Raw genomic sequence first — 57671 nt, forward strand, 5'->3', positions numbered from 1 at the left:
GGTGTGTGGAACGTTCTTTCCCTTTCCATAAGCTTTCCATAGCCAGTATTGGTGATTAAAATTTAGCCAGGAGTCGGGAGGGTGGCAAATTTTACTGTGCTGTCGCACGGCAAAGGGAAAGCGTTTATTCCGCCAGTGCCTGCGCGCATGCCCAGGCACTTGACCACGCCCACTGGAAGTTATAGCCGCCCAGCCAGCCGGTGACATCCATCACCTCACCAATAAAATAGAGGCCCGGTACATCACGCGCTTCCATAGTTCGTGACGACAACGCGTGCGTATCGACTCCGCCCAGCGTGACCTCCGCCGTGCGATAGCCTTCGGTACCGTTTGGCTGAACACGCCAGCGGGTCAGCGCAGCCACCAGATTCTCTTGTTCGCGGCTGTTTAGCTGTTTTAGCGTGACATCAGGGATTTGCCCAAGCTGTTGCAGACACTCCACCAGGCGCTTTGGCAGGTGCATAGCGAGCGTATTTTTCAGGCTCTGATTAGGGTGCGCCTCGCGCTGCTGATTGAGGAAGCTGACCGGATCGCACTCCGGCAGCAAGTTAATGCTGACAAATTCCCCCGACTGCCAGTAGCTGGAAATTTGCAGAATCGCCGGCCCCGATAACCCGCGATGGGTAAAAAGCAAGTTTTCGCGAAAAACTGTGCCATTTTCGGCGGTAATGACAGCGGGCACCGACACGCCGGAAAGTGCCTGCATCTGCTCCAGTAACGGTTTGTGCAACGTAAAAGGCACCAGGCCTGCGCGCGTAGGCAGGACGTTCAGCCCAAACTGCTCGGCAATTTTATAGCCAAACGGCGAAGCGCCCAGTCCTGGCATCGACAAACCGCCGCTGGCAATCACCAGCTTTGCGGCCTGCACATGCTCGCCATTCAGTTGCAGCGCATAGCCTTGCGCATTGCGTTCCACGCTCAGCACTTCACTGCGCAGGCGTAAGGTGACCCCGCCTTTGTTGCACTCCGCCACCAGCATATCAACGATTTGCTGCGCCGAATCATCGCAGAAGAGCTGGCCGAGTGTTTTTTCATGCCAGGCGATGCCGTATTTATTCACCAGATCGATAAAGTCCCACTGGGTGTAACGCGCCAGCGCAGATTTGCAAAAATGCGGGTTCTGACTTAAATACGCGGCGGGTTCGACATAAAGGTTAGTAAAGTTACAGCGCCCCCCGCCCGACATCAGGATTTTCCGGCCTGGTTTTTTGCCGTTATCCAAAAGCAGAACACGACAACCCGCCTGGCCTGCCTGCGCCGCACAGAACATGCCCGCCGCACCAGCGCCGATAACGATGACATCAAACCTTTCCACGCCCGCCCCTCATTTTAAAAACGTGCGGATTGTAAAGATTTCGCGCGGGTCACACCAGAACAAATGAATAATGAAAAATTATCAGACTGAAAAATACAAATTTATCCTATAGTTACAGTAAAAAGTAAGAAAGTATCTCAAAAAAAACACATATTTCACTTTGCCCGTACCTACAATGTCCCTGATAATGCGCCGCGTTCATGTCCTCAAGATGGCGTAACGACCTATGTTACATTTGTTTGCCGGCCTGGATTTGCATACCGGGCTATTACTCTTGCTTGCTCTGGTTTTTGTTCTGTTTTACGAAGCGATTAACGGCTTCCACGACACGGCAAATGCAGTGGCAACTGTAATCTATACACGCGCTATGCGCTCTCAGCTGGCGGTGGTGATGGCAGCAGTGTTTAACTTCTTCGGCGTTTTGCTGGGTGGGTTAAGCGTTGCGTATGCGATTGTGCATATGCTGCCAACCGATCTGTTGCTGAATGTCAGCTCTGCGCACGGCCTGGCTATGGTCTTTTCCATGCTGCTGGCTGCTATTATCTGGAACCTCGGAACCTGGTATTTCGGGCTGCCGGCTTCCAGTTCTCATACCCTGATTGGCGCGATTATCGGTATTGGTTTAACCAATGCTCTGATGACCGGCGATTCGGTGGTTGATGCATTAAACATCCCTAAAGTGCTGAATATTTTCGGCTCGCTGATCGTCTCGCCGATTGTTGGCCTGGTGTTCGCGGGCGGGCTGGTGTTTTTACTGCGTCGCTACTGGAGCGGCACAAAAAAACGCGCCCGTATCCATATGACCCCTGCTGAACGCGAGAAGATCGATGGCAAGAAAAAGCCGCCGTTCTGGACGCGTATCGCACTGATCCTCTCAGCTATCGGCGTGAGCTTCTCGCATGGCGCGAACGATGGCCAGAAAGGTATCGGCCTGATTATGCTGGTGTTGATTGGCGTGGCGCCCGCAGGTTTTGTGGTAAATATGAACGCTTCCGGTTACGACATCACCCGCACACGCGATGCGGTTAATAATGTGGAAACGTACTTCCAGCAACATCCGGCGCTGCTTAAAAAAGCAACAGGTATCGATCCGCTGATCCCGACGCCGGAAGAAGCCAGCACGCAGCCAGGCGAGTTCCATTGCCATCCGGGGCGCGCCATCGTTGCGCTGGAGCGCGCGAAGCAGATGCTGACCGGCGTTGAAAACTACGACAGCTTGCCGGTGGAGCAGCGTAGCCAGCTGCGCCGTATTATGCTTTGCATCTCTGATATTACCGATCAGGTGACGAAGCTTCCGGATGTCAGCCCTGACGATCAGCGTCTGTTGAAGAAGCTGAAAGGCGATATGCTCAGCACCATTGAATATGCGCCGGTCTGGATAATCATGGCGGTAGCGCTGGCGCTGGGCCTGGGTACGATGGTTGGCTGGCGTCGTGTTGCCACCACTATCGGCGAGAAAATCGGTAAAAAAGGCATGACTTACGCGCAGGGAATGTCTGCGCAGATGACCGCCGCAGTCTCCATCGGTCTGGCAAGTTATACCGGGATGCCGGTTTCCACCACGCACGTGCTCTCGTCCTCCGTGGCGGGCACGATGATTGTTGACGGTGGCGGCCTGCAACGCAAAACCGTGACCAGCATCCTGATGGCCTGGGTCTTTACCCTGCCAGCGGCGATTCTGCTCTCCGGCGGTTTGTACTGGATTGCGCTGCACCTGATTTAACAGGCGCTATGCACAAAAAAAACGGGTCAGGAAACTGGCCCGTTTTTTTATGCCGCAACTCAGTGCCAAATCATCAGAGCAATTAAACTTACCACCACCAAACCGCACAACGCGCTGGTCAAAATAAACTGGCGGCGCACGCGCTCGCAGCGGCGAATAAATTCATCGTCATGATGATCCCGGTAACGCTGTGCATAGATATACCAGACCAGCCGCATCTGTTTACCCGGCTGCCCATGCGCGGTAAAGAAGCCGCCGCCATCGACATATTGGTAAAGCAAGGGATCGCAACCACGAAGTACCACTAATAGCGCGCGCAGCGATGAGTAGTAACGCGCCATATTCACCACACAAACCACACACAAAGCCCAGAAGAGCGCAACGGTACTGACCATCATATCCCCCTCCTGCGCGACCCGCCCACGAGCTCCACCCCGGGACTACCGCACCTGGATATTCCACCGAATCAGTCAATTAAGGAATGTAACCAATAAGCCGGACGGCGTGGGGTATAACCCGTTTTCCGTACGGTTTCTTAATAGTGTAGGAGATTTGTCTATTTTTTTGCCATACCTCTGTGCATCAACCTGCATCTGATTGTAAATATGCATTAAGTGAATCGTGATCCAGGCGGATTGACGCTGCACAAAGAGCGTTATATGGTAGAAATATCTTCTACAATGAGATCCTTAAGGCCGGGCGCTACCCGCTTATGTGAAACGCAGGATGCGGGCTAAGTGCAAATGCATCGGGAGGGGAACCTCAGATGCTCATCGACAACTTATGGAAGGAGTAACACTATGGCTTACAAACATATCCTCATCGCAGTCGATCTCTCACCAGAAAGTAAAGTGCTGCTCGATAAAGCAGTTTCTATGGCTCGTCCCTATAACGCCAAAGTTTCTATCATTCATGTCGATGTAAATTACTCCGACCTTTACACTGGCCTGATTGACGTCAACCTCGGCGATATGCAAAAACGCATCTCCGACGAAACCCACCATGCACTGACCGAACTCTCCACTAACGCCGGTTATCCGATTACGGAAACCCTGAGCGGCAGCGGCGATCTGGGCCAGGTGCTGGTTGATGCTATCAAGAAATATGATATGGATTTGGTGGTTTGCGGTCACCATCAGGACTTCTGGAGCAAGCTGATGTCTTCTGCGCGCCAGCTTATCAACACCGTACATGTCGATATGCTGATTGTCCCGCTGCGGGACGAAGACGACGACTAACGCTGAACGGGCGGCGTACCGCCTCGTTAAGACATCGCCCGGCGAGCGCAACGCAGCCGGGCTTTTTATTGCCCGCTGCCGGGGTAGATATCGAAGCGATGGCTCTTTGTCACCACGGCGGATTGGGTGGCGACACCGGCAAGCGGCGGCGCATAATCAGGGCGCTTGACCACCACGCGTTTGACAGCGAGTCGGCGCGCAGGCTCCAGCAGGCCGTCGGCGTCCAGATCCGGCCCCACCAGCGACTGAAACACCCGCATCTCCTTTTTCACCAGCGCGCTTTTTTGCTTATGCGGAAACATCGGGTCGAGATAGACCACCTGCGGGCGCGGCGTGATATCCGCAAGGCCGGTCAGGCTGGAGGCATAAATCAGCTGCAAGCGTTCGCGCAGCCACGGGCCGATTTCCGCATCCGCATAGCCACGGTTGAGGCCGTCTTCCAGCAACGCGGCAACGACCGGGTTACGCTCCAGCATCCGTACCCGGCAGCCAACCGCCGCCAGCACAAACGCATCGCGCCCAAGCCCGGCGGTAGCATCCACCACATCCGGCAGATAACTTCCCTTGATACCGACAGCTTTGGCAACCGCTTCGCCGCGACCGCCGCCGAACTTGCGCCGGTGCGCCATGCCCCCGGCAACAAAATCCACGAAGATACCGCCAAGTTTCGGCTCATCACGCTTGCGCAGCTCAAGGTGCTCAGGCGTGCGCACCAGCGCCATCAGGTTGTCGTCGTCCTGCTCCAGCCCGAAGCGGGCCGCAAGAACAGATAAGGCGCCATCTGCGGCGCCTGATTCATCCAGTAAACAAATTTTCAACGCGTCAGCCTTCGATTCCGTAATGCTCAAGCATCGCATCAATTTGCGGCTCGCGACCGCGGAAACGTTTGAACAGCGTCATCGGCTCTTCTGAACCGCCACGGGTCAGAATGTTGTCGAGGAAGGATTTGCCGGTTTCACGGTTAAAAATGCCCTCTTCTTCAAAGCGCGAGAACGCATCCGCGGCCAGCACATCTGCCCACAGGTAGCTGTAGTAACCTGCGGCATAGCCACCGGCAAAAATATGGCTAAAGGCATGCGGGAAGCGCCCCCATGCAGGCCCAGGCAGCACGGCAACCTGGCGTTTGATTTCCGCCAGCGTTTCGAGGATTTTCGCGCCTTGCGCCGGGTCAAACTCCGCGTGCAGGCGGAAGTCAAACAGGCCAAACTCCAGCTGGCGCAACACAAACATCGCCGCCTGGTAATTTTTCGCCGCCAGCATTTTATCCAGCAGATCCTGCGGCAGCGGTTCGCCCGTCTCATAATGCCCGGAAATAAAGGCCAGCGCCTCCGGCTCCCAGCACCAATTTTCCATAAACTGGCTCGGCAGCTCGACCGCATCCCACGGCACCCCGCTGATACCCGCCACCCCGGCGGTTTCGATGCGCGTCAGCATATGGTGCAGACCGTGGCCGAACTCATGGAACAGGGTGATGACTTCGTCGTGAGTAAAGAGCGCCGGTTTACCGTTGACCGGGCGGTTAAAGTTACAGATAAGATACGCCACCGGTTTTTGCAGCGTGCCATCGGCACGGCGCATCCGCCCGACGCAATCATCCATCCACGCCCCGCCGTTTTTATGCTCGCGTGCATACAGGTCAAGGTAGAAGCTACCGCGCAGCTCCTGGTTCTCGTCGTAGAGTTCAAAGAAGCGCACATCCGGGTGCCAGACATCCACATCAGTGCACTCTTTTGCAGTGATGCCGTAGATCCGTTTAACCACTTCAAACAAGCCGTTGATGGCGCGATTTTCCGGGAAGTAAGGGCGCAGTAGTTCATCATTGATGCTGTAAAGGTGCTGTTTCTGCTTCTCGCTGTAATACGCGATATCCCAGGGTTGCAGATCCTCAACGCCAAACTCAGCTTTCGCGTAAGCGCGCAGTTGCGCCAGCTCTTTTTCACCCTGCGGGCGAGCACGCTTAGCGAGATCGGTTAAGAAATCCAGCACCTGGTTGGTGCTTTCGGCCATTTTGGTCGCCAGCGATTTGCTTGCATAGTTGTCAAAGCCCAGCAGTTGCGCCAGTTCATGACGCAGGGCAAGGATTTCAGCCATGATCGGCGTGTTGTCCCACTTGCCTGCGTTCGGCCCCTGATCGGAGGCGCGCGTGCTGTAGGCGCGGTACATCTCTTCACGCAGAGCCTGGTTGTCGCAATAGGTCATCACCGGCAGGTAGCTTGGAATATCCAGCGTCAGCAGCCAGCCTTCTTGCTGCTTCGCTTCGGCCTGCGCTTTCGCCGCGGCTAACGCGCTCTCCGGCATCCCCGCAAGCTCCGCTTCGTCGGTGATGAGCTTCGTCCAGCCCATGGTGGCATCCAGCACGTTATTACGGTAAGTGTTCGCCAGCTCAGAAAGGCGCGCGGTGATTTCGCCATAGCGCTTCTGTTTCTCTTTCGGCAGACCGATACCAGACAGGGTGAAATCACGCAGCGCGTTATCCACCACTTTTTTCTGCGCGGTCGTTAGCCCGTCATAATGCTCGCCGTTACGCAGATCGAGAAACGCGTTATACAGACCTTCGTGCTGCCCAACCCAGGTCGCATATTCCGACAGCAGCGGCAGCGTTTGCTCGTAAGCTTCACGCAGCTCCGGGCTGTTTTTCACCATATTCAGGTTGCCGATTGGCGAGAAAATGCGCTGTTGACGGTCATCCACTTCATCCAGCGGCTGGCAGAGATTTTCCCAGGTGTAAGGCCCGCCCTGCGCCACAACGCGCTCTACCGTGTTCCGGCAATCCTCCAGCGACTTCGTTACAGCGGGAACAATATGTTCAGGGAGGATTTTAGAAAACGGCGGCAAAACGAAGGGCGTCAATAATGGATTGGTCATATGCGCAGTCCTTAAATGAGGTGAGTGTAGTGCGCGCGAGCGCCAGCAATGTGTTCTAGCATGGGGTCAAGTGAAGGATATTTCAATCCCGAACGCCGCGCAGCGGTAATCGTCGCCATTCTGCGGTAGACTGTGCGCAATACGTTTTTTTCGGAATCTCAGTCCCCATGCTTAGTTATCGCCACAGCTTCCACGCCGGCAACCACGCCGATGTCCTCAAACACACCGTTCAGAGCCTGATCATTGAAGCGCTGAAAGAAAAAGAGAAACCTTTTCTCTACCTGGATACCCACGCGGGCGCCGGGCGCTATCAGCTTTCCGGCGAGCATGCGGAGCGCACCGGCGAGTACCTTGAAGGCATCGCCCGCATCTGGCAGCAGGATGATTTACCCGCAGAGCTGGAACCCTACATGCGCGCGGTGCGCCACTTTAACCGTGGCGAGCAGTTGCGCTACTACCCAGGCTCGCCGCTGATTGCCCGCGAATTGCTGCGCGAGCAGGACAGCCTGCAACTCACCGAGTTGCACCCGAGCGACTTCCCGTTGCTGCGCCAGGAGTTTCAAAAAGATAGCCGGGCGCGCGTTGAACGTACCGACGGATACCAGCAGCTGAAAGCCAAACTGCCGCCGGTTTCCCGCCGTGGCCTGATTCTTATTGACCCGCCTTATGAAATCAAAACGGATTATCAGGCGGTGGTGAGTGGTATCAGCGAAGGGCATAAACGTTTTGCGACCGGTGTTTACGCGCTGTGGTATCCGGTGGTGTTGCGTCAGCAGATAAAGCGTATGCTGCGCGATCTGGAAGCCACCGGTATTCGAAATATCCTGCAAATTGAGCTTGGCGTGCGCCCGGACAGCGATCAGCGCGGCATGACCGCCTCCGGCATGATTGTTATCAACCCGCCCTGGAAACTGGCCGCACAAATGAATAACGTGCTGCCGTGGCTCCACAGTAAGCTGGTTCCGGCAGGCACCGGCCATACGCTGGTGCACCAGCTGGTAGCGGAGTAATCGCAGCCATTGATGGAACCTTTCTGGCGGCGCGCTACAATCGCAACTCTTTCCGACTTCGTTCAGGATTAAGGAATCAACCATGAGCAAACATTACGACTACATTGCCATCGGCGGCGGCAGCGGTGGTATCGCATCGATTAACCGGGCTGCCATGTACGGTAAAAATTGCGCGCTGATCGAAGCAAAAGAACTGGGCGGCACCTGTGTGAACGTAGGGTGCGTGCCGAAAAAAGTGATGTGGCACGCCGCGCAAATCGCGGAGGCTATCCATTTATATGGCCCGGATTACGGCTTTGATACGACCGTTAACCACTTCGACTGGAATAAATTAGTTGCCAGCCGTACGGCCTATATCGACCGCATCCACACCTCTTATGAAAACGTGCTGGGTAAAAATAACGTCGCAGTGTATCGCGGTTTCGCGCGCTTTGTTGATGCCAAAACGATTGAAGTCAATGGCGAGACGCTGACCGCCGACCATATCCTTATCGCCACCGGCGGGCGTCCGAGCCACCCGGCTATCCCAGGCGTGGAATACGGTATCGACTCAGACGGCTTCTTCGCGCTACCTGCCTTACCGAAACGCGTGGCCGTGGTTGGTGCCGGGTACATTGCCGTGGAACTGGCAGGCGTCGTTAACGCGCTGGGTGCCGAAACGCACCTGTTCGTGCGTAAACACGCGCCGCTGCGCACCTTCGACCCCATCATTAGCGAAACCCTTGTCGAAGTGATGGCGGCAGAAGGCCCGACGCTGCATACCCACGCGGTGCCGAAAGCGGTGGAGAAAAACGCCGACGGCAGCCTGACGCTGACGCTGGAAGATGGCCGCTCGCAGACGGTGGATTGCCTGATTTGGGCCATTGGGCGCGAACCGGCAACGGATACCTTTAACCTTGACGTCACCGGCGTGAAAACCAATGACAAAGGCTATATCGTGGTGGATAAGTTCCAGAACACTAGCGTGCCGGGCATTTACGCAGTGGGCGATAACACCGGCGCAGTGGAACTCACACCGGTCGCGGTTGCCGCAGGCCGTCGCCTCTCGGAACGGTTGTTTAATAACAAACCTGACGAGCATCTGGACTATGCGAACATCGCCACCGTGGTGTTCAGCCATCCGCCGATTGGCACCGTCGGGCTAAGCGAGCCGCAGGCGCGCGAGCAGTATGGCGACGCTCAGGTCAAAATCTATAAATCCTCCTTCACCGCCATGTATACCGCCGTGACCTCGCACCGCCAGCCGTGCCGTATGAAGCTGGTCTGCGTAGGACCGGAAGAGAAGATTGTCGGTATCCACGGCATCGGTTTTGGCATGGATGAGATGCTGCAGGGCTTTGCGGTGGCGTTGAAGATGGGCGCGACCAAGCAGGATTTTGACAACACGGTCGCCATCCACCCGACCGCGGCGGAAGAGTTCGTGACCATGCGTTAATCTTCACAAGCACGGTAAAAATTGGCTGTCACGGCCAGTTTTTTTTCGCCGACGTTGCGTATTCACTGAAAAAGGCTCGCACGATGGCTCCTGTCTTTGATGGTCATAACGACTTGCTGCTGCGCTTGTGGCTTGAGCAGCAGCAGACACCGGTCGAGAGCGTATTTAGCGGGCTGGATGGCGGCCACCTTGATTACCCACGTATGCGGCAGGCCGGTTTTGCGGGCGGGCTGTTCGCTGTATTTGTCCCACCGGCCCGCTATGTTGCGCAGCAGCGCGGCATCTCGCTGGCGGCGGCGCAAGAGGCGCACTGTCCTCTGCGTATTTGCCAGCAGCAAATCGACCTCTTTTACCGCATGGCCGCGGCCTCGCAAGGCAAGATGGCGGTGTGTCACAGCGCGCGCGACATCGCGCAGTGCCTGCAAAGCGGCACGATTGCGCTGGTGCTGCATCTGGAAGGCGCAGACGCGCTGGATGGCACGCTTACCGGGCTTGAGACGTTTATCAGGCGTGGCGTGCGCAGTATCGGCCCTTTCTGGAATCTTCCAAATGCTTTTGGCGAAGGGGTTAACGGCGCGTTTCCCGGCTCGCCGGACACCGGCCCTGGCCTGACGGAGGCCGGAAAAGCGCTGGTTCGCGCCTGCAATCAGCAGCGCATCATGATTGACCTGTCTCATATGAACGAGCGCGCCTTCTGGGATACCGCCGCGCTCAGCAACGCACCGCTTGTCGCCACCCATTCCAACGCCCACGCGCTGTGCCCGCAGCCGCGAAACCTGACCGATGCACAACTTTGTGCCATCGCCGCAAGCGACGGTCTGGTCGGAGTCAACTTCGGCACCGCCTTTTTACGCGCGGACGGGCAACGCAACGGCAAAACAGCTTTAACTAAAATTGTTCGGCACGTTGAGTATCTGGTAGCTAAACTTGGTGAGGATCGTGTGGCGTTTGGCTCAGATTTTGACGGCATTAGCCTGCCGGATGAGATGGGCGACGTGACGGGATTACCGCGTCTGATGGCGGCGCTGGCAGCGGCGGGCATTGATAAGTCGCTGTCAGAAAAGCTTGCCTGGCGAAACTGGCTGCGGGTGTTAAAAATGACCTGGGGTGACTGATTTCAACCGTCGCCCTTTTTCATTGCGCGATGCACCGTAGCCTCTTTCTGCGGGTTTTTGGCTGACTTAACAAGCGCCTGAAGCCTGTTACTCACTCCAAGGAGACACGCTATGTGGACGAAACCGGCATTTGTTGATCTGCGCCTGGGCCTGGAAGTCACGCTTTACATTTCCAACCGCTAACCGCCCATGCCCGCCTCGCTGCGGGCATCTTTTCACTCCTTAACCGGTCTTACACATGCAGATTTTCGTTTTGGGTTCGGCGGCAGGAGGCGGTTTTCCTCAATGGAACTGTCACTGCCCTAACTGCGCGGGAGTGCGTGACGGCACCATGAAAACGACCGCGCGCACGCAATCATCCATTGCCATCAGCGATGACGGCAACAGCTGGGTGCTGTGCAATGTTTCGCCCGATATCTGCCACCAGCTGCGCGCCGCGCCTGCATTAAATACCCCCACGCAACTTCGCGGCACGGGCATCGGTTCGATTATTCTTACCGACAGCCAGATAGATCACAGCGCGGGGCTGCTCAACCTGCGGGAAGGGTGCCCGCATCACGTCTGGTGTACCCAGGAAGTCCACGACGATCTCAGCGACGGCTTTCCGGTCTTCCCGATACTGACGCACTGGAACGGCGGGCTGATTCACCATCGCATCGAGCCGCTGGAAAGTTTTCAGGTAGCCGTTTGCCCTGCGCTGTACTTCACCGCAATCCCGCTTACGAGCAACGCCCCGCCGTACTCGCAGTACCGCCATAAACCGCTGCCCGGCCACAACGTGGCGCTGTTTATTGAAGACACCAGCAGCGGCAAGTCCCTGCTTTATGCGCCTGGGCTTGGCGAGCCTGACGAGACGATTTTGCCGTGGTTGCAGCGTGCCGACTGCCTGTTAGTTGACGGTACGCTATGGCGCGATAACGAGCTCAGCACAACCGGTGTCGGCACGCATACCGGCAAAGAGATGGGGCATCTGGCGCTGGCAGAGGAGCAGGGTTTGACGAGCTTGCTGGCTTCGCTGCCCGCAGAGCGCAAAATTTTAATTCATATCAATAATACCAACCCCATCCTGAATGAGGAGTCCCCGGAGCGACGCAGCCTTGAGCAGCAGGGCATTGAAGTCAGCCGGGACGGGATGGTCATCGCGCTATAAGAGGTTTCATGACTGAGGCAACACGGCTAACGCCCGAGGAATTTGAAGCCGCATTACGGGCGAAAGGAAAGTACTACCATATTCATCACCCTTATCATATCGCTATGCATAATGGCGAAGCGACGCGGGAGCAAATCCAGGGCTGGGTCGCAAACCGTTTCTATTACCAGACCAGCATTCCGCTTAAGGATGCGGCCATTATGGCGAATTGCCCGCACCCCGAGGTGCGCCGCCAGTGGGTGCAACGCATTCTCGATCATGATGGCGATGCGCAGCACGAAGGGGGAATCGAGGCCTGGCTGCGCCTCGGACAGGCGGTCGGGTTAACGCGTGAGAGCCTGCTCAGCGAAGAGCGGGTGCTCCCCGGCGTGCGCTTTGCGGTCGATGCGTACGTTAACTTCGCCCGCCGCGCTTGTTGGCAGGAAGCGGCGTGCAGCTCGCTGACAGAACTGTTTGCCCCGGAAATTCATCAGTCGCGCCTGGAGAGCTGGCCGCAACACTACACCTGGATTGAACCTGCCGGTTATGACTATTTTCGCAGCCGCCTCGGCCAGGCGCGCCGCGATGTGGAGCACGGCCTGTCGCTGGCGCTCGACTGGTGCGACACCGCGCAAAAGCAGCAGCGAATGCTGGAAATCCTGCAATTCAAGCTCGATATTTTATGGAGCATGCTGGACGCAATGACCCTCGCCTACAGCCTGAACCGCGCGCCCTATCACACCGTGACCGACGAGCCGGTGTGGCATACAAGGAGGCTCTGATGCACGTTCAACCGGGCCAGGTACCGCTGTTTCGCCGGGGCTACCGTCTGCAGTGGGAAGCGACACAAAATGGCTATGTCATTCTTTACCCGGAGGGCATGGCGAAACTCAACGAGAGCGCCAGCGCCATCCTCACGCTGGTTGATGGCAACAAAAGCGTTGCTGAGATGGTTACCGAACTGCAGGCGCGCTTCCCGCAAGCCGAAGGGCTAGAGGAAGATGTGCTGGAGTTTCTGGCGCTCGCGTATGCACAAAAGTGGGTGGTTTTCCGTGACTGAGACCAAAACGCAGGTCAATCCACCGCTGTGGCTGCTGGCGGAACTGACCTATCGCTGCCCGTTACAGTGCCCGTATTGCTCGAATCCGCTCGATTTTGCCACCCAGCAAAACGAGCTGACCACGGAACAGTGGCTGGATGTGTTTCGCCAGGCGCGCGAGATGGGCAGCGTGCAGCTGGGCTTTTCCGGCGGCGAACCGTTGCTGCGTAAAGATCTGCCGGAGCTGATCGCCGGAGCGCGCGAGCTGGGTTTTTACACCAACCTGATAACCTCCGGCATCGGTTTAAGTGAGAAAAAGCTGCATACCTTCGCCGACGCCGGGCTGGATCATATTCAGATTAGCTTCCAGGCCAGCGATGAAACCCTCAACGCCGCGCTGGCGGGCAATGAGAAAGCGTTTCATCAGAAGCTGGCCATGGCGAAAGCGGTGAAAGCGCTGGGCTACCCGATGGTGCTGAACTTTGTGCTGCATCGCCACAATATCGACCAGATAGAACGGATAATCGCGCTCGCTTTAGAACTTGAGGCAGATGATGTCGAGCTGGCAACCTGTCAGTTTTATGGCTGGGCGTATCTCAATCGTGAAGGGTTGCTGCCGACTCGCGAGCAAATTGCGCACGCAGAAGCGGTGGTGAAAACAGCGCGTGAAAAGATGGCCAGCAACGGTACGCTGACCAATTTATTGTTTGTGACGCCGGATTACTACGAAGAGCGCCCGAAAGGCTGTATGGGCGGCTGGGGGGCGATTTTTTTAAGCGTCACGCCAGAAGGCACCGCATTGCCCTGCCATAGCGCGCGCCAGCTGCCGGTGAAATTTCCTTCGATACTTGAGCATTCGCTGTCGCATATCTGGTATGAATCTTTTGGCTTTAACCGCTATCGTGGCAATGACTGGATGCCGGAACCGTGCCGCTCCTGCCCGGAAAAAGAGCAGGACTTCGGCGGCTGCCGCTGCCAGGCCTTTATGCTGACAGGCAATGCCGACAACGCAGACCCGGTGTGCAGCAAATCGCCTCATCACGGCACTATTCTTGCCGCGCGGGAAGCTGCTAACCATAGCCAAATCGGCATCGATCGGCTGCGTTTTCGCAACCGGGTCAACGCCCAACTCATCGTGAAAGGTTAGCCATGCAAACCGTGCACCGCCGCCTGGACAACGGAGTAGAAATCTCTCTTGTGCATCAGCCTGGCGCACAGCAGGCTGCCGCGCTGTGGCGTGTCGATGCGGGCAGTTTCCATGAACCTGACGCCTGGCCGGGGCTTGCCCATTTACTGGAGCATATGCTTTTTCGCGGCAGTGCGAGCTTCCCGGATACGCAGCGGCTGATGAGCTGGGTTCCAACGCAGGGCGGGCGGCTCAACGCATCCACCCGCCTGTCGCAGACAGCGTACTTTTTCGAGGTACCTGCGCAGCAGTTAGAGCCAGGGCTATTACGCCTGACGGATATGCTGGTCACACCGCTGCTTAACCCTGACGAACTGATGTCGGAAACAGGCGTTATTGATGCGGAATATCGTTTATTGCAGCAAGATGCAGAAAAACGCCGCGAAGCCGCATTGCTAAAGACGATGTGTAGCGATGGCCGCCTGGCACGGTTTCGCATCGGCAACCGCGCAAGCTTTGGTGACGATACCGCCCTGCTACATCAGGCACTGCAAACATTCCACCAGCAGCATTATCATGCCGGAACCCTGCGACTCTGGCTGCTAGGCCCGCAGCCACTGGAAACGCTGGAAGCGCTGGCTCGTTGTAGCGCAGCGCTGCTACCGCCAGCAACAGCGCACGTCCCGTTGCTGGCGCAGCCGGTGTCCGGCCAGCATCAGGCTTTACACCAGGCGGGTGAAGCGGCGCTGATTTTAAGCTTCCTGCTACCTTCCACCCACCGTGGCGCGCTGCGTCAGCTGGAAACGCTGCTGCTTGATGAAACCGCTGGCGGACTGATGGCAAACCTGCGCCAGCACCATCTGGTGACCGCCCTCACTCTCCAGGCTGAAAACCTCGATGTGAACATGCTGTGGCTGCGTATCACCTTTACGCTTCGCGATGAAACGGTCAGCGCCGCGCAGGTTGAAACGCTCTTTTTCCGTTGGCTGCAAGCAACAGAGACGCTCAGCGCAGCGCAGCACGCGGCCTTACAGACCTTTGCGATGCAGCGTTTTGCGCAACTTGCGCCGCTGGATGCGCTGCGGGCGCGGGCGTTTGGTTTGCCGCCGTCTGATGACGCTAACCTGCCCGCGCTGCTGGCGGCGCTTACCCCCCAGGTGATGACCCGTTTATGGGTCGCACCAAATGTTGACGGTGACGCGTGCGAAAGCCAGGGTTTTAGCCTGATGCTGGCACCACTGGCGCAAACGGATTGTCCGCCATCAGACATTGTGTTTAGCCCCTTCGCTGCTCCCGCCCGGCCTACGCTGCCTGCACTACCGCCGCGCACGGTTCCTCTGGCACATCGCGCAGGCAACGGAGAAATCGCGCTGCTCCTGCGCCCTGCGCCTGCGACAACGTTTAGTGATGAAGATGCCTGGATATTGGTTTCCCGCCTGCGGGGGCTTAGCGCTCAGGCAGCACGCCAGGGCGGGCAGCTTAATTTGCAGCGTGAGCGCGGTATCTGGCAGTTGACTCTGCGCGGCGATGCGCTACTGATGCAAGCAATGCTGGCGGGTATCAATCACCATTTATCCTCCGTGGATGACAACGCTATCGTGCAGGGCCAGCTTGCTCTGGCGCGCGCGCAGGCGACAGAGAGGCAGAGCAGCGCGGTTCGCCGCCTGCTTACCCAGCTTCCACGCGAGCTACAAGCGGCGGTCGCCAGCCCTGCGCAGCGCGCCTGGCAGGCGCAGCTCACGGGCGGAGACGAGCCGCTGTATCAGGCGTTGTCGCGATTATTAAGCGAATTTACCTTTCCCGTTATCGCTGAAGCGCCATCTCCTGCCCTTCCCGTTCCGGGTGGGCATTTCTTCCTGCCCGCCCAGGAAGAAGAGAAAGCATTGCTGCTTTTTTTGCCGGTGGATGGCAGCGAACCTGCGCAGTCGCAGGTGCTGGTTCAGCGCTATCAACCGCGCTTTTTCCACCATATGCGGGTCGAGCGAAACCTGGGTTATGTCGCCGAGTGCCAGTGGTATCGCTGTGCCGACGCCGAGGGCGTGCTGGTGGCGATGCAGTCACCGGAGCTTTCACCCGAAGCGCTATTTTCAGAAGTGCAGGCGTTCTTTACACACGAAGCCGATGTGGCTACGCACCCGGCAGCACGCTGGCTGGCGCAGCAGCTCCCGCAGGCATGGCGTGGCGCCAGCCGGGAAAGCGTGGCGTGACGCCCTATGACCGGCGTGCATAGTGCGCCATATGCTCCAGATAATTCCAGTAACTGCTGGCGCGCAACACGATACTGGCCAGAAAAGTGGGCAGTTGCAGGCTACGCCGCTCTGTTGCCGCGCCTGCGCTTAACCAGAAGCGGCTGATTACCGCCACAATCGCCAGCCCGATAAAAAAGTTTTGTGACAGCTCGCTCTCCTGAGAACCCATAAATTGTTGCAGGTGCGCCTCACCGAGGTATTCTGCGACGATCCCGCGGGTTTTATACGCCAGTTCAGCAATGCCGTTGCCATCCACCAGCGGGCGAGAAGCGGTATAGTCCAGGGTATTCAATAGCGCAATATCAATATTTTTTTTATGGACCACAGCCATGTAATAACTGTACGCCGCGTTAACAAACTCGACGGGAAGGTGACTATGGCTCTCGCTCAGGATATGGATAATAAATTCATTAAGCTTCAGCGTACCGTACAGTGAAATAAGCTGCGCCGCCGCGCGTTTGCAATCTTCCGTAAAAGGGATCTGTTCGACCTGATTAAACTTTTTTTCATCCAGTTCACTTACGCTGTGGCCGAAAAAATTAAAACGACCGTCAGGCTCTTTTATTTTCAGGGGGAGAAATAATGAAATGAAAGCGGGAAACGAGGAAAAACCAACTCTGGATATCGTCATAATTGAATTTTTACTCTCTGGTTTGTATAGATTTTAATCTAAGTAAAACCCGCCAGCGCTTCTTTCAAAAAACGTTTTCACCCAATACCGCCGCCGAGTGTTAATAAATGGGTTGCCACACCCCAGCGCATCACGCGGCACTGTGCCTCCGTGACGTCCAGCACGGCAAAGCTGGCGTTTGGGTGATAATAACGCGCAACGTTTTCCAGACTGTTTTCGCAGTAATACGCAATGGCAGCCTGCATCACCTGACCATGAGAAACCAGCGCGACGGTGTCATGCGCGCAGTGCTGTGGCAGTTCCTGCAAAAAATGCATCAAGCGCTGCGCCGCGCACATCAGCGATTCGCCCTCAGGAGGAACCGCGTTCGCTTCACCGATGAATGGATAGTCCTGGCGCAAACGCCCCTCATAGCGGCCAAAAGATTGCTCATGCAATGCTTCGCGCAAAGCAAGCGTGCAGGCGAAATGGTCTGCAATGCGCGCCGCCATATGCTGCGCTCTGCCTGCTGGCGACGAAAAGACGCAACCAGGGCGGATGCCTTGCGCAGCAAGGGCGGCGATGAGCGCCATGCTTTGCTGGCTCCCAAGCGCCGTAACCGGGCTGTCCCGTCTTCCCTGGATAAGATTTTTGCTGTTCCACTGGGTTTGCCCATGGCGAATCAGGACGGCTTTCATTTCACTCCTGCATTGGATGAGGCGGCATTTTTAGCACCGCTTTTCTGGCGATGTCGCCAGCCTGAATGAGATCGTCATACGGTGCGACGCAGGCGGCAATGTCCGCCCGGCTAACACCCGCAGGCGGCAGAGCAAGCCACGCATGTTTAAGCACCGAGGCAAAACCTGCTATCACCAGTTTTTCATGACCTGGCGTATCGTTATACGTTTTTTGAAAGGTCGCAAACACCTTTTTAATTGTCGCAACATCCATGGTGCTCTCCCGAAATAACAGTGTGTTAGACCAGGATTTACTCGGGTACAAATGAGGAATAAATGAGCTGCTGCTGGCGCAAAATACCAGCGGAGGCAACTCTTTTTGGCTGCGCTCGATGGCGTGCGGGATCCTGTAGGTCTCTTTTGTGCCGAAGGCATTGGGCAGATACTGAGTTGACACGATAAGGTCGCCATTCTCCCCGGCGGCATAACGCACCCCGATGTGCTGTAAGGCTAAACGTATATCGAGATTCTGCTCGTTTTCGAGAATATATTTGACGCTATGCTCGCTCTTGAGTTGGGCGAGCTCTCGCTTATAACGTCCACCACAGGCATCCTGATGCAACAGTTTCGATATATTTTCGATACACTCGAATTCCTGACTGAAACGCTGACAAGCCATGCGCAGGCTCGCGTAATCGTCATAACTTAGATACGAGACGATTTTACGTTTCATTTCCAGAGGAAGATTACAAATATTATTTACGCTATGAGATAAACTGTGCTGACGTAATTGCGGCACCTCGGTTATTGAGTCCGTTTTAAGGTGTTTATAATCTGCTTTATTGGCTGCCGATACCATTATTTTGCCTCAATGAATTGTTGCGTTGGAAATTTTTGCAACAATATAGGAAGCCTCCCTATAACCACGCTTTAAAAAAACGTTAATTAAGGATAAAGGTATTCTGTTTCTATGAAATATAAGTATTTTTATTTATAAAGCGCCGCCAGTACTGACGGCGCTGAATAATAAATCATTCATTGAACGCTTTCGTGGCCAGTTTTTTCAGTGTTTCAAGTATTGTGTTAAACAGTTGTTCAACGCTCTCCTTACTCACGCCAACGCCCTGCGCAAGATTTCCGCCATAGGGAATCGTTGCAACGGTCAGGCTTGCTGGCGAAACAAGGTGATCCTGGCGGAAGGTGTAACTATCTCCTCGTGCTATCGGGTAAAGGAAAGGTCGCCGTTCATATACCGGGTTAAGGTTCGTTACCAGAAGAACGTTTCCGGCAGGATGAAAGGCAATAATATGCCCGCAGGTATTCCATAAGCGATCGTGCCAGCGTGGCTCAAAATCAGCATGATTCGGGTTTTGTAACCATTGCACTATGACATCCATTGGCGGCGTGATGCTGCCGCCATTTTCGCCATAACCTTCAATATCTAAAAAACCATATCCCACTCTATTGTTCGGATCGTCATAACGACAACCCAGCCGGTTTGTAAAAATATAGTTTGCTTGTGCTGGTGTTAAAGGCATGATGTTGTCCTCTTTGTTTATTCTGCCAGTTTTTCTTTGATATAGCGGCCAGCGATTTCCGCTTCCCATGCGGTAAAGAGATCCTCAACGCGCAGCAAATCCTCGCTGCTGGATTGCTGTCCCCAGTCCGAGAGATCTAAACGATCAAACAGCCTGTCTACGGTGTCGGTAACGGTTTTATATTTGGTGTATTGTTCAAAAACCTTCGCTTGATCGGCTTTGGTATCATCAAGTGCCAGATCGTAAGCCGCTTTGGTTGTGGCATAGTCCTTAATATTTTCTTTAATGATTTTCTTCAGACTTTCTGCCTGCTGCTGGCGCAGGGTAATAATCAAATCACCCAGAATGACCAGTTCCTGCTCGGTAGTGGCGAGAATTTGCTGAAGACCAATTGCGCGCGCTTCATCCACGCTCATATAGGTTTCAAAAACAATCTGAAACGATCCGATAAGCTGATTACTGAAGAAACGCTCTTCCTTATAGACCTTGCCCGACGAGGCAAAAAAGAGGTGTAGCCCGCCGGAAAGCGGCAGGTCGCGCAACTCCGACTTACGCGTTACGTCCGACTGAACAGAAAACTGGCTGAGCGTGCCGGTGAGCAGCGCCTGAACACGAGCAATGATCAGTGAGTAGTCCCCGGCAAACGCGCCCATAAACTGCTTCGCCTTATCAACAGTTGAAGGGGCAGCCTCCTCCGAACCGGGCACATCTCTGGAAGGATAATCTCCTGAACTCAGTGCCTTGCCGATGTTGTTGATAATTTGATTTACGCGTTGTAAACCCCAGTCGCTGTAATTCTGATAATCACTACGCCTGTCGCCAAACAAACGGGCGTTGTCCCATTTATTCCCCTCATAATGTTTTTTTACTGATGCTTCTACCTCGGCTAATAATTTGTCCTCTTCAGCTTTAGACTCAACGTCCAGTCTCGCCATAAATTCACGAAACGCCTTATCACTGGCCTCTTTTTCCTTGATAGTGTCTGTTTTACCCATGGAATTAATCCTCTGTGCTGTTAGTAGTCTGAAACCTTAATAACGTCGATTACTAAGACGCCATATTTATGGGTCTACTTTTTCAGGCGTAGAATACCCGCCGATTTTTATCAGAGTTTAAATTTAGATAAATATGCTGTGGAATATTGCCGTAGCAAAATAGCCACATCGTTATTGTAGGCGAAGCTTGCCGAGGATAGTTCTTAAAGCGAGATGTAGAGCTGGACGTTATATATTTTATAACCTTTTGATAAAGATCATTAAGTTACTTGCAGACATGATAAAACTACAACACTCAAAGAAATTAAAGAGAGGGATGCTGTAATAAGGATACCTAAAATACAAACGGCCATGAAAAATAAATAGATTGCCTGCGATAGCAACGCCAGGAAATATCAGGTATCGCGTGTATCCTTTTTATTCAGACAGTTAAAACGCGTAAAACCAGTATAAAATGTTTAATGGTTTGCTATTTCAGGTGGAATCAATCAGATATGCGCCGTTTTTAGTTCGTTTATCAACCACTGTACGGCAGGCTGATAATCAAACAAGCGATGGGTAAGCAACAGCAGATCATAAGAGGGAGCGCCTTCCGGCAATTGCATAATGCGCAGCGGCAGCATTTGCGCCAGTTCTCTTGCGATGCGAAACGGCACACACATTAAATAACCCGATGCTACCGCCACTCTTCCTCCTACCGCATAACTCTGAACCACCGTGGCAAGCGGGCGATACAGATGCTGCGACAGCAGCCAGCTATCAATATGGTCAGCCCCGGAACTCACCGCTGGCAGATGAATTTGCGGTTCGCTGACCAGGTGTTTTAGCGTGAGCTGTTCCGGCAGATCGCGCCGCCCGGCAGATGCAATAGCGACAAAATGGTCAGAAATCAGGCGGTATTTATTAAAGTAGTGGGGAATGTGCTGCACATTATCGACACCGATAAACGCATCCAGCTGGCCGGTTTCAACGCGTTCAACTTTGATGGTTTCCGATAAAATATCCACCGACAAGCGTACATTTGGCGCAACCGTTTTAAATTTCGCCGTCAGTACCGGCATAAACATAAACTCAAAATAATCGACCGCGCCGATATAAAACGTATGCGCATCGCGCAGGGGATCAAAGTGGCTCGGGCCGCGCGTTGCGGTATCGAGCTTACTCAGCGCGCTCTCGATGACCGGAATCATTGATGCAGCATAGGGTGTCGGTTCCATACCATGACGGGTACGAATAAACATTTCATCCTTTAACTGCTCGCGCAGCCGGTTTAACGCATGACTAAACGCTGACTGTGAGAGGTTCGCTTTCGCCGCAGCGCGGGTCACGCTTTTCTCTTTTGCCAGAATCGGTACCAGCCGCAGCAGATTCAGATCAATCACTACTATGCATCCTGTTCATGCTTTTATGATAAAAATACATTTTATTCATAAGCGTAAGGATTGCTATATTCTGCACGAAAGAAAGCGCAACATTTTTCCTGCCTGAACCACTCTCAACGGGAGAACTTTTATGAGAAATGTAACCGTCGCCGCAACGCAAATGGCCTGTAGCTGGGATCTGGATAAAAACATCCAGAATGCCGAGCGTTTAGTGCGTGAAGCGCACAGCCAGGGCGCGCAGGTGATCCTTATTCAGGAGCTTTTTGCCGCTCCTTATTTCTGCATTGATCAAAGCCCGGAACACTACGCGCTGGCGCAAGAAGTGGCGACCAGCCCGCTTATCAAACATTTCTCTGCGCTTGCAAAAGAGCTGGAAGTGGTGCTGCCGCTGAGCCTGTTCGAAAAATGCAACAATGCCTATTACAACTCGCTGGTGATGATTGATGCCGACGGCAGCGTGCTGGACACCTACCGTAAAACCCATATTCCGAATGGCCCGGCATACCAGGAAAAACAGTTCTTTATCCCTGGCGACACCGGTTTCAAAGTGTGGAACACCCGCTACGCAAAAATTGGCGTCGGCATTTGCTGGGATCAGTGGTTCCCGGAAACGGCACGCTGCCTGGCGTTGCAGGGCGCTGAGCTGATTTTCTACCCGACGGCGATTGGCTCTGAACCTGCCTACCCGGACATCGATAGCCAGCCGCACTGGACCCGCGTACAGCAGGGCCACGCCGCGGCGAACGTTATTCCGGTGATCGCGTCTAACCGCATCGGTACCGAAGCCAGTAAATATATCGAGGGGCTGGAAATGACGTTCTACGGCTCTTCCTTTATTGCTGACCAGACCGGTGAGCTGGTCGCGCAGGCGAACAAAACCGATGAAGCCGTGCTGGTACATACTTTTGATCTGGACGCCGTCGCCGCACAGCGTGCTTCCTGGGGTCTGTTCCGCGATCGTCGCCCGAATATGTACGGTGCTATCGCCACCTCCGATGGCAGCGTAAGGAGCTAAGCCATGTCACAGCTGACCACGCCGGTGCAAGACGGCTTTGCGATGCCCGCCGAGTGGGCGCCGCATCAGGCCGTATGGATGATTTGGCCCTCGCGCACCGATAACTGGCGCGCCGGTGCAGCTCCCGCGCAGCAAGCTTTTGCCGCTGTCGCCAAAGCCATCTCCCGCAACACGCCGGTGTTAATGGCTGTTCCTGCCGCAGAAATGGATAAAGCGCGCCAGACAATGCCGCCGGAGGTGACGCTGGTCACGATGGAAAGCGATGATGCCTGGATGCGCGATACCGGCCCGACGGTCGTGCTCAACAAGGCCGGGGAACAGCGTGCTATCAGCTGGACATTCAACGCCTGGGGCGGGCTGAATGGCGGGCTATACGCCAGTTGGGATCGCGATCAGCTCGTTGCGCAAAACGTGGCCAGCTATCATCACATGCCCTGCTATCACACAGATTTAGTGCTGGAAGGCGGCTCTATCCACGTGGATGGTGAAGGGACTTTGCTGACGACCGCTGAGTGTTTACTCAACCCGAACCGTAACCCGACGCTGAGCCAGGCGCAAATCGAGCAGCAACTCCGGGAGTATCTCGGCGTTTCGCATATCATCTGGCTGCCAGAGGGCGTCTATAACGACGAAACCGATGGTCACGTCGATAATATGTGCTGTTTTGTGCGCCCCGGCGAAGTGGCGCTGCACTGGACTGACGATGAGAACGACCCGCAGTACGCGCGTTCTGTTGCGGCGCTTAACGTGCTGGAAAACACCCAGGATGCGCAGGGCCGCACGTTGAAAATCTGGAAAGTTCCGGCTCCGCCTGCGATGTATGCAAGCGCAGAAGAAACCAACGACGTAGCAAAAGGCACGGCGATTGAGCGCCATGAAGGCAACCGTCTTGCAGGCTCGTATGTGAATTACCTGATCAGCAATCAGCAGATTATTTTCCCGCTGCTGGATTCCGCAACCGATGGTTTCGCTCAGGCACTGTTTGAAGAGATGTTCCCGGGATTTGTTATCACCGGTGTACCGGCGCGCGAGATCCTGCTCGGCGGCGGCAATATCCACTGCATCACTCAGCAAATCCCTCGCTGATAACGCGCCGGCGGCCTGTGTCGCCGGGTGTTTTTATTTCACGGCCGCGCCTGGCATATATGCAGGCTTTGTTTTACCGTTGTAGTGGCGACGTTGGTGATATTTCCTTATTAATATCAGGGCAATTAATGCAATACCTTGCAGCGATGCTGTCATTCACAAATCGTTGCAAAACGATTACTCCGAATATCGTCGCTACGCTAACTTACTGAACATGCAATATATGTTGAAAAAATCAGCAAGTTAGCATTTTTTTGTCTAAAAGATGCCCGTTTTGAAACGTGACCGACCGCACACTTTGTGTTTCATGCATCGAAGCGAATGTCTACCATTAATAAATAGCCGGGCAACACCCGTAATTTTTTACGACGACATCCGGAGGCCAAAATCTCTATGTTCAACCAGAAACTACAAGTCGCTGATTCCGTCGAGTTCGTGATCGAAGAGGAAGTTATCTACGAAACCGATCCGTGCGAGTTAAAACTGGATGAAATGATCGAGGCGGAGCCGGAACCTGAAATGATCGAGGGCATGCCAGCCTCCGATGCGCTGACTCCTGCCGATCGTTATCTTGAACTGTTTGAGAACGTGCAGTCATCACGTATTTTTGCCGACAGCAAAACTTTTCCCGACTGCGCGCCAAAAATGGATCCGCTCGATATTTTGATTCGCTATCGTAAAATCAAACGTAAACCCGAGTTCGATCTGCGCCAGTTCGTACAGGCGCACTTTTGGATGCCAGAAGATTATTCAAAAGATTATGTTTCCAACCCGGAAAACTCGCTGAAAGAGCATATCGACCAGCTTTGGCCGGTATTGACGCGCGAACCGCAGGATCATATTCCGTGGTCGTCGCTGCTGCCACTGCCGCAGGCGTATATCGTGCCGGGCGGGCGATTTGGCGAAACGTACTACTGGGACTCCTATTTCACCATGCTGGGCCTGGCGGAGAGCGGGCGTGATGACCTGCTGCGCTGTATGGCCGATAACTTCGCGTGGATGATTGAGCGCTATGGTCACATCCCGAATGGTAACCGCACCTATTACCTGAGCCGCTCGCAGCCGCCGGTATTTGCGCTGATGGTCGAGCTGTTTGAGGAAGATGGCGTGCGCGGTGCGCGGCGTTACCTGGATCACCTGCTGATGGAGTACGCCTTCTGGATGGATGGCGCAGAATCGCTGGCGCTTAACCAGGCGTATCGGCACGTGGTACGTATGCCGGATGGTTCGCTGCTGAACCGTTACTGGGACGACCGCGACACGCCGCGCGATGAGTCCTGGCTTGAAGATGTGGAAACCGCGCGCCACTCAGGCCGCCCGGCGAACGAAGTCTATCGCGATCTGCGCGCTGGCGCGGCGTCCGGCTGGGACTATTCGTCCCGCTGGCTGCGCGATGCGCAACGGCTGGCGAGCATTCGGACCACACAATTTACCCCTATCGATTTGAACGCTTTTCTGTTCAAACTGGAAAGCGCTATTGCCAATATTTCCGGGCTGAAAGGTGACCGTGAGCGGGAAGCGTTATTCCGCCAGAAAGCGAGCGATCGCCGGGCGGCGGTCAACCGTTATATGTGGGACGAAGAGAACGGCGTCTTTCGCGACTATGACTGGCGTCGTGAAGAGATGGCGCTGTTTTCTGCCGCAAGCCTGGTGCCGCTGTATGTTGGTATGGCAACGCACGAGCAGGCAGACCGACTGGCAGAAGCGGTGCGCGCACGTTTGCTGACACCAGGCGGTATTCTGGCGACGGAATATGAAACGCATGAACAGTGGGATAAACCTAACGGCTGGGCGCCGCTGCAGTGGATGGCGATTCAGGGCTTTAAACTGTATGGCAACGACGCGCTGGGCGATGAGATTGCCCGCAACTGGCTGCAAACGGTAAACCACTTTTATCAGCGCCACCATAAGCTTATCGAGAAATACGATATCGCGGGCGGTACGCCGCGCGAAGGTGGCGGTGGTGAGTATCCCCTGCAGGATGGCTTTGGCTGGACGAACGGCGTGGTACGCCGCTTAATTGGCCTCTACGGAGAACCCTGAGCCATTCCCTCGCCCGCAGTGCGCCCACCGGGTGCACTGCTTCAGTCACGTCACTTTCAATCAAGAGCCTTATAAATCGCGGTCTGAATATCGGCCCATTTACGGTTTTCATCACCAGGCGATGCGTCATAACGCAGCTGCGCCTGCTCCATTTCATAACGCTGGCGCTGCACCACCGGCGGTGAGGTACAAAAAGCATGAAGATAGCTTTTAGCGATGGATGTTAGCGTTTTACCCGTAGACATTTCATGAGCGAGGTTAGTGATAAAGCGGCGACAGGGTCGGTTTTCATCCATTTGCAGACGGTAACGCAGCAACAAATCCAGCACATCATTGTGCTCGGCCGCTATTGCCTGCTCCGTCCAGGACAGCTTCCAGTTCATGCCGGTGCGCAGAAGCATGGAGACGATTCGCGTGTCGTTGCGGTTAATCGCCAAGCGAAAATTGTTCTCATCGCGTGGGATGCCCAAATTACTTAGCTCTTCTTTTGGCGACGGTTTCTGCCGCTCTTCGCTGATGGGAACTGAATAACGCGCCTCACGGGACGCTGCCGTATCACCGAAAAACAGCCAGAACCCCCCAATAGCAATCACCAGTGACAGAACGCCGACGCCACCCCATAACGCATTGATAAGCATCTGGTCACGCATTTCGCGGCTACTTTCCACGTGCTTTGCCGGGCGGACAACATTATCGCGCACGGGATTCTCATCACCGCCCGCCGCACGGTCTTTTTTACGCGCCTGTTCCCAATAAGCGTCCATCTCTTCCCCCGCCTCTTGCAGTAACGCGCCAGGGTTAGTTTTGGTGCGCCCCTCGTCGAAGGCACGTTGTACAGGGCCGGTTATCTGCGGATAGTAGCTATCCAGCAAGATGAGCTGGCTTGGCGTCAGCGGCTTCCCGGCGATCGCCGCCGCGCGGATTTGCCGCACATCATCCAGAAACGTCTGTAGCGTTTTACGTGGTTCCACAAACAGGGTTAATACTGACGAATCGTTAAATATTCGCGCGTAATGCTGACTAAACTCTTTTTTATCGACCAGCATGACTGCCAGCTCGCTAAAACGCATGCCGCTCAGCGGGTCGTTACGATCGCCCGCCCGCAGCCAGCGCCGAACACGATCGCCGCCGAACTGTTTTTTCAGATGGCTACGTAACCGTGCCGGGTCCGGCCAGGCCTGAGTGACCAGTGAGCGGATAGTCGTTTCCAGCGCGCGCAGCTGCTGCAACCCGTGCTGCTGGTTGTCATTCTGCGTCTGAATCGCGGTGTTATAACTGAGCAGCTTCTGCCTGGCGCGCAGATGCTCAAGCGCACGAATAAAGCGCAGCGCCGCAATCAGTTGATTATCCGTCACGTTTTGCCCTTTCTCATACTGCGGAACGAGCTGCTGCAGGTGACGAAGCTGCAAAGTGAACTGTGTTAATTCTGCATCGTTGAGTTTTAATCGTTTAGCCACCGCGCCCCAGCCACCCAGGTTCAGGCGCGCAACATCCAGTTGTTCAAGAAACCAGCGCAGGTCCTTCCCTTCGTCGAAATGCACGCTCAGTAACAAAAGAATTTCGACAGAGGCCTCGCGAATAACAGCAATGCATTTTTCAAACTGTTCACTCGGACTTCCGGGGAGTGTGCGAGTCATTATTTTCCTTTAAGTACAACTGAAAAAATTAAGTGCCGGCCAACGTCAGCATGTATTTTTTTCTTTATTTATGTGTACTTAGAGAATAGCTCAGGTTTATGACTATTATCAGTGACAGCGGTTTCAACCTCGAAAAAAACAGTGGAATATTCACAATGGTGATGCTTAAAACCCCCCGGCTGATCTGCGACCCGATCACCGAACAGGACTGGCCCTTTTTTCTCGCGCTGCAACAACATCCTGACGTTATGCGTTACGTTGATACCACCCGTACGCAAGAGGACATTCGCCGTGCCTTTACCGCACGTTTACCGCAATGGACGCCGGGCAGCGCTCACTGGCTCTGCTTGCTGGTGCGCGACCGCGAAACGCAAACGCCGCTCGGTGTAACCGGATACATTCACCATGAAGATGACTGCGCTGAAGTGGGTTTCCTGTTTGCGCCTCAAGCGCAAGGCAAAGGCTTCGCGGGGGAGTCGCTTGCCGCGTTATGTGACTACGCCTTTGGTGAAGGCGGGATCAGGCGTCTGTTCGCCACGGTGACCGCAGGCAATGTTGCCTGCCGCCGATTACTGGAAAAAACAGGGTTTATTCTGGAAGGAGAGCTGCGCCAAACTTACCGCCTGGCCGGTGAGTGGCATAACGACTGGATATTTGGCCTGCTGCACCAGGAATATGGCGAAAAAAGCTGATTCGCCAGCATATCTCAGGCTTTCTGCCAGGCTTAAAGGTGTGTACTGACAATATTCAGGAGTGATGATGAAGAAAATTGTGCTGACCGCTTGCGTAGCGGCATTTTTCTCCATGACAGCCTTTGCAGAGGATGCCCCCGGCCTTCAGGCCGATAAAGCGCCGCCGCCGCCGCATCAAATGGAGGATGGCTACCGTGGTATGGAGGATGCGCGCACCATGACCGTCACCCAGGCAAAAGAGCTGCATGACGGCGCGAGCGTATCGCTGCGCGGTAATCTTATTAAAAAAGAAGGCGATAATATTTATACGTTGCGCGATAAAACCGGTGAAATGCAGCTTTATATTCCGGCCGCTGTCTTTGATGGTAAATCCGTATCGCCGGATGAGCTGGTCGGAATTAGCGGTTCGCTGGATAAAAAACAGCAGCCCGTGCACGTAAAAGTTACCCATTTTCAGAAACAATAGTCAGCATTCGCCCGGCAGCACCGCGTCTGCCGGGCGCAACATTTTACAGAAACATACCGCCGGAAACTTCAATGCGCTGCGCGGTCATCCAGCCCAGCTCGTCACTCAAAAGCGCAGCGATAGCGTCGCCAATATCATCCGGTAACCCGGCGCGGCCCAACGCAGTTTGCGAAGCAATGTACTGATTGACCTCCGGGTTATCGCGCACCGCGCCGCCCGAGAAATCCGTTTCGATGGCGCCCGGCGCAATAATATTGACCGAGATGCCGCGCGCACCAAGCTCTTTCGCCTGGTAGCGCGTCAGCACTTCCATTGCGCCTTTAACTGAGGCATAGGCCGCGCGCCCAGGTTGCGTAAAACGCGCCAGACCCGTCGACACATTGAGAATGCGCCCGCCATCTTTCAGCAGCGGCAGCAGGCTTTGCGTCAGGAAGAATGGCCCTTTGAAATGCATATCCACCATCTGATCGAACTGTGCTTCGTTAGTCTCAGCAAACGAGGCGCTAAGACCTGCTCCAGCATTGTTCAGTAAATAGTCAAAACTATCGCGCTGCCAGATATTTTTAAGCTGCTCCTTAAGCCGAACGATAAAATCAGCAAACTGCGTTGTTTCGCCGACATTCAATTGTAATGCCGCCGCTTTCCCGCCATTTTCTTTAATTTCTTCGACAACTTTTTGCGCTTCCTGGGCATTCTGGTTATACGTCAGAATAATACCCGTTCCTTTCGCGGCAAGCTTCAGGGCGGCATTTTTCCCTAAACCGCGGCTACCGCCAGTGATTAAAGCAATACGTTGCGTCATAACGAGCCTCTTTTTACCTAAGTGGGGTGTAAAAAAAGCTTATTAGCTGCATCAGTAACAATAAAGGTGCTAAGTTACGTTTCATTGTTTCGTAAAAAAGAACAATCGGGCAGATTTATGGATAAAATTTACGCAATGCAGCTCTTTATCCGCGTGGCTGAGCTGGAGAGTTTTTCCAGAGCGGCTGACTCGTTAGGCATCCCAAAAGGCAGCGTATCGCGGCAAATCCAGGCGCTGGAAACCACGCTTGGCACGCAGCTACTGCACCGAACGACCCGCCGCGTACAGCTCACGCAGGACGGCATGGTTTATTACGAGCGAGCCAGGGATTTGCTGGCAAATATGGACGAACTTGATGGTTTGTTTTTGCACGATCCCTCAAGTATCAGCGGCCGTCTGCGCGTGGACATGCCGGTGACGATGGCGAAAAACCTGGTCATCCCCCGCTTACCGACCTTTTTGCAACACTATCCGGGTATTGAGCTGGAACTCAGCAGCAGCGATCGGCTGGTGGATATGATTCGCGAAGGTTTTGATTGCGTGGTGCGCGTCGGCACGCTGAAAGATTCCGGTTTTATTGCCCGCCCGCTCGGAAAGCTTTCAATAATTAATTGCGCCAGCCCCGATTATCTGGCGCGTTTTGGCTACCCGGAAAACCTGGACGATCTCTCATCTCATGCCGTGGTGCATTACGCCGCCAACCTGGGCGTGCGCCAGCAAGGCTTCGAAGTCTGGCAGCATAATCAAACACAGTGGATTAAAACCGGCGGCATTCTGACGGTAAACAGCACGGAAACTTATCAGGCCGCGTGCCTGGCAGGGCTGGGGATTATTCAGGTGCCGCGCGTGGGCGTGCGTGAACTGCTGCGCAGCGGAAAACTGGTTGAGATCCTGCCGCAATACCGCGCGCAGCCGATGCCGGTGTCGCTTATCTATCCTCATCGCCGTAACCTTTCTCGCCGCGTGCACCTGTTTATGGAGTGGCTCTCCGGTGTGATGAAGGACTACGTCGACACTCCCTAAGCTATAATTTTTTTATTACCCCTCAGGAAAAGGAAAAAACACCTGATGACGCCGGAAAATCCCGAAAAAAGACCGACGCAAGATTTAGACTTCGAACCCGTCAGGAAGATGGAAGCCTCCCCTTCTGAACCCGCGCAGCCTCCCGCCGCGAAACGCAACAGCGCCGTGGCAAAACTGACCTTCACGGCGGAAAAAATTCAGCGAATCGGCTGGATAGCGCACCTGATCCGCACCGCCGAGCGCTTTAACGATCGAATGGGAAACCAGTTCGGCGCTGCCATTACCTATTTCTCGTTCCTGTCGATGATCCCGATAATGATGGTGTCATTTGCCGCCGCAGGTTTTGTGCTGGCCTCGCACCCGACGTTGTTACAGGACATTTTCGACAAGATCCTGACAAGCGTTAGCGATCCGACGCTTGCCGCGACGCTGAAAAACACCATCAACATTGCCGTCCAGCAGCGTACCACTGTCGGGATTGTCGGGCTGGCGGTGGCGCTTTACTCCGGGGTGAATTGGATGGGCAACCTGCGCGAAGCGGTGCGTGCGCAGTCCAGGGATGTCTGGGAACGAAACCCGCAGGATAAAGAAAAAATCTGGACCAAATATTTCCGCGATTTTATCGCTCTGCTTGGCATGCTGGTCGCTCTGATTATTACGCTGTCGATAACCTCTATCGCCGGGTCGGCGCAGGAGCTGATTATCACCTCGCTGTATCTTGATCATATCGAGTGGCTTAAACCCGCCTGGCGATTAATTGGCCTGGCTATCTCAATCTTTGCCAACTATTTGCTTTTCTTCTGGCTCTTCTGGCGCCTGCCGCGTCACCGTCCACGCCGTAAAGCGCTGTTGCGCGGCACCCTAATTGCAGCCATTGGCTTTGAGGTGATCAAGATGGTGATGACCTGGACCCTGCCCTCGCTGGTGAAATCCCCTTCCGGCGCGGCCTTCGGTTCGGTGCTTGGGCTGATGGCGTTCTTCTACCTTTTTGCCCGCCTGACCCTGTTCTGCGCTGCCTGGATAGCCACTGCGCAATATAAAAACGACATCAGAATGCCGGGCCGTTCACATCAGTAATGCGCGCTCTCGGGCTGAAATTTCAGCCCGATCGTAAATTTCAGCATGAAAATCCAGGTGGTAACTTTTATTTAACCTGAAACCAGTGTTATCCACCAATTATTAAATTATGTGAAGCATTTCATAGAAGATATTTTGCGGGGCCAAAAATTATCCGCTCTTTGCCTGTTTTTTGACCTTTACGCGTTCTGAATCCGGATTGAATTGTCGCTTTTGCTGTGGCTAATATGGTCGTTCGTTCGCCAAAAAATAAGAAAATTCTATGCAAGCTACCGCCACAACTTTTGACAATGAGCAGGAAAATCCCCCGGTTAATTCGCGCAATAAAGTCGTCGTCGCCTCCCTGATTGGCACCGCCATCGAGTTCTTCGATTTCTATATTTACGCCACCGCTGCGGTGATTATTTTCCCGCATATCTTCTTTCCACAGGGCGATCCAACGGCGGCCACGCTCCAGTCGCTGGCAACCTTCGCTATCGCTTTTATCGCGCGCCCCATTGGTTCCGCCGTGTTCGGCCACTTCGGTGACCGCGTAGGGCGTAAAGTGACGCTTGTCGCCTCGTTGCTCACGATGGGGATCTCGACCGTGGTGATTGGTCTGCTGCCAGGTTATGAAACCATTGGCGTGCTGGCTCCGCTGCTGCTGGCGCTGGCACGCTTTGGTCAGGGTCTGGGTCTTGGCGGCGAGTGGGGCGGTGCCGCGCTGCTGGCCACGGAAAATGCCCCGCCACGCAAACGCGCGCTGTACGGCTCGTTCCCGCAGCTTGGCGCGCCGATCGGTTTCTTCTTTGCCAACGGTACGTTTCTGCTGCTCTCCTGGCTGCTGACCGATGAGCAGTTTATGAGCTGGGGCTGGCGCGTACCGTTTATTTTCTCCGCTGTTCTGGTGATTATTGGGCTGTATGTGCGCGTTTCGCTGCATGAAACGCCGGTCTTTGCCAAAGTGGCTGCGGCGAAGAAACAGGTCAAAATTCCGCTGGGCACGCTGTTGACCAAACATGTGCGCGTGACCGTACTCGGCACCTTTATTATGCTGGCGACGTACACCCTGTTTTACATCATGACGGTCTACTCCATGACCTTTAGCACCTCGCCGCAAGGGCTGGGGATGCCGCGTAATGAAGTGCTGTGGATGTTAATGCTGGCGGTGATTGGTTTTGGCGTGATGGTTCCTGTGGCAGGTCTGCTGGCCGATGCGTTTGGTCGTCGTAAAAGCATGATTGTGATAACCACGCTGATTATCCTGTTTGCACTGTTTGTTTTCCCGCCGCTGCTCGGTTCCGGTAGCCCGATGCTGGTGATGGCGTATCTGCTGATTGGCCTTAGCCTGATGGGACTGACGTTCGGGCCAATGGGCGCGCTGCTGCCGGAGCTATTCCCGACAGAGGTGCGTTATACCGGGGCGTCTTTCTCCTATAACGTCTCGTCGATTCTTGGTGCGTCCGTTGCACCTTATATCGCCACCTGGTTACAGGCGAACTACGGTTTGCTGTACGTCGGGATCTATCTGGCGGCCATGGCGGCACTAACGCTGATTGCGCTGCTGCTGACCCATGAGACGAAGCACCAGTCGCTGTAATCTAACGCCCCTCTCCATCACGAAGAGGGGCGTTTTCTTTAGCGCTTCATCTGGCTCAAAATCGTCTGACACTGATTTTGCTCACCTTCCGATGGCGATACCAGCGCCAGCAATGCCGCCGCCGGCGTGACCAGCGTCGCCAGCGCAGCCGCTACCGCGCCACGGGCAATCAACGGCCCGGCTTTTACCCCGGCCTGCGGGTTTTTAAAACTGCCGCGCACATACAAAGGCGAACGCAGCGTCACAATACGCACACCTTTACTTTCCGGGTCGATAGTGAGGTTCAACTGTTCGGACGCAAAGCTTGCGGTGCCGGTCACGTTGATGATGGCGTTTTCCGTATCGAAGGCAAAAATCTGCGGGCGCGCCACGCCATTGACCAAATCCAGGTTGGCGGCCGCACAGTTCACCCGCACTTCATCATCGCCAAAAATCTGCCCAATGATAAAGTTACCGACGTTAAGTCCGAGGATCTCCATCAGGTTACGGCTGACGACACCATCGTTTAACAGCAGTTTCAGGTTGCCATTGCTGGTACCCAATAGCGCCGCCACGGAGTTACCCACGCCGCGAAATTGCGCGTCACCGTTCATCTCGCCGAGGGTTTTCTGCATCAGTTCAACATTCGGCATCAACTCTTTGAGTTTAAGTTTACGCGCCTGAATATCCGCCCGCCCCTGCATCGGTTTTTTGTCTCCTTCGAGATGGATAGTCGAAGAAATCGTGCCGCCAGCAAGACCAAACTTGAGCGGCTGCAGGCGCAGGTCGGCATTTTTCAGGATGATATGCGTAGAAAGATCGCTAATCGGCAACGATGAGCCATGCTCGATGCGGCGGCCTTTAAAACGCACGTCAGCATCCATCACGTCCCATTTATCCGTTTCGAAGCGATCGTAAGGCAGGACTTTATCCGCAGGCTGAGTGGTGTTGGCGGTTTTTTTCTGCTCGGTGCCTTTACCGGAATCCACGCCAATCAGCGGGCCTAAATCCGCCAGACGAAGCTGGCGCGACTCGACATCGCCTTCCAGTTTCGGACGTGGCTTACCGGTGGTGTAGCGCAGCGAGCCGCGAATATCGCTGTCGCCGATGCGCCCTGTAAAGTCGCGATAGTCGTATACGGAGCTGTTTTCTGCATCAATTTTCGCCACCAGATGACCATCGGTCGAAAACGGCGGTGTATCCGGCAACAGCACGCCGGTCAGTTCATAGAGATCGCCAAGCGAATCCCCGCCGAACTTCAGTTGCAAATCGACACCGCCCATTTTCAGCGGATCGTTAATGGTGCCGACAAACGCCACGCGGGTTTTACCGGAGCGGAAATCAGCCTGCACCGGGAACGGCGTGCCGTCGCCGCGCAGGGCCAGCATACCGCCTATTTTCCCGCTACCGCTCAGGGGCTGGTTGTTGTAGCGCCCTTTGGCTTCAAGACCAAAAACATAGTCCCCGGCTTTCACCTTCGGGTCGCTTTTACCGGTGACTTCGCTAAAAGGCAGTGGCTTACCAAGCGGATCGACAACTATTTCAATGTCCGCACGGCTTACGCTGTCGTCGATGGCTATCCGCCCTTTATCGAACAGAATATTATCAAGGCGAAATGACCAGCCTGAAGGCTGCGCGTTGGCCTCTTTGTTCTCGTCGCTGGCGAGATCAAACGTCCAGTTATTTACCTTCTCAGAACGGCGAATCAAGCGTGCGTCGGGCTGCTGGAGCTTGATCCACGGCAGGTAGACCGTTTTGCTGAGCAGTGAAAGCGGTGCGATCGTCGCTTCGACGCGCGGCAGATGCACCATGGTGATTTCCGGGATGTCGGGCGGGTTGCCGAGGATAATATCGTTGGCATGAATGTGCGGCCACGGCACCCAGCTGCGCCAGCCGGTTTCCTCTTTCTGGCGCTCCCATACCACGCCCAAATCTCCCCGAATAGCAAACGGACGGTTCAGTTCCGTAGACACTTTCTCATTGATCGTGGGCTTGAGGCGATTCCAGTCAAACGTAGCGATAATGATGATAGCGACAGCAATCAATACCAATAGCGTCGTGGCGACGGCAATGATCGCTTTACTCGTTTTTGTCATTGTTGTGTCTTCCCTTTTTGTTAGCCTGCTTTGATAAAGATAGTTGAGGCTCGCGGAAAGGGAGACGATTAGAGCGCAAGAACCACGTGTTCAAGCCTTGAGAGAGGAACGGGCCGGGAGAGAAAGTAACCTTGTGCCGCAAAGGCCGGTGATTGCTGAACGTCGCGCCACTCTTCCAGCGTTTCGACACCCTCAACAATCACGCCCTGGCAATAACGGTTCATCAACTGCAACAGCAAGGTGAACAGGTTTTGCCCCTCCGGGGTTTTGCGCAGCATGATAAACAGGTCACGCGCGACTTTAATATAGTCATAACGCACTTCACTTAACGCCGAAAAGTTTGCCATGCCGGTGCCAAAATCATCCAGCCACAGCGGGCCGATTTCGCTTATTGAGGCAAACGTGGAGTCCTGCGGCAGGCGGATGTGTTCAACCAGTTCGAAGCGCACCCACGGTTGCGAATCCACCAGCGCCATCAATTCTGTGTTCTGGCGCATAGCCAGTAGCGTGGGGCCATCCACATTCACGGACGCCAGCACATCGTGCTGGAGAAAGAAGTCCCGTTGCGCCGCCAGCAGGCTGACCTGCTCGTGCACCACATCCACACGCTGATGAACAGGCACTTTAGAGAAATAACGATCGGGGGCAATGCGTTGTTCAGGGTTTGCAGGGTGAGTCACAATGGTCAGCACTTCTATCGCCATCAGCCAGCCATCGGTTTTATAAATCGGCTGGTAAGTATAAGCACGTTCACATTGCAGCCAGTAACGACGCTCCTGCAAGCTTTCAATGCTCGCCGGAATGTTTAGCTGCTGGATGACCTGCTTTAACTTCATTTCTGCTGTCCTGTTGATGGGATGGCCGGGGACGCCTCGTCACAAAGTTATCGGCCCGTGGTGTGATAACTTTATGTTCAACCGGAAAGCAAAAAATAAAAACAGCGCAGCGGAATCTGCAAGGAATACGCTTTAGCTCAAAAAAATACTGGAACGATGTTTTAATATGGTTGACCACGTAGCACCGGCAACGCAAACTACCGTTAATTAATTAAATGGGTTGATGTCTATGTCCAGGAAAATTGCCGTCATTGGCGAATGCATGATCGAATTGTCGCAAAAAGGCGCTGAAGTTAACCGTGGCTTTGGCGGCGATACTCTTAACACATCCGTTTATATTGCCCGCCAGGCCGATCCGGCTGCGCTGTCCGTACATTATGTTACCGCGCTGGGTACCGACAGTTTCAGCCAGCAGATGATTGATGCATGGCATGCAGAAAATGTGGATACCAGCCTGACGCAACGGATGGAAAACCGCTTGCCGGGGCTTTATTACATCGAAACCGATGACAGCGGCGAGCGCACGTTCTACTACTGGCGCAACGAAGCCGCCGCGAAATTCTGGCTGGAGAGCGAGCAGGCCGATAGCATCTGTGAAGAGCTGGCGACCTTCGATTACCTGTATCTCAGCGGTATCAGCCTGGCGATTTTAAGCCCGGACAGCCGCCATAAGCTACTGTCGCTATTGCAGGAGTGCCGGGCCAACGGCGGCAAAGTCATTTTTGACAACAATTACCGCCCGCGCCTGTGGAACAGCAAAGAAGAGACGCGCCTGGTGTATCAGCAAATGCTGGCGTGCACGGATATCGCCTTCCTGACGCTGGATGACGAAGATCTGCTGTGGGGCAAACAGCCGCCGGAAGTGGTTATCGAACGCACTCAGCGTGCCGGTGTAAAAGAAGTGGTTATCAAGCGTGGCGCAGATTCCTGCCTGGTAGCCATCGCCGGAGAAGCGGTGATTGACGTACCGGCCGTGAAGTTGCCGAAGGAAAAAGTGGTGGATACCACCGCAGCAGGCGACTCTTTTAGCGCCGGTTATCTGGCCGTGCGTCTGACTGGTGGAGAGGCTGCCGATGCGGCAAAACAGGGTCACTTGACCGCCAGCACGGTGATTCAGTACCGTGGTGCCATTATTCCTCGCGAAGCGATGCCAAACTAATCATTAGCCGGTTTACTTTATATCAGAGTAAATCGGCCTTTATTTTATTTATTTACGCTTACACAACTATATACTACTTCTGATCAACATATTTCCTGATCACATATTAATACCCGTCAAACAACCGTTGCAGATATTATTATGGATATATATGGATATGATAGAGACCAGAAAGGAATACCCTGATTTAACCGACGTGATATCGCACAGCACTCTCCCTCCGGACACACAAAATAATTATGAATCACAATGGCAGCAATGGAAAAATAACGCACCACATGGCAGTGGAGAATTCCGGGATATCGCTGTAGCAAGATTACAGGCCTGCATGAATAATAAAACACCGACACTTGATTTATCAGACCTGGGCTTACGTTGTTTACCTGAAATATTACCCTCTCATATTATTTCACTCCTGCTAACCCACAACCCTCTTATTAAACTTCCTGAAAACTGGCCTGACTCTTTGCAACATATTTGGCTCGACAGCGGTACTGTATTCCAGCCGCATCTGGCGGCAGCGCTTTCTGCTCCGGATTATCGCGGGCCAAAGGTTTATTTCAGCAACGAAAGCGAAGCCGCCGGGAATAGCTATCCTGCGTTTACGGAAACTGAAGCCGAGTGGTTGCTGGTGCAACATAACGGGCGGCAGGTTCAGCAGGCTGTGGAGCGCGCCATCGCACAAAACCAGCAGTCACAGACCTTCTGCCCGGCCCGTCCGTTGCTGCGAGCCACCGGTTTTCTGGCAGGTCTGGCGCTGGCCGGGGGTTTAGGGACCTGGTTTTACAACCGCTGGAGGTCGCCCGCTGCGGGTGATGGCGCACAGAACGATATTGCGCTCAGGCATTATGATGGCATGCCCGCTGCGCAGGCGCTTATCGACAATGCGTGGGTATCGACCACCGCGGAGCCCGTCACGTTATCTGAAGAACAAGCGATTGAGCATGAAGTCATTGATTTTCTAAATAATGAGAATGGCAGTTTCGACGGCGGAAAACCGCGCAAAGAAGCGCTAATCGCGACGCTCGCCGTGTGGCTTTTTCCCACCGGGCAGCCCTACGAAGCAGAAGATAAAGTGATTAAGCTTGCCGGGAGAATCCTTTACGGCGCCGGGCGTTATGGCGGCAAACCTGGCGAGGCGCTGTCTGCCTCGCTGGCAAAAGCCGTTATCCGTAACTGGGTATTTAACACAATTCTCGGCGCGCGTCTGCGGGATTATATTGCCGGTAAAATCGTGGCCGATAAATACCCGACCTATTTTACGCTCAGCAGCCTTACTCATTTGCTGTCATTACCTAAGCTTCATACCGCAGGTTTGTTGTTTGCCAACAATGTGCCGCCCGCAATGTGGGGAAACCTGAATGCTATGTGGCACACTTTTTTGCGGGAAGAGATTCCTGCCATTGATGATGCTGAATATAAAGAGGCGGGAACATGGTCGCTGGCCGACTATAATTTTCTCGCGTTTAGTACCGGTGCAGATTATCTCGCGGACCTGGGAAATATTAAGCAGTTTAACCTGTCGGAAATCGCCACCGTTGGTGCTTCAATTTGGGGAAAAATGGCAAGCGAAGGCGCCAGCGCGGATATGCTGCCTTATCTGGTGACGCCATCGTTATGGTTTGTTGCTCAGACAAAGCCAGATACTGTGCAAAAAATGCTTACTGAGAAAAAGCCCTGGGCGCAAAGTGTGGTTTTAGACGCGCTGGCGGGCTGGAAAAAGGCACAGCAGCGAGCCGACAAAATTGAAAAGCACGTTAACGCTTATCAGGAAGCGTTAAATTTATGGCGCAGCAAAGGCCAACTGGCGGATACTATTATCGCCCGGTGCCCGATAAGCGCTATTTTAGTTTACCGTGATGACAGGCATAACCCGCAAAATGAGCGCGAAGAAGCGTGGAAAAAAACCGTGCGCGAGGGCGCAAAAGAACGCTATTTATGTTGCAATACGCCGCCCTGCAAACGTGATGACGTGCCAGGCTCGCTGAGTGATGAATATAAAAAAATCACCAGAAACGTTGCGGATGCTTATCAGAAACTGGATGAAATATTATTAGACCACACATTAACCTCGGCGCAGAAAGATGAGGCGGAGTTTATATATTCTGACGATGCCGTCCTGCACCCTGCTTATTTACATATGCGTACTAAAAAAACACCCTTTGCAGGTATGGGGGGCGTGGCTTATAGCGGTGATTTTTCCATAGAAACAGACCATGCCGATCTTTTTGCGGTAAAAAATAAAAATGAGGAGCGTATTTACGCACTTAAACGAGGAGAGAGTGTTAATAGCGGATACACGCTGCATAGAATAAACAGGGATATTGATTTATATATCAAAAACGGCATCCTCAGCCATAAGCATTTATGGAAAAACTATCAACAAACAGACGGTAAAATAGTCGCCGGTGGGTATGAATTTAGTTTTGCTGTTTCGGTTAATCCACACAGTAAATTGAGTCTTAAAAAAACAGGGAGCAACATTTTTATTGGCAGCTTTTTCAGCCAGCAGCACGGTAATAGCTTCTACGACACGCTTTATCAGGCAGGCCATGATTATTCCGGCACTGAGAAAATATGGCATGCGGTAAAACACATCATTCCTTTTTATGATTGCATAGACGGTGTTTCAAGCGGCGATAGTTTACAGATAGCCCAGGCGCTTCCCTCCTGCATGCTGGACGCGCTTGCGTTTGTGCCGGTAATAGGCCAGGCCGCCGCGCTGGGCGGGAAATATGGCATGAGCCTGGCGCAGGGTATTCGTCGCGGCGTATTTAAAGCAAGCCAGGGCGCATCCTCTGCGGCCATCGCCGCCAGCATGTCGAAAGGTATTGCGCTGCCCACCAGCGCACAGATTCAAAACCTGTTGAAAAATAGCCTGCGCGCAATGGACCCTGGCTTTGAACTGCTGTGTAAAGGCAGCGTGATGGCAGGAAAGCTTATTGCCGGCGTCAGCGATGCCGCCCTCGCAGCCAAACTGAACGCCGCTGCTACCACCAAAGAAGCGGCACAAAAAACGACCTATCTAACAGCAAAACTCCCTGATAATGGCCCGGAGGTGAGCGTTAAAAAACTGGAAAACGACTTCTACGTTATCGTTAACCCGCAAACAGACGAAGCGTTCGGAAATTATTATCATCTTAATGATGGCGAGCTTAGCCAGGTAGATATTCGCTATCACTTACCGGAAGACCCACAGCCTTCAGGCTCCCGGCCCAAACGCCCTAAACTGGACCCGGAATCTGCTCACGGGCAAGCCCCCGCATCGGCAAATTATAATCAGTTGCCGCCTCCAGCCAACAATGTTGAGTACTGGCGTTCAGTGCAGAGAATAACAGAAGAGCCGGTCGATCTGACGCTACCGAAAGAGAGCCATACAGAGATACAGAAACTGGAGCGCTTTTTACCGCTGACAGTGCCGCCGGACGGAAGCGTGGAGGGTGCCACTGATGCAGCCACAGCGTTGATGGATTCGATATTATCTCCCCATTTCTGGCGCGCCTGGGCAGGTACAAAGGCAAAACCCGACGACGATATTCCGCCTTATATTGCACAGTTGCGCTTAAAACTTGAGGAAAATATCAGAGCAAGCAGCATGGCCCATGTACTCGTGCGAAATAAGCTATGGAGCCTTCAGCACCATGAGCAGTTAATAAATACGGATGTTGGACAATATCTTTCCGGCATACTGGATACGCACGAACCCGCGGTGATAAATGAAGCCTTTAAAAGACTTATGTTAATTGTAGAGCGTGGAGATGTATTTTTAAATGCTTCAAAAGATGTTGATTATAGTAATTTCATTATTATTTCAACCGACCATATCCCCGATTCTGTTGACGCTGAAAAATATATATCGCCATTAGATAAAGAGTCGCTGATAAATTCTCCCGTCGCGTTTGTTATGATTCCTGACCCGGAAAAACGCATCTTTATTAATGCAGAGCGTTATCAAAATGCGTTTCTCGATAGTGAACTTGTCTGCGGGGGAGATAAATTCAAGGTTCAGCTGGTTTCAGTTGATGAAGGCACAGCAAAAAAAGAGGCCGCCGGTGAAGATGCAGCGAAAAAAGAGAGTGACGATGAAGGTGAACTTTATGAAGATATAATTGAAGAGATCAGTGATGATGAGCCCCCCGAGCTAAATTACGCGAGCCGACTTTCCGACGATCTTAATCATGAAATAACGCATATCACTTCGAATACCGGTGATATGTTCTCCTATTATTTTCCCCCAAAAGGGCAATTACACAACGGGCAAGATCTACTTGACGTTTTTATTGAAAATCTCGATCCGCGAACTGAAGACAGCGAAATCCCAATGCTTTTTGAAAAGAAAAACTTCATCGACTTTGTGGAACAACTTCGCCATGCGCAAGGTATTGATGGAGAATTATCTCACCCGGCAGTCATTCACTCGATTTCAACCGATCCTATGTTATTTGCAAATATCTTGATGAATGATGCCGAAATCCTGTCAACCATCATCCGCGATCTCGCGGAAGGGCGCGCTTTTGATGCCCAGGTACGCTTCAGGCGCGCTATTGCATCCGCAAAGAAACCGCACGCGAACAGTGACGCTATTTACCAACACAGTGTCATGACGCTGGTTGCGCGCCAGGCTATCAGCAGCACATTGTAACCATTGGCGCTGAGGCACTACGCCTCAGCGCTTAAAGGATAGGATTTACTGCTGCGGCGGGATATCCGACACATCCGGGCGCACATCGTCACTCCCCGCAGGAGCGCCAGCGGCTGGCGTTACAGGCGACATAATGCTGTCCCAGGTTGCCTGAAGTTCCTGCATATTAAATTCAGGCTCGCCTTTGGGCTGCAATAAGATAAGCGCCATATCCTGCGACAGCTGCTGATGCAAATCGCGGTTCAGCATTTCTGGCGTCAGGCTATCGAGGAAACTTTTGCGCAGGTTCTGATATTGTTCCGGCGCGATATCCACCACCTGATTTGCCAGCGAGCGCATCCGCTGGCCGATAAGAATATCGGTGCCGGTGCGTGCATAGGTGGCAAACAGCTTCTGCAGTTCCAGATGTTTTTGTGCGATAAGCGCCTTAAACTCCTCTTCCGGCAGGCCGTTATCCCGCACTTTCGCCAGCTCGCGGGCAATCATGCCGGTGTTGGCAATAAGCCTGTCGTTTGGCGAATCCAGGTTGATGGCGCACTGGGCGCGCTGAAAGAGCACCCGGCAGTCAAAACCGAGGCCAGGGTCTTTAGCATTATTCTTCGTCAGATTCTGCTGGATATGCCAGAACAACGCTTCACGCGCTAAATCCGCGCGCCAGTAACGCTCCAGCGCCGCCGACTCGCGGATGGGCTGCCAGGCGGAATCCCACATAATCTGCAAACGATCCTGAGAAACCGCGTCCGTTGGCAGGCTCACCGGCTGGCGCGGCAAAGGAGACAGCGTCGGTACCGGTGCAGGCGTTTCGCGCTTCCCTTTTAGCTCGCCAAAGGTTTTATTAATCTGCTCTGCAACTGCGCGGCTATCAACGTTGCCCACCACGATAAGCGTCATCGCGTCCGGGGTGTACCATTTCTCATAGAAATCTTTGACCTGCTCCGCATCCATCGGCTCTTTCGGTGCCTGCGCCGGATCGTGACCCAACAGCGGAGAACCTTTCAGGCGGTAGCGCCACCAGCTATCTTTGGTATCACCCGGCCAGGTCGCCACCATATCGTTACTGCTCAGGGCGTTATCGATGGTTTCTGACGAAATGGTCAGCTTGCCCGCCGCATCGGCAAGATACACCAGCGCTTCTTTAAGCAGGTCGTTGCGGTTATTCGGCAGGCTCAGGTTGAACTGCGTGTATTCATAGGAAACCACTGCGGGCGGCAGAGGACGTTTAGGATCGATGCCCTGCTGCCAGAGGGAGCGTACCTGTGCAGGATCGAGTCGGCCACTATGGGTAAGTGCAATGCGCGGAATAAAGTGACTAAAGCCGCTCTGCTGTGTGCTTTCGCTGAGCGACCCGGTTTTAACAGACAGGCGAACTTCAATGCGATCGCTTGGGCGTTGCGGTGTGGCTAAAACCTGCCACTGAAAACCATTTGCCAGTGAACCCTGTTGCCAGGCAGGGTCTGGCTGGAGCGCATCTGCCTGCACATAACCGACAGCCGCCAGCATCAGCAAACCGCCTGTTACTAATCGTATTTTTGTGCCCTGCATGTGAACCCCTAATCAACATTCCTGGTTAAAAGTCAGCCCGCATAACGGGAGCTGAAATAGACGTCAAACACTTCGCTTTTAGACCGCAGGAAAAGCAAATCGTCACCGCGCAAAGCAAAATATTCCGTGAATTCATCACGAAATGTGACGTGAATGAGGGGACATTATGCGCAGGCAACCGTAGCCCCACAAGGGACTACGGGTTTAACAGGCGAAATTATGAAGACATTTCCTGGGTTTTGCCGCGATCTGCACGGTTATTGAGCGTATCAACCAGCTGTTTCTGATCCAGCTCCTTCACCCACTTGGCAACAACAATCGTGGCGACGCCGTTACCGACCAGGTTGGTCAGCGCACGCGCTTCTGACATAAAACGGTCGATGCCCAGAATCAAGGCCAGGCCCGCGACCGGCAAATGCCCGACGGCTGAGAGCGTGGCGGCCAGTACGATAAAGCCGCTTCCGGTCACGCCTGCGGCCCCCTTCGAGGAGAGCAACAGCACCACCAGCAGCGTTATCTGATGGACGATATCCATATGGCTGTTCGTGGCCTGGGCGATAAACACCGCCGCCATCGTCAGGTAGATAGAGGTACCGTCCAGGTTAAAGGAGTAACCGGTTGGAATGACCAGCCCGACCACCGATTTACGACAGCCGAGGCGCTCCATTTTCTCAAGCATACGCGGCAGCGCAGACTCAGAAGAAGAGGTTCCCAGTACGATCAGCAGCTCTTCACGGATATAGCGGATAAATTTAAAAATATTAAAGCCGGTGGCTCGCGCGATACTGCCCAGCACGACAACCACAAACAGGATACAGGTGGCATAGAAACAGATGATCAGCTGACCAAGCTGTACCAGCGTACCGACACCGTATTTACCAATGGTGAAGGCCATCGCGCCAAACGCACCAATCGGCGCAAGGCGCATAATAAAGTTAATGATGCCGAAAATGACCTGCGAAAAACTTTCGATAACGTTGAAAATCAGCTGGCCTTTATGGCCCAGTCGATGCAGGGCAAAACCAAACAGCACGGCGAACAGCAGCACTTGCAGGATGTTACCGCTGGCAAACGCGCCAATTACGCTTGCGGGGATAACATCAAGAATAAAGGCAATCACCCCTTGTTGCTGTGCCTGCTCGGCATAAACCGCAACGGCTTTCGCATCAAGCGTTGCCGGGTCAACGTTCATCCCGGCGCCAGGTTGCACCACGTTAACAATAATCAAACCAATGATGAGCGCCAGCGTACTGACGATTTCGAAGTACAGCAGTGCAACCGCTCCGGTGCGACCGACCGCCTTCATGCTTTCCATGCCGGCGATACCGGTGACAACCGTACAGAAGATAACGGGAGCGATGATCATTTTGATGAGCTTGACGAAGCCATCACCAAGCGGCTTCATCTGCTCGCCTATTTCAGGGTAGTAATGGCCAAGTAAGATACCGATGGCTATCGCTGTCAGGACCTGAAAATAGAGACTTTTAAACAGGGAGGTTTTCATAAGGTGTCCTTGAAATTAACCTCAGGCTTTATAGGGTTTTCGGTTAGCCTGCGGTTTCAAAATAACACCCGTCAAACACGACAGAAATATATCAACCTCAAATACGCAACAACAATGTTAAAAATTTGAACTGACTCGCACAATGCCGTAACAAGTTACCGGTTTTCAGCATTATCTAATGGGGAAAAGTAGCGTCTTTCGAACTCTTCTGCAGGCGAGGCCTGGGCAAACAGAAAACCCTGCGCGATTTCCACACCGGCCTGAGCAAGCCAGCTACGCTGCGCCTCGTTCTCTACGCCCTCGGCAATAATTTGCAGGTTCAGGCTGTGCGCCATAGAGATAATCGCAGATACCAGCTGGCTATCCTGCGGCAGCCCCTCGACAAAAAGCTTGTCAATTTTCAGCACATCTATCGGCAGCGACTTCATATGGTGCAACTGCCGCAGCCCGGCATAGCCCATACCGAAGTCATCCAGCGCAATACGCACCCCGGCTTCACGCAGCGGGCGCAGGATAGCCATCGCCGCCTGCGGATCGTCAATATGGCGGCTTTCTGTGATTTCAAGGATAAGCGTACCCGGCGCGATACGATAACGGTGCAGCAGCTCAAGCATGCTCGCCACCCCGTTTTGATGCTTCAGTTGCAGGGCCGAAAGATTCACCGACAACGGCAACATGATGCCGCGCGCCTGCCACGCACTGAGCAGGCGGCAGGACTCCTCCAGCACCCAGTCGCCCACGGTAATCATCAAACCGCAGGCCTCAATGCGCTCAATTAACCCCTCCGGCAGACCCCAGCTGCCGTCCAGCTGCTGCATACGCAACAACGCTTCAGCACTCACCACCTCGCCGCTGGTCATCGCCACCTGCGGCTGAAGCCAGACGGCGAAACGGCGCTGTTCGAGCGCGTTAAGGATATCGCTCTCCTCGGTGAGACGTTGCTGGGCCAGCTCCATCTGCTCAGGATCGAAGAAAGCTATCTGATTCTTCCCTTTGCGACGCGCACTCAACGCCGCAGACACCGCCCGATGGTAGAGCTGCCCGGTATTCAGGTCGCCGGAGAACATCGCCACGCCAATGCTGGCAGCGGGGCGCAGTTGTATACCCTGGAGCGGCACGCGCTCATTAATCACGCTCAGTAACTGCTGACCCAGGGTGATGGCGTGCCAGGGTTCAGTGACACCGTTGGCGATAATCGCAAAATCGTAGGCGCTGACCTGCGCCAGCACCATACGCGGCGAAAGCACAGATTTCAGCTTCTCCACCAGCGTCAAAAGCAGCATCTCGCGCTGGGTTTCCTGCAACACGCTGGCGGTATCTTGCAGGGTTTCGCAGGCGACGATAAGCAGCGCCGTCGGCTTTTGCCGGGCAAGGGTTTGCTCCAGCAGCGCCAGCAAAAACGCTTTGTTGGGCAGCCCGGAGACCGGAAATTGCGTCGACTGGAGATTAAGTTCTTCATGCTGGCGCAGCAATATTTGCTGGTTACGGTTATAGCTGCGCACCAGGATACCAATTTCGTCATCATAATGGTGGCGGGGCAGCGCCAGCTGATGCCCGACGTGATCTTGCGCCGGTAAGTCGTTTAGCTCACGGGCAATGCGCCGCAGCGGATGCACCACCAGCCGGTTGATACACCAGGTGAGCGCTACGGTGATCATCAGCGTCAACAGTAAGTAAGCGGTTACTAACGTTGAAAGCGTGCTGATGATAAATTTATATACGCGATACGAGTCAGCCTGTAACACCAGGTAAGCCAGCGGCTGCGGATTAACGGGCCGCTCCAGCGAGTAAATAGGCAGCGAGATCTGGATAGGCAGCTCGAACATGCGGGTGATCATCACCGGAACCGGACGTTCCGGGATAAAGCGCATGCGCAGCGCCTGAAACTGGTTCGGCAGCACCACGTCGGCACGGCTGACCACACCGGCAGGATTGATTTGCTTAAGAATTGTCTCTGCTTCCGGGATGTCGCCTTTCAGAATTGACGCCGACAGCGGTTCACGTACCGAGCGGGCGATACTTTCCAGTTGCGTAGCCGTGTTGTAACGATTCTGCTGCAAGAAGTGAAACAGCAGAATCACGCAAAAAACAAAAACAAACACCATCGACACGGCGGCAACCATGGCCATTTGTTTAATGGTTAAAGAACGGCTAACACGCAAAATCACTCTCCAGAGGTACGATAAGCGCAGTGTGAATAAACGACAACTCTGCCGGCAGAGTATACTCGAAAGCGGTACTGTTGAGACAGGCGAGTATATAGATTGTAGCGGTTCGCCTGGTAAGCGTGAGGCAGCGAAATAAGAATTTGATTATAAAGAAATTAACCGCAGAATATTGGTGTAATACGCTGCGGGCTACCACCAGGAATTTTCCTCTTTTTACCAGTCAGCGTAAGGCGTTAGCGTTTGTGGCGGCAAATCCATATCCCCCTGCCAGCCTGCCTGCGAATAACGCACAAAAATCATCCCGTGGCTTGGGGTGTAATCTTTCGCCTGCTGAATGTCCACGCCAGCGCCAATTGACCAGTTAGCACTCAGGCGACGCTCCACCAGCACCCGGGCGGTATAACCAATACCATGAGAGCTGCTGCTCGAACTGGCGGCGTCTTTATCGGAAAACATCGGTTCGCCATCGGGGAAAAACTGGTTCTCCGGGATCAGGTTTTGTAGCGGATAGCGCTTGATACCGTTGGTTTTCGAGCGCGACCAGGACGCTGAACCGCCCAGCTCCCATGACCAGTTTTCCGTGCGCTTACGCCACATCACCGGTAGCGAAAAAGAGAGATACTGCTGCGGGCTGTAGTAGCCTCCCTGCCCCAGTGTGTACTCACTCAGGTCTTTATCGTAGTGCCACACCATATTGTTAAGACCAATGGTCAGGCGCTCATTGTCTTTGTTGATAAGCTTGTAGTAATAGCCCGTCATCCAGCGCACGCGCCAGTTATCGGCCACATTTTTACCGGTAATCGAGTCAGCATTCAGGCTCGACCACACACCGTTGGCCTCCCCTTTGTCATAACTGATGCTGACACCGCCGCCGGTCGCGCGCACGCCGCCCCAGGTGGTGCCGGTGTTGGTATCTTTTTGCCCGCCAAATGCCAGCAGCGAACTGGAAATCGGTCGCCGGTGCGCGTTAACTGTATAACCTATCGGCCCCAGATCGCCGCTATAACTCAGCCCGCCCACCACATCGACCACATCAAAACCCATCGGAGTGGTACCAAGATCCGCAGCCCAGGTCTGGTTTTGCCAGCCGACAGCGATGCTTGCGCCATGTGCGGTCTGGCTGGTCGCGCCCCGACACGGTGTCGCGGAGCAGGTTCCCCAGTTCGGGTCATAGGTGCCATCGGTCGTCGCAAAGCTGCCCGCATCCATATTCACGGCATCGGTACGGAAAAACATGCGCCCGTCTGCCAGCGGCGCATCGGCCTGCAGCATCGTGGTGTGGGCTTTCAGATCAGAATAGCCGCCGGTACCGCTGGAGCCCCAGTACTCATGTTGCAGCGTGACATTAATATCCTGCTGACGATAAAGACTCGCCGCATCGCTGCGCACGCCGCGCCTGAGCCAGTCATCCGTGGCGTCATTGCGCGTTAAGCGCGTAAAGGTGTCGTTATCCGCCGGGCGCGTGGTTGCCACACCCGAAGCCACCATCGCGTCGTTGTAGGTGTCCAGCGCCTGCTGCGGTTCGCCAGCCCACACCTGAAAACGTGCGGCATCGCGCAGCACCAGCGCGCTTTCCATTGAGGGCGGCTGCGATTTGGCCTGCGGCACAATCGTGCTGAAGATTCGCTGCGCGCTGGCCGTGTCGCCAAGCGAGGCTTGCACCAGCGCCACGCGGCGCTGCGTATTAATAGAAGCCGGTTCTGTTTGCGCAGGCGGCAGTTTTGCCAGCTGCGCCCGCGCCGCCATGGCGTTGCCATCAGCGACATACAGTTCGGTAAGGCCGAGCAATGCGTCCGGGTTTGCCGGTTCGCGTTCCAGCGTCCGGTTGTAAAACTGCTGCGCCCGCGCGTTATCTCCACGCTGCTGCGCCCAGTCGGCAAGCGTTAAATCGAGGCGTGTGGAGACCGGTTGCGCGGCTAACAGCGCTTCGCCTTCCCCTTCACGCCCGCTGTCACGCAGGCGGTTAGCATTATCCAGCACCTGATTGGTTTGCAGCCGGTTCACCAGCTCCTGGATATTGCTGTTCCACTGCGCTTTCGGCAATCCGTTCAGATGATTCAGCGCCGCCAGTTGCTGATTATTGCCCGACAAATAAAGGCTGTAAGCATAGACCTGCTCAGGATCGGCAGGCTTTTGTACCACCAGGCGGTGCATCTGCGAGTCCGCCTCGCCCGGCCGCCCGGCCTGGCGTAAATCGCTGGCCAGCCGGTAGGTTATCCATACGCTGCCGGGGTCGAGCGCCAGCCGCTGGCGCTGTAGCTCTGCCGCCTGCGACCACTGCCCTTTGTCTTCCAGCGCCTGCGCTTGTTGCGCCAGCCGAGCGATGGTCATGCTGCGTTCAATATCTTCGATACTGCGGCGTTGGCTGGCAGAGAGCGACTGAATAAAGCTCTCGGCTTTTTCCGGCGACTGCTGGCGGTAGAGGTTCGCCAGCCCGCGCACCGCGTTGCTGTTATCGCTGTCCATGCGGAGCGCCTGGCGATAAAACCGCTCTGCCACCGCGTTATCTTTACGCGCCAGCGCCGCATCGCCCAGCCCGAGCACCGCATAGCTGTCGCTATCGTCCGTGTTACGTGCCTGTTGATAGGCGCGCTCCGCCTGCGCCGGATTATTAGCCTTTAAAGCCGCATCGCCCTGCTCAATAAATAACCAGTAGCGATTCACCTGAAGCAGGCTTTCCCATTTGCTGCGGCTGCCGCTGTTCGGGTCCAGCGCAATCGCTTTTTCCAGCAGAGGAACCGCGCGGGCGCGATTACCGCTCTGCGAGTACGCCTGGCCCAGCGCGCCGATGGCTTCGCTGTCGCTTTGGTTAGCGTTCACCGCCTGTTGCAGCTCGCCAACCGCCTGCGCGCCTTTACCGGCGCTCACCGCCGCAATGCCGCGCGAGCGGGCGCGAAATGCCGGGTCAGCCAGTTGCTTTTGCTGGCTTGCCAGCAGCGTGCGCGCACTATCAACCGTGTCGCCTTCGCTGAACACCGTTAAAAAGCGCTGAAGTGCCGCCACGCTGGCATCGCTGACCGGCATGTCCTGTATCTGTTGATACCAGAGGCTCGCCGCCGCTGCGCGACCGCTATTGGACTTCGCCATCTGCTCAAGCACTGCGTAGCCTTCCGCATTACGCTCGGTACTAAACAGCAGTTGTGCCAGCGTATTTTGCAACTGCGCGTTGCCGGGGTTAGTCACATTCAGCGCTTTGAGTTTGCCAATGGCTTCATTACGCCGCGCCGGGACTTTGGCCACCACCGACCAGTATTCCACCGCCAGATCGCCATCCGGCTGATTGCCTTTAAACAGTGCTTCATAGGCAGCGATCGCTTCCGGTGCGTGGCCCGTTGTGGCCTGCAAACGCGCCTGTTGCAGCGCCTGACGCCCTTCGGCACCCGAAAGGGTCATGGTAATGACGGAGGATTTATAGGCGCTGGACTCCGGTGCCAGTTGCGCCATGCGGTCGAGCTGTTTTTGCGCCCCGGCGTTATCGCCCTGGCGCAGCAAGTAGCGAAAACGCGCGGCGATCACCTCCGGGTTGTCTGCATCAATCAATTCGAGGCGATACAGAGACTGGCGCACCAGATCTTCACGTTTGGTTGCTTCGCCAAGACGCACCTGCTCCAGCAGCTGTTGCTGTGCAGTGGGTTCGGCTGCGCGCGAACCGGGCGTCAGCGCAAGGCCGAGTGAGAGACAAAGCAAACTTAGTGTGAACTTGTGCATTCCTGGCCCCAGTCTGGTTGTAGCTCACCACGAGGGGTGAAACGAAAACGGTGCTGATCCCAGCCTTGCCCGAACAAAGTCAGAACAAAGCTGTAGTAGGCATCGCTGCCGGGAAAATGGTCAGCAACCTTCTGGCGCTGAATTGCCAGCGCGTCACTATTCTGTAAAAAGGGCAGCATCGCCGCAGCGAACCCCACCGGGCCGTTGCCCTCGACCTTGCCTGTCGCAATGCTGGCCTTTTCCGGCACGGCATTGTTTTTTATCGTTGCCGTCGCCATCGGTTTAAATTTTTCCAGCAGGCGCGCTTTTTGCCCGTCGCTGCCGTGCATCATGCCGACCCACAAATAGACGCGGATAGCATCATAGCTACCAATAAGCGGCTTTTCGGGTTTCAATTGCCAGCCTTTATCTTTTTGATAACTCACCCAATCCGGCGAAAAGCCTTTCGGAGTGGTCTCCAGCAGCAGCCGGAGGTTGGTTTCGCGAAGCGTTGACCAGGGCGCACCAAAACGGGTGAAATAATTCGCCAGCTGCGGCGGCAGGTAGCTTGGGTTAAAACGCCAGAGCGCAGGCTCGGCGAAGCCCACTTTGCCAGGCAGCAGCATGGAGCCCAGCCCCGGCACATTGACCACTTCTTCTTGCGCGATACGGGTAAGCAGCGCTTTGCCCAGCGTGGTGTAGCGCGCCTCTTTCCACAATCGTCCGGCTTCCAGCAAAGACCAGGCAATCCAGATATCCGCATCCGAGGCCGAGTTGGTGTCCAGCACCGTCCAGCTGTTATCGTCCTTTTTCCCCCAAAGCCAGGCGGGAAGGTGAGCACCCAAATCCCCTTGCGCGAGGTTGTTTTGCGTCCAGTTCAACAGGCTGTCAAACGCGGGCCTGTCATTCGCCGCCAGCGCAAAAAACAGCGCATAGCTCTGGCCTTCGGAGGTGGTAATTTTGCGCGCGTCGCTGGGGTCGATAACCCGCCCGCCGTCGCTGATATAAGCCTGTCGGAATTGCTCCCAGGCAGGCCACGTGCAGGCGGCGTGGCTATTTAGCCCCGCCAGCAGCAGAGTTATCATTAACATCCAGCGTAGCGCGCGCATCATTTATTTCTCACGGTCCGGGTCGAGGCGACGGCGGCTGATAATTCGCAGCAAGCGCCACAGCACCCATGCCAACAACACCACGCTGATAGCCGCCAGCACGGCCAGCAGCACCGGATGGTTCGCCATCGCATACCAGATGCGCTCAAACCACGGCAGGTGGCCCACGTAGTAGATATCCCCCACGCGCAAGCTGTTTACGCCGGACTCACGAATGACCGCCACCGAACCAAAAATCGCCGCACGCTTACCGCTATCGTTAATCGCTTCGTTGAGTAACTCATAGCCGCGCGGGCTGTCAGCCAGCAGCGCGATGACGCTGCGCTGATCGTTGTACGGTGACTGGAAGCCGATAACCGCCGCCATCGGGCCGCCGGAACCGATCGTCGTTTGTGCTCCGGCTTGCTGATCGGTCGCATCAGGCGAGATAGACGGCAGCGCCGCCTGGCGCAGCGGTGTTTTCACCCAACTTTGTGCCGCTTCCACCAGCAGATCGATGCGCTTGTCATCTTTTAACTGCGTCGGGATGGTACCGATAATCATGATATCCGCGTCTTTGTCCTTGATCTGGTTGCCATCGTTGGTCAACTGCAGATTAATGGCCGGAAAGCCGGTCTGCGCGCCCACATAGCCCAGCGTTTCAAGCAGCGTACTCAACTGGCCAGGCGTTGGTTGTGACGGTACCACCACTATCGTTTGTGACAAATCAGCCATACGGCTGAATGGGAAACCGGCGTTGGCGAAAGCACGCAGGTCCGGCATAGCGATAAAGTGATAATACTTCGAGAAATCAATGGTTGAGTCATCACCAATCACCACACGGTTCTGCACCGGCTGGAACGTGACGCAGTTTTCAATCGTGCCGCCAGGCATCGGGTTCACATACTGGAAGTCGAAGCGCAGCTGGTTATTCACCCCCAGTTTCAACGCCGGGATCGAGACGTCTGTCTTGCTATCCAGCAGCCCTTGCAGCACGGGGATATGCAGCAGCAGTTGGTTAGAATCCTGGTTACTGACCAGGTTGAAAGCCTGCAAGAACTGATTATTCAGGCTGATATCCATGCGCGAGTTATCTTTGGTCGGCGGCGCGGTGTAACGATAGTTAAGCCGCATATCAATACCGCTACTGTGCAGCAGGTAAAGATCCGGCGGCAGATTCAGCGACACGCCTATTGGCGCAGGCACCAGCCCGGTGGATTGCAGCTGCTCTTCATATGATTTCAGTTCGCCTAATGTCACCGGGCGATCGGTACGGATCCAGTTCGGCGCATCGTACGGTTTGCGCGCCAGCAGCGGTTTCACTTCATCAACCGTCACGCTATCACCACGGAACAGCACATTCCCCTGGGCGATACCTTTTGCCGCCTGCAACAAGTCCTTATCGTCACGCCCGAAGACCACCAGCAGCTTGGCATACGGATCGTTGGGATGATTCATCATGGTAATGGTCGGCGCTTTTACCGCTGGCGCATCGCGCAGGAAGTCCGGACGTTTATCATTGGTGGCGAAAACAATCGCGTTGCTGTCCGGCAGGGTGTTGTAAGAGACCGGGAAGGTCTGCCCGCGCCAGCCAGCCCGCGAGCCGAACCAGGAGGCAATCACCGATGCGGCCTGCTGCTGCATAAGATCAGGCGCTGCGGCAAACACCATTGGCAAGCTCAGTGGGCGGTTATCGCGCGGGTCAAAGAACGGCACAGGGAAGTGCGAGAGATCGTTTTGCACCGCCAGCTTCTGGTACGTCATCTCCAGCGAGCTGGTACGGTTTACATCGAGCCATAACGTACTGCTGGACGGGTTTTCGCACACGTCGCGGTAATGCCCGACAAACTCCAGACGCACACGGTTAAAGTCGGTAATAAACAGCGGGTTGATAGGCATCTGCGCCTGGGTTTTCTTGCCAAGCTGCTCTTTCGTTACCGGCAGCACGCCCATCAACTCATCATTCAAATAAACCTTCAACTGAGATTGTACCGGCAGCAGCGACGGCGACGGTGTGTACTCAAGGTTGAGCACCGCGTTGGTTACCAGCTCGTCGCTGCGCGTACCAAACTCAATGCCGCCATTCGGACTGACGCCGCGAAGCACCATGCTACCCGGCGGTGGCGCAATCTGGGCAAAGGTCAGCTTCACATCGCGCGACGGCGCGCTACCGTCCACCACCGGCGCATTTGCGCCTTGCACGCCCGGCATCACCTGCCCGATAACCGGGTTCCCGGCAGGCGCAGGCATGGTTTGCCCTTCGCCTGGCGTCGTGGGCGTCAAGGCTTCCGCCTGGTTCGGTGCCTGGGTTACCACCGGCTGCGTGGCAGGCGCGACGGTCGGCACGCCTGGTGCGGCGGTCGCCGCAGGGTTAGCGGGCGCCGCGTGGGTCATCATCAGGGGAAGCGCGCTCATTCCCACAGCCAGTGCACAAATCCATGAACGTTTTTTTGTCATTGCCTATTCATCATTGTTGAGCCAATCACGTCATCGGTTGCTGCAACGTCACATTCCGCGCCGGGGGACGCGGAATAAATGACACCACCCAGGACACCAGATTGATGAGTGAGCGGAAAATCATTTTTACCGACGAGGGAGCAAATTCCGCGAGATGGCGATAGCCGCGGAAACCCAGTTTTAAAATATCAAACAAACTTTCCAGAGGTTTATCTTCCGGGAAGCTGTCCTGCCACAACGCCCAGGTATCCGCGCGGGCAAATGTACATTGTACAAAATCAATATGTTGTTGCGTGGTCAGCGGCATCAATTGCAGGCCGACCTGATTGCCGGAAACACGTGCGACGGTGGTGGGGAAGACATACTCCTGCTGCCCGCGTTTAAGCAGCAAACTCACCTTTTGCCCTTCCAGCACCTGCCCCTGACCATTGATTTTAATGCCCAGGCCACCGTCGGAGAAGTCATGCACGGTGCAGGAAAACAGGTGCCCATCCTCACGGGCAAGCGCCGCAGGCATGGACATCTCTACGCGGTGAGCGCGGCGCACCTGTTTGCTCTCGACCGAAACCGCCACCGCGCCGCCAAGGATGACCATGTTATAGAACACCCAGGCAAGGCTTACGCAGACGGTGAGGATTTCGTTTTCCGGGCCATAGAAGTAGCGCCAGATACCGAACAGCACGCCGACGAGATTCAGTAATACAAGGAAGATATACGGTCGGGAAATCACCCAGTCCACATACTCCTCTTCCACCAGGCCGCCTTTGGCGGTGACGTTAAATTTGCCTTTATGCGGGTTTATCAGCGCCACCAGCGTCGGCGGCGCAATATACCAGGCCAGCACCGTTTCGTAGATCTCGCTCCAGAAAGAGTGGCGGTATTTGCCCTGAATTTTTGAGTTAGTCAGGCTTGCGTGGATCATATGCGGCAACACAAACAGCGCAATCATTATCGCCGGGGCGTAAATGATATAGGCATGCAGCAACAAAAAGGCCAGCGGCGCGGTCAGGAAGATAAGCCGCGGCACGCCCGATAAAAAGTGCATCATCGCATTGACGTAGCACAGGCGCTGCGCAAGCTTCAGGCCGCGCCCGAACAACGGGTTATCGAGACGGAAGATTTGAATCATACCGCGCGCCCAGCGAATACGCTGGCCGATATGGGCCGATAAACTCTCGGTTGCCAGGCCTGCCGCCTGCGGGATGCGCATATAAGCAGAGGTATAGCCGAGGCGGTGCAAACGCAGGGAGGTGTGCGCATCTTCCGTCACGGTTTCTACCGCAATGCCGCCGATTTTATCCAGCGGTTCGCGGCGAATCACCGCACAAGAGCCACAGAAGAAGGTGGCATCCCACATGTCGTTGCCATCCTGTACCAGGCCGTAAAAGAGCGTGCCTTCATTCGGCGTTTTACGAAAACGCCCAAGGTTGCGCTCGAACGGGTCCGGCGAGAAAAAGTGGTGCGGCGTTTGCATCATCGCCAGCTTTTTCTCTTTCAGGAACCAGCCCATGGTCATTTGCAGGAAGGAGCGCGTCGGCACGTGGTCGCAGTCAAAAATCGACACAAACTCGCCCTTCGCGTATTTGAGCGCGTTATTGATATTGCCCGCTTTGGCGTGTTCATGCGTGGTACGGGCGATATACTCGACGCCGACCTTTTTCGCGAACGCGCGAAACTCCTCGCGCCCGCCATCATCCAGAATCCAGATGGTCAATTTGTCTTTCGGCCAGTCAATGCCCAGCGAAGCATAAATAGTGTTTTTCACCACGTTGAGATCTTCGTTATAGGTCGGCACGAAGATATCCACCGTTGGCCACAAGGACATATCTTTCGGGAGCGGCACCGGCTGGCGATTGAGCGGCCATACTACCTGGAAATAGCCGAGCACCAGCACCACCCACGCGTAGGTTTCGGCAAACAGCAGCACCAGCCCGCACACCAGGCTCACCGGATCGTCCCAGTTAAGGGTTGAGGTATAGCGCCACCAGATATAGCGGCAGGACACCGTCAGCGACAGCACAATGAGCATCAGCGCCGAGAAGCGCCCAGGAATGCGCCGCACCAGCAACGCCACGCCCCATAACAGCATCAGGAAGATAAACTGTGACAGCGGGTTAAACGGCTGAGTGATACAGACCAGCGCAAGGATCAGCGAAAACACTACAATCACGCCAAGAATAAAGCGACGCAAACGCGGGCTGATATGCCCCAGCTCTTTTTGGTGCTCAAGATGCCCGGTACGGTTCGTTACGCGCTGCGGCAAGGCATCGAGCCAGTTATACCAACGGCTGCGCAGAGAATACATGCGGGCAAAACGCTGGCGGCGCGGCGAGCGCGGCGGCCCCCACGGTAGCGTAATCAACAGCCACAGGGTCTGTAAGAAATAGCGCGCCGGGTCAAGCGGGCGTGGTTTGTCCGGGTTGATATGGGGAAACCAGCGCTGTTGCTGTGCGCGTAGCTGCTGCCAGCGCGGGTGCTCCAGCGGAATAAACATCCACGCCAGCACCGCCCAGAAGCAGCCTGATGCGGCGCTAAACGCAGAAGCGCCATGGCGACGATAGTGCTGATAGCGCGCGCTTAAACGTGCGCTTACCGGCGGGATCAACAGCCAGGCGGTAAGGCGACTCATGGCGTGCTCCTTTCCTGCCGTGAGTCCTCTTCATGTGCTTTGCCGAAATTGAGTATGCACCAGTTCGCCAGCGTCATGACTTCTTCTGCGGCCAGCGCATCGCTACGGTATTCACCGAGCGGCTGCTTGGCGGCCATACATTCAGCCACCGCTTCATCACGATGAATGGACACCGGCAGCATATGACGCTGGCTTTGTAGCCACACCTGCCAGAGGTCATCCTGGATCTGGCTCCCCAGGCGCAAATCATTCACCAGCAACCAGGTATCTGTTGGCAACGGTTGCTGATGCAAGCGAACGTGACAGTTGGTGTCCGGCTTAATCACCGTCAACGTGTGATCGCATAGCTCGATAAAGGGGCGTGTTAGTGAAGAAAAACCGTGCGGCAGATCGATAAGTACCCATTGATAATGAGACTGGCTTTGCAACGTGCGCACGATAGCCGTGAGTTGGTTCAGCATGGCAGGCTGCGCAGGCAAATTCTCCGCTTCGCTCGCCGTGAGCTGACCAAAGGGTAAAATGTCGAGCAATGATGTGTAGCGCATGCCTGCGTCGCGCCAGTCGTGACCGTCCAGCAGCGCGCGCGCCCAGCCATTACTCTGGGCGAAGTCGATATTAAATGAGAGACGCAGAAGATTTTCGGGGCAAGCATCAATAACCAGCACCGATTCGCCCAATGCCTGTAATGACCAGGCCAGCGCTGCGGTAATAGACGTTGTCCCCACACCGCCGCGAATCCCCTGTATACCCAATGTGGCCATCCACAGAATCCTTTTATTGTTGATGGGCAAATTCAGCCAGTAGCGGCCAGCGTTTAATCGCAGCCGCCAATTGTTCACGTTGGGAAATATCGGCGTAGTCAATTTCCGGCAAGGAGAAGGCCTTACTCAGTGCAAGGAAATCGTTCTGGAATGTATAACCCAGCGCTGGTTCGATTTGAATTAAGGGTGCATCATTATGCATTCTGGACCGATCCGTTTGAATAAAAACAGTAATACAGAAGTAGCAAGGCTTCGTG

General features: G+C 54.6%; 45 protein-coding genes and 1 pseudogene (1 of these 46 only partly in view). 22 read left to right on the forward strand and 24 right to left on the reverse strand.

The annotated features are described in order from the left end of the window. On the reverse strand, positions 1–29 hold the beginning of the coding sequence (gene glsA, locus ACTU3N_RS03645; protein WP_443084778.1) for a glutaminase A. The gene continues 925 nt to the left of window position 1, outside the view; the window shows 29 of its 954 coding nt (coding positions 1–29); it begins with the start codon at positions 27–29; its stop codon lies beyond the left edge, outside the window. A 95-nt stretch (positions 30–124) separates the two neighbouring features. Then, positions 125–1315, reverse strand: coding sequence for an NAD(P)/FAD-dependent oxidoreductase (locus tag ACTU3N_RS03650; protein ID WP_443084779.1), 1191 nt, complete (start codon positions 1313–1315; stop codon positions 125–127). Positions 1316–1541: 226 nt separating this feature from the next. Between ACTU3N_RS03650 and pitA the strand changes: the two genes are divergently transcribed. Beyond that, entirely contained in the window at positions 1542–3038 is a 1497-nt protein-coding gene (pitA, locus tag ACTU3N_RS03655; RefSeq protein ID WP_443084780.1) for an inorganic phosphate transporter PitA, read from the forward strand. A 59-nt stretch (positions 3039–3097) separates the two neighbouring features. On the opposite strand, the gene uspB is transcribed toward pitA, so the two are convergent. Beyond that, positions 3098–3436: a universal stress protein UspB gene (gene uspB, locus ACTU3N_RS03660; RefSeq protein WP_443084781.1), complete on the reverse strand. Its 339-nt coding sequence runs from the start codon at positions 3434–3436 to the stop codon at positions 3098–3100. A gap of 402 nt (positions 3437–3838) precedes the next feature. Between uspB and uspA the strand changes: the two genes are divergently transcribed. After that, positions 3839–4276, forward strand: coding sequence for a universal stress protein UspA (gene uspA / locus ACTU3N_RS03665; protein ID WP_443084782.1), 438 nt, complete (start codon positions 3839–3841; stop codon positions 4274–4276). Positions 4277–4341: 65 nt separating this feature from the next. Here uspA and rsmJ read toward each other — a convergent pair whose 3' ends face one another. Both rsmJ and prlC read right to left on the reverse strand, forming a co-directional pair. Then, a complete protein-coding gene (gene rsmJ, locus ACTU3N_RS03670) occupies positions 4342–5094 on the reverse strand; it encodes a 16S rRNA (guanine(1516)-N(2))-methyltransferase RsmJ (RefSeq protein ID WP_443084783.1) in 753 nt (250 codons plus the stop codon). Between the two features lie 4 nt (positions 5095–5098). Further along, positions 5099–7141, reverse strand: a complete 2043-nt coding sequence (gene prlC / locus ACTU3N_RS03675; protein ID WP_443084784.1) for an oligopeptidase A — start codon at positions 7139–7141, stop codon at positions 5099–5101. 167 nt (positions 7142–7308) lie between these two features. Between prlC and ACTU3N_RS03680 the strand changes: the two genes are divergently transcribed. From ACTU3N_RS03680 to pqqF, 9 genes are all read left to right on the forward strand, one after another. Continuing rightward, positions 7309–8151 (forward strand): 23S rRNA (adenine(2030)-N(6))-methyltransferase RlmJ, encoded by an 843-nt coding sequence (locus ACTU3N_RS03680; protein ID WP_443084785.1) that lies wholly within the window; start codon positions 7309–7311, stop codon positions 8149–8151. 82 nt (positions 8152–8233) lie between these two features. Next, positions 8234–9586, forward strand: a complete 1353-nt coding sequence (gorA, locus tag ACTU3N_RS03685; protein ID WP_443084786.1) for a glutathione-disulfide reductase — start codon at positions 8234–8236, stop codon at positions 9584–9586. 83 nt (positions 9587–9669) lie between these two features. Continuing rightward, on the forward strand, positions 9670–10701 hold the full coding sequence (locus tag ACTU3N_RS03690) for a dipeptidase (RefSeq protein ID WP_443084787.1): 1032 nt from the start codon (positions 9670–9672) through the stop codon (positions 10699–10701). Between the two features lie 111 nt (positions 10702–10812). Further along, positions 10813–10884 carry a pyrroloquinoline quinone precursor peptide PqqA gene (gene pqqA / locus ACTU3N_RS03695; protein WP_072016902.1) on the forward strand — a complete coding sequence of 24 codons (72 nt, stop codon included), beginning with the start codon at positions 10813–10815 and terminating at the stop codon, positions 10882–10884. Positions 10885–10939: 55 nt separating this feature from the next. Further along, complete coding sequence (gene pqqB, locus ACTU3N_RS03700; protein WP_443084788.1) at positions 10940–11851, forward strand: pyrroloquinoline quinone biosynthesis protein PqqB; 912 nt, start codon at positions 10940–10942, stop codon at positions 11849–11851. Between the two features lie 8 nt (positions 11852–11859). Further along, positions 11860–12612, forward strand: coding sequence for a pyrroloquinoline-quinone synthase PqqC (pqqC, locus tag ACTU3N_RS03705; RefSeq protein WP_443084789.1), 753 nt, complete (start codon positions 11860–11862; stop codon positions 12610–12612). Continuing rightward, a complete protein-coding gene (gene pqqD / locus ACTU3N_RS03710; RefSeq protein ID WP_443084790.1) occupies positions 12612–12890 on the forward strand; it encodes a pyrroloquinoline quinone biosynthesis peptide chaperone PqqD in 279 nt (92 codons plus the stop codon). The genes pqqC and pqqD overlap by 1 nt, the downstream gene beginning before the upstream one ends. Beyond that, positions 12883–14016: a pyrroloquinoline quinone biosynthesis protein PqqE gene (gene pqqE / locus ACTU3N_RS03715; RefSeq protein WP_443084791.1), complete on the forward strand. Its 1134-nt coding sequence runs from the start codon at positions 12883–12885 to the stop codon at positions 14014–14016. The genes pqqD and pqqE overlap by 8 nt, the downstream gene beginning before the upstream one ends. 2 nt (positions 14017–14018) lie before the next feature. Then, complete coding sequence (gene pqqF / locus ACTU3N_RS03720; RefSeq protein ID WP_443084792.1) at positions 14019–16202, forward strand: pyrroloquinoline quinone biosynthesis protein PqqF; 2184 nt, start codon at positions 14019–14021, stop codon at positions 16200–16202. Between the two features lie 4 nt (positions 16203–16206). Here pqqF and ACTU3N_RS03725 read toward each other — a convergent pair whose 3' ends face one another. The 6 genes from ACTU3N_RS03725 to ACTU3N_RS03750 form a co-directional block, all read right to left on the reverse strand. After that, positions 16207–16875: a hypothetical protein gene (locus tag ACTU3N_RS03725; protein ID WP_443084793.1), complete on the reverse strand. Its 669-nt coding sequence runs from the start codon at positions 16873–16875 to the stop codon at positions 16207–16209. Between the two features lie 77 nt (positions 16876–16952). Beyond that, a complete protein-coding gene (locus ACTU3N_RS03730; protein WP_443084794.1) occupies positions 16953–17552 on the reverse strand; it encodes a histidine phosphatase family protein in 600 nt (199 codons plus the stop codon). 1 nt (position 17553) lies between these two features. Beyond that, positions 17554–18264, reverse strand: a complete 711-nt coding sequence (locus ACTU3N_RS03735) for a hypothetical protein (RefSeq protein ID WP_443084795.1) — start codon at positions 18262–18264, stop codon at positions 17554–17556. A gap of 298 nt (positions 18265–18562) precedes the next feature. Further along, on the reverse strand, positions 18563–19138 hold the full coding sequence (locus ACTU3N_RS03740; RefSeq protein WP_443084796.1) for a hypothetical protein: 576 nt from the start codon (positions 19136–19138) through the stop codon (positions 18563–18565). Further along, positions 19087–20064 carry a hypothetical protein gene (locus ACTU3N_RS03745; RefSeq protein WP_443084797.1) on the reverse strand — a complete coding sequence of 326 codons (978 nt, stop codon included), beginning with the start codon at positions 20062–20064 and terminating at the stop codon, positions 19087–19089. The genes ACTU3N_RS03740 and ACTU3N_RS03745 overlap by 52 nt, the downstream gene beginning before the upstream one ends. Positions 20065–20552: 488 nt before the next feature. Continuing rightward, positions 20553–21446, reverse strand: coding sequence for a LysR family transcriptional regulator (locus ACTU3N_RS03750; RefSeq protein ID WP_443084798.1), 894 nt, complete (start codon positions 21444–21446; stop codon positions 20553–20555). A gap of 130 nt (positions 21447–21576) precedes the next feature. Between ACTU3N_RS03750 and aguB the strand changes: the two genes are divergently transcribed. From aguB to ACTU3N_RS03765, 3 genes are all read left to right on the forward strand, one after another. Further along, positions 21577–22461: an N-carbamoylputrescine amidase gene (aguB, locus tag ACTU3N_RS03755; RefSeq protein WP_443084799.1), complete on the forward strand. Its 885-nt coding sequence runs from the start codon at positions 21577–21579 to the stop codon at positions 22459–22461. A gap of 3 nt (positions 22462–22464) precedes the next feature. Next, entirely contained in the window at positions 22465–23547 is a 1083-nt protein-coding gene (gene aguA, locus ACTU3N_RS03760) for an agmatine deiminase (RefSeq protein WP_443084800.1), read from the forward strand. 393 nt (positions 23548–23940) lie between these two features. Beyond that, positions 23941–25590 (forward strand): alpha,alpha-trehalase, encoded by a 1650-nt coding sequence (locus ACTU3N_RS03765; RefSeq protein WP_443084801.1) that lies wholly within the window; start codon positions 23941–23943, stop codon positions 25588–25590. Between the two features lie 56 nt (positions 25591–25646). On the opposite strand, the gene ACTU3N_RS03770 is transcribed toward ACTU3N_RS03765, so the two are convergent. Continuing rightward, a complete protein-coding gene (locus ACTU3N_RS03770; protein WP_443084802.1) occupies positions 25647–27227 on the reverse strand; it encodes an STY4199 family HEPN domain-containing protein in 1581 nt (526 codons plus the stop codon). A gap of 98 nt (positions 27228–27325) precedes the next feature. On the opposite strand from ACTU3N_RS03770, the gene ACTU3N_RS03775 reads away from it, so the two are divergent. Further along, positions 27326–27919, forward strand: coding sequence for a GNAT family N-acetyltransferase (locus tag ACTU3N_RS03775; RefSeq protein WP_443084803.1), 594 nt, complete (start codon positions 27326–27328; stop codon positions 27917–27919). A gap of 64 nt (positions 27920–27983) precedes the next feature. After that, positions 27984–28385, forward strand: coding sequence for a YdeI family stress tolerance OB fold protein (locus tag ACTU3N_RS03780; RefSeq protein ID WP_443084804.1), 402 nt, complete (start codon positions 27984–27986; stop codon positions 28383–28385). Between the two features lie 43 nt (positions 28386–28428). On the opposite strand, the gene ACTU3N_RS03785 is transcribed toward ACTU3N_RS03780, so the two are convergent. Beyond that, positions 28429–29187 (reverse strand): SDR family NAD(P)-dependent oxidoreductase, encoded by a 759-nt coding sequence (locus ACTU3N_RS03785; RefSeq protein WP_443084805.1) that lies wholly within the window; start codon positions 29185–29187, stop codon positions 28429–28431. 117 nt (positions 29188–29304) lie between these two features. Here ACTU3N_RS03785 and ACTU3N_RS03790 point away from each other — a divergent pair, with 117 nt between their 5' ends. From ACTU3N_RS03790 to ACTU3N_RS03800, 3 genes are all read left to right on the forward strand, one after another. Beyond that, a complete protein-coding gene (locus tag ACTU3N_RS03790) occupies positions 29305–30210 on the forward strand; it encodes a LysR family transcriptional regulator (RefSeq protein ID WP_443084806.1) in 906 nt (301 codons plus the stop codon). 45 nt (positions 30211–30255) lie between these two features. Continuing rightward, the gene (gene yhjD / locus ACTU3N_RS03795) at positions 30256–31287 is read left to right on the forward strand and encodes an inner membrane protein YhjD (protein ID WP_443084807.1); all 1032 of its coding nucleotides are present in this window, start codon (positions 30256–30258) and stop codon (positions 31285–31287) included. A gap of 262 nt (positions 31288–31549) precedes the next feature. Beyond that, positions 31550–32866: an MFS transporter gene (locus ACTU3N_RS03800; RefSeq protein WP_443084808.1), complete on the forward strand. Its 1317-nt coding sequence runs from the start codon at positions 31550–31552 to the stop codon at positions 32864–32866. Between the two features lie 38 nt (positions 32867–32904). Here ACTU3N_RS03800 and ACTU3N_RS03805 read toward each other — a convergent pair whose 3' ends face one another. Both ACTU3N_RS03805 and pdeH read right to left on the reverse strand, forming a co-directional pair. Further along, on the reverse strand, positions 32905–34941 hold the full coding sequence (locus tag ACTU3N_RS03805) for an AsmA family protein (protein WP_443084809.1): 2037 nt from the start codon (positions 34939–34941) through the stop codon (positions 32905–32907). A gap of 68 nt (positions 34942–35009) precedes the next feature. Further along, entirely contained in the window at positions 35010–35777 is a 768-nt protein-coding gene (gene pdeH, locus ACTU3N_RS03810) for a cyclic-guanylate-specific phosphodiesterase (RefSeq protein WP_443084810.1), read from the reverse strand. Between the two features lie 229 nt (positions 35778–36006). On the opposite strand from pdeH, the gene ACTU3N_RS03815 reads away from it, so the two are divergent. The 3 genes and pseudogenes from ACTU3N_RS03815 to ACTU3N_RS03825 all read left to right on the forward strand — a co-directional run bounded on the left by ACTU3N_RS03815 (position 36007) and on the right by ACTU3N_RS03825 (position 41578). After that, on the forward strand, positions 36007–36936 hold the full coding sequence (locus tag ACTU3N_RS03815) for a sugar kinase (protein ID WP_443084811.1): 930 nt from the start codon (positions 36007–36009) through the stop codon (positions 36934–36936). Between the two features lie 157 nt (positions 36937–37093). Continuing rightward, a pseudogene (locus ACTU3N_RS03820) lies at positions 37094–37237 on the forward strand (leucine-rich repeat domain-containing protein); the annotation flags it as partial. 165 nt (positions 37238–37402) lie between these two features. After that, the gene (locus ACTU3N_RS03825; protein ID WP_443084832.1) at positions 37403–41578 is read left to right on the forward strand and encodes a hypothetical protein; all 4176 of its coding nucleotides are present in this window, start codon (positions 37403–37405) and stop codon (positions 41576–41578) included. A gap of 45 nt (positions 41579–41623) precedes the next feature. On the opposite strand, the gene ACTU3N_RS03830 is transcribed toward ACTU3N_RS03825, so the two are convergent. The 9 genes from ACTU3N_RS03830 to bcsR form a co-directional block, all read right to left on the reverse strand. Next, positions 41624–43120, reverse strand: coding sequence for a M16 family metallopeptidase (locus ACTU3N_RS03830; RefSeq protein WP_443084812.1), 1497 nt, complete (start codon positions 43118–43120; stop codon positions 41624–41626). 217 nt (positions 43121–43337) lie between these two features. Further along, positions 43338–44624: a dicarboxylate/amino acid:cation symporter gene (locus ACTU3N_RS03835; RefSeq protein WP_443084813.1), complete on the reverse strand. Its 1287-nt coding sequence runs from the start codon at positions 44622–44624 to the stop codon at positions 43338–43340. A gap of 155 nt (positions 44625–44779) precedes the next feature. Continuing rightward, positions 44780–46786, reverse strand: coding sequence for a biofilm formation regulator HmsP (hmsP, locus tag ACTU3N_RS03840; RefSeq protein WP_443084814.1), 2007 nt, complete (start codon positions 46784–46786; stop codon positions 44780–44782). A 219-nt stretch (positions 46787–47005) separates the two neighbouring features. Beyond that, the gene (bcsC, locus tag ACTU3N_RS03845) at positions 47006–50500 is read right to left on the reverse strand and encodes a cellulose synthase complex outer membrane protein BcsC (RefSeq protein ID WP_443084815.1); all 3495 of its coding nucleotides are present in this window, start codon (positions 50498–50500) and stop codon (positions 47006–47008) included. Then, positions 50482–51591, reverse strand: a complete 1110-nt coding sequence (gene bcsZ, locus ACTU3N_RS03850) for a cellulose synthase complex periplasmic endoglucanase BcsZ (RefSeq protein WP_443084816.1) — start codon at positions 51589–51591, stop codon at positions 50482–50484. Before bcsZ ends, bcsC begins: the two co-directional genes overlap by 19 nt. Then, the gene (gene bcsB / locus ACTU3N_RS03855; protein ID WP_443084817.1) at positions 51592–54024 is read right to left on the reverse strand and encodes a cellulose biosynthesis cyclic di-GMP-binding regulatory protein BcsB; all 2433 of its coding nucleotides are present in this window, start codon (positions 54022–54024) and stop codon (positions 51592–51594) included. It lies immediately after the preceding gene. Between the two features lie 25 nt (positions 54025–54049). Then, positions 54050–56653 carry a UDP-forming cellulose synthase catalytic subunit gene (gene bcsA, locus ACTU3N_RS03860; RefSeq protein ID WP_443084818.1) on the reverse strand — a complete coding sequence of 868 codons (2604 nt, stop codon included), beginning with the start codon at positions 56651–56653 and terminating at the stop codon, positions 54050–54052. Continuing rightward, on the reverse strand, positions 56650–57414 hold the full coding sequence (bcsQ, locus tag ACTU3N_RS03865) for a cellulose biosynthesis protein BcsQ (RefSeq protein WP_443084819.1): 765 nt from the start codon (positions 57412–57414) through the stop codon (positions 56650–56652). The genes bcsA and bcsQ overlap by 4 nt, the downstream gene beginning before the upstream one ends. A 13-nt stretch (positions 57415–57427) precedes the next feature. Continuing rightward, positions 57428–57616, reverse strand: a complete 189-nt coding sequence (gene bcsR / locus ACTU3N_RS03870) for a cellulose biosynthesis protein BcsR (protein WP_443084820.1) — start codon at positions 57614–57616, stop codon at positions 57428–57430. Between the last annotated feature and the right edge of the window lie 55 nt (positions 57617–57671).

It is taken from the genome of Vagococcus sp. WN89Y (assembly GCF_052220145.1).
Taxonomy (GTDB): Bacteria; Pseudomonadota; Gammaproteobacteria; order Enterobacterales; family Enterobacteriaceae; genus Kosakonia.

What these genes read in the sequence shown, in the direction of transcription:
- pitA (WP_443084780.1), top strand. Translation starts at nt 1,542, where the DNA reads ATGTTACATTTGTTTGCCGGCCTGGATTTGCATACCGGGCTATTACTC.
- uspB (WP_443084781.1), bottom strand. Translation starts at nt 3,436, where the DNA reads ATGATGGTCAGTACCGTTGCGCTCTTCTGGGCTTTGTGTGTGGTTTGT.
- uspA (WP_443084782.1), top strand. Translation starts at nt 3,839, where the DNA reads ATGGCTTACAAACATATCCTCATCGCAGTCGATCTCTCACCAGAAAGT.
- prlC (WP_443084784.1), bottom strand. Translation starts at nt 7,141, where the DNA reads ATGACCAATCCATTATTGACGCCCTTCGTTTTGCCGCCGTTTTCTAAA.
- ACTU3N_RS03680 (WP_443084785.1), top strand. Translation starts at nt 7,309, where the DNA reads ATGCTTAGTTATCGCCACAGCTTCCACGCCGGCAACCACGCCGATGTC.
- gorA (WP_443084786.1), top strand. Translation starts at nt 8,234, where the DNA reads ATGAGCAAACATTACGACTACATTGCCATCGGCGGCGGCAGCGGTGGT.
- ACTU3N_RS03690 (WP_443084787.1), top strand. Translation starts at nt 9,670, where the DNA reads ATGGCTCCTGTCTTTGATGGTCATAACGACTTGCTGCTGCGCTTGTGG.
- pqqB (WP_443084788.1), top strand. Translation starts at nt 10,940, where the DNA reads ATGCAGATTTTCGTTTTGGGTTCGGCGGCAGGAGGCGGTTTTCCTCAA.
- pqqC (WP_443084789.1), top strand. Translation starts at nt 11,860, where the DNA reads ATGACTGAGGCAACACGGCTAACGCCCGAGGAATTTGAAGCCGCATTA.
- pqqD (WP_443084790.1), top strand. Translation starts at nt 12,612, where the DNA reads ATGCACGTTCAACCGGGCCAGGTACCGCTGTTTCGCCGGGGCTACCGT.
- pqqF (WP_443084792.1), top strand. Translation starts at nt 14,019, where the DNA reads ATGCAAACCGTGCACCGCCGCCTGGACAACGGAGTAGAAATCTCTCTT.
- ACTU3N_RS03725 (WP_443084793.1), bottom strand. Translation starts at nt 16,875, where the DNA reads ATGACGATATCCAGAGTTGGTTTTTCCTCGTTTCCCGCTTTCATTTCA.
- ACTU3N_RS03730 (WP_443084794.1), bottom strand. Translation starts at nt 17,552, where the DNA reads ATGAAAGCCGTCCTGATTCGCCATGGGCAAACCCAGTGGAACAGCAAA.
- ACTU3N_RS03735 (WP_443084795.1), bottom strand. Translation starts at nt 18,264, where the DNA reads ATGAAACGTAAAATCGTCTCGTATCTAAGTTATGACGATTACGCGAGC.
- ACTU3N_RS03740 (WP_443084796.1), bottom strand. Translation starts at nt 19,138, where the DNA reads ATGGGAAGCGGAAATCGCTGGCCGCTATATCAAAGAAAAACTGGCAGA.
- ACTU3N_RS03745 (WP_443084797.1), bottom strand. Translation starts at nt 20,064, where the DNA reads ATGGGTAAAACAGACACTATCAAGGAAAAAGAGGCCAGTGATAAGGCG.
- aguB (WP_443084799.1), top strand. Translation starts at nt 21,577, where the DNA reads ATGAGAAATGTAACCGTCGCCGCAACGCAAATGGCCTGTAGCTGGGAT.
- aguA (WP_443084800.1), top strand. Translation starts at nt 22,465, where the DNA reads ATGTCACAGCTGACCACGCCGGTGCAAGACGGCTTTGCGATGCCCGCC.
- ACTU3N_RS03765 (WP_443084801.1), top strand. Translation starts at nt 23,941, where the DNA reads ATGTTCAACCAGAAACTACAAGTCGCTGATTCCGTCGAGTTCGTGATC.
- ACTU3N_RS03770 (WP_443084802.1), bottom strand. Translation starts at nt 27,227, where the DNA reads ATGACTCGCACACTCCCCGGAAGTCCGAGTGAACAGTTTGAAAAATGC.
- ACTU3N_RS03775 (WP_443084803.1), top strand. Translation starts at nt 27,326, where the DNA reads ATGACTATTATCAGTGACAGCGGTTTCAACCTCGAAAAAAACAGTGGA.
- ACTU3N_RS03780 (WP_443084804.1), top strand. Translation starts at nt 27,984, where the DNA reads ATGATGAAGAAAATTGTGCTGACCGCTTGCGTAGCGGCATTTTTCTCC.
- ACTU3N_RS03785 (WP_443084805.1), bottom strand. Translation starts at nt 29,187, where the DNA reads ATGACGCAACGTATTGCTTTAATCACTGGCGGTAGCCGCGGTTTAGGG.
- ACTU3N_RS03790 (WP_443084806.1), top strand. Translation starts at nt 29,305, where the DNA reads ATGGATAAAATTTACGCAATGCAGCTCTTTATCCGCGTGGCTGAGCTG.
- yhjD (WP_443084807.1), top strand. Translation starts at nt 30,256, where the DNA reads ATGACGCCGGAAAATCCCGAAAAAAGACCGACGCAAGATTTAGACTTC.
- ACTU3N_RS03800 (WP_443084808.1), top strand. Translation starts at nt 31,550, where the DNA reads ATGCAAGCTACCGCCACAACTTTTGACAATGAGCAGGAAAATCCCCCG.
- ACTU3N_RS03805 (WP_443084809.1), bottom strand. Translation starts at nt 34,941, where the DNA reads ATGACAAAAACGAGTAAAGCGATCATTGCCGTCGCCACGACGCTATTG.
- pdeH (WP_443084810.1), bottom strand. Translation starts at nt 35,777, where the DNA reads ATGAAGTTAAAGCAGGTCATCCAGCAGCTAAACATTCCGGCGAGCATT.
- ACTU3N_RS03815 (WP_443084811.1), top strand. Translation starts at nt 36,007, where the DNA reads ATGTCCAGGAAAATTGCCGTCATTGGCGAATGCATGATCGAATTGTCG.
- ACTU3N_RS03830 (WP_443084812.1), bottom strand. Translation starts at nt 43,120, where the DNA reads ATGCAGGGCACAAAAATACGATTAGTAACAGGCGGTTTGCTGATGCTG.
- ACTU3N_RS03835 (WP_443084813.1), bottom strand. Translation starts at nt 44,624, where the DNA reads ATGAAAACCTCCCTGTTTAAAAGTCTCTATTTTCAGGTCCTGACAGCG.
- bcsC (WP_443084815.1), bottom strand. Translation starts at nt 50,500, where the DNA reads ATGCACAAGTTCACACTAAGTTTGCTTTGTCTCTCACTCGGCCTTGCG.
- bcsZ (WP_443084816.1), bottom strand. Translation starts at nt 51,591, where the DNA reads ATGATGCGCGCGCTACGCTGGATGTTAATGATAACTCTGCTGCTGGCG.
- bcsB (WP_443084817.1), bottom strand. Translation starts at nt 54,024, where the DNA reads ATGACAAAAAAACGTTCATGGATTTGTGCACTGGCTGTGGGAATGAGC.
- bcsA (WP_443084818.1), bottom strand. Translation starts at nt 56,653, where the DNA reads ATGAGTCGCCTTACCGCCTGGCTGTTGATCCCGCCGGTAAGCGCACGT.
- bcsQ (WP_443084819.1), bottom strand. Translation starts at nt 57,414, where the DNA reads ATGGCCACATTGGGTATACAGGGGATTCGCGGCGGTGTGGGGACAACG.
- bcsR (WP_443084820.1), bottom strand. Translation starts at nt 57,616, where the DNA reads ATGCATAATGATGCACCCTTAATTCAAATCGAACCAGCGCTGGGTTAT.